At 37.2% G+C, this 57,671-nt stretch carries 43 protein-coding genes, 3 tRNA genes and 6 pseudogenes (2 of these 52 cut by a window edge); 19 read left to right on the forward strand and 33 right to left on the reverse strand.

The window, feature by feature from the left end; genetic code table 11:
• The 9 genes from prmC to JCM15092_RS01635 all read left to right on the forward strand — a co-directional run.
• Window positions 1–328, forward strand: the end of a protein-coding gene (gene prmC, locus JCM15092_RS01595) for a peptide chain release factor N(5)-glutamine methyltransferase (protein WP_024993129.1). Its footprint begins 509 nt before the window's first position; only the last 328 of its 837 coding nucleotides appear in the window; its start codon lies beyond the left edge, outside the window; the stop codon is at window positions 326–328.
• Complete coding sequence (locus JCM15092_RS01600) at window positions 325–807, forward strand: regulatory protein RecX (RefSeq protein WP_024993130.1); 483 nt, start codon at window positions 325–327, stop codon at window positions 805–807. The genes prmC and JCM15092_RS01600 overlap by 4 nt, the downstream gene beginning before the upstream one ends.
• Entirely contained in the window at window positions 788–1,480 is a 693-nt protein-coding gene (locus tag JCM15092_RS01605) for a ComF family protein (protein WP_024993131.1), read from the forward strand. Before JCM15092_RS01600 ends, JCM15092_RS01605 begins: the two co-directional genes overlap by 20 nt.
• 98 nt (window positions 1,481–1,578) lie before the next feature.
• Entirely contained in the window at window positions 1,579–2,217 is a 639-nt protein-coding gene (pyrE, locus tag JCM15092_RS01610; protein WP_024993132.1) for an orotate phosphoribosyltransferase, read from the forward strand.
• An 87-nt stretch (window positions 2,218–2,304) separates the two neighbouring features.
• A complete protein-coding gene (locus JCM15092_RS01615; RefSeq protein ID WP_024993133.1) occupies window positions 2,305–2,727 on the forward strand; it encodes an SRPBCC family protein in 423 nt (140 codons plus the stop codon).
• Between the two features lie 4 nt (window positions 2,728–2,731).
• Window positions 2,732–4,072 carry an argininosuccinate lyase gene (gene argH / locus JCM15092_RS01620; RefSeq protein WP_024993134.1) on the forward strand — a complete coding sequence of 447 codons (1,341 nt, stop codon included), beginning with the start codon at window positions 2,732–2,734 and terminating at the stop codon, window positions 4,070–4,072.
• A 4-nt stretch (window positions 4,073–4,076) separates the two neighbouring features.
• Entirely contained in the window at window positions 4,077–5,066 is a 990-nt protein-coding gene (locus tag JCM15092_RS01625) for an aldo/keto reductase (RefSeq protein WP_024993135.1), read from the forward strand.
• 132 nt (window positions 5,067–5,198) lie between these two features.
• A tRNA-Gly gene (locus JCM15092_RS01630) sits at window positions 5,199–5,271 on the forward strand.
• Window positions 5,272–5,286: 15 nt separating this feature from the next.
• A tRNA-Leu gene (locus JCM15092_RS01635) sits at window positions 5,287–5,371 on the forward strand.
• A 129-nt stretch (window positions 5,372–5,500) separates the two neighbouring features.
• On the opposite strand, the gene JCM15092_RS01640 is transcribed toward JCM15092_RS01635, so the two are convergent.
• The 4 genes and pseudogenes from JCM15092_RS01640 to JCM15092_RS14595 all read right to left on the reverse strand — a co-directional run bounded on the left by JCM15092_RS01640 (window position 5,501) and on the right by JCM15092_RS14595 (window position 10,820).
• Entirely contained in the window at window positions 5,501–6,940 is a 1,440-nt protein-coding gene (locus tag JCM15092_RS01640) for a tagaturonate reductase (RefSeq protein WP_024993136.1), read from the reverse strand.
• A gap of 69 nt (window positions 6,941–7,009) precedes the next feature.
• The gene (locus JCM15092_RS01645; protein WP_024993137.1) at window positions 7,010–8,500 is read right to left on the reverse strand and encodes a UxaA family hydrolase; all 1,491 of its coding nucleotides are present in this window, start codon (window positions 8,498–8,500) and stop codon (window positions 7,010–7,012) included.
• A 247-nt stretch (window positions 8,501–8,747) separates the two neighbouring features.
• Window positions 8,748–9,670: pseudogene (locus tag JCM15092_RS14590) on the reverse strand (AraC family transcriptional regulator).
• Window positions 9,671–9,897: 227 nt separating this feature from the next.
• Window positions 9,898–10,820 (reverse strand): annotated as a pseudogene (locus tag JCM15092_RS14595) (magnesium transporter CorA family protein).
• Between the two features lie 268 nt (window positions 10,821–11,088).
• Here JCM15092_RS14595 and JCM15092_RS01660 point away from each other — a divergent pair.
• Window positions 11,089–11,925 (forward strand): helix-turn-helix domain-containing protein, encoded by an 837-nt coding sequence (locus JCM15092_RS01660; protein ID WP_024993138.1) that lies wholly within the window; start codon window positions 11,089–11,091, stop codon window positions 11,923–11,925.
• A gap of 87 nt (window positions 11,926–12,012) precedes the next feature.
• Window positions 12,013–12,489, forward strand: coding sequence for a hypothetical protein (locus JCM15092_RS01665; protein WP_024993139.1), 477 nt, complete (start codon window positions 12,013–12,015; stop codon window positions 12,487–12,489).
• An 86-nt stretch (window positions 12,490–12,575) separates the two neighbouring features.
• Here the strand turns inward: JCM15092_RS01665 and JCM15092_RS01670 are convergent, their stop codons facing one another.
• The 3 genes from JCM15092_RS01670 to JCM15092_RS01680 all read right to left on the reverse strand — a co-directional run bounded on the left by JCM15092_RS01670 (window position 12,576) and on the right by JCM15092_RS01680 (window position 14,511).
• Window positions 12,576–13,100 carry a hypothetical protein gene (locus JCM15092_RS01670; protein ID WP_024993140.1) on the reverse strand — a complete coding sequence of 175 codons (525 nt, stop codon included), beginning with the start codon at window positions 13,098–13,100 and terminating at the stop codon, window positions 12,576–12,578.
• Window positions 13,097–13,816: a T9SS type B sorting domain-containing protein gene (locus JCM15092_RS01675; RefSeq protein ID WP_024993141.1), complete on the reverse strand. Its 720-nt coding sequence runs from the start codon at window positions 13,814–13,816 to the stop codon at window positions 13,097–13,099. The genes JCM15092_RS01670 and JCM15092_RS01675 overlap by 4 nt, the downstream gene beginning before the upstream one ends.
• 92 nt (window positions 13,817–13,908) lie before the next feature.
• A complete protein-coding gene (locus tag JCM15092_RS01680; RefSeq protein ID WP_024993142.1) occupies window positions 13,909–14,511 on the reverse strand; it encodes a TetR/AcrR family transcriptional regulator in 603 nt (200 codons plus the stop codon).
• A gap of 146 nt (window positions 14,512–14,657) precedes the next feature.
• On the opposite strand from JCM15092_RS01680, the gene JCM15092_RS01685 reads away from it, so the two are divergent.
• Together JCM15092_RS01685 and JCM15092_RS01690 are read left to right on the forward strand one after the other, a co-directional pair.
• Window positions 14,658–15,263 carry a Crp/Fnr family transcriptional regulator gene (locus JCM15092_RS01685; RefSeq protein ID WP_024993143.1) on the forward strand — a complete coding sequence of 202 codons (606 nt, stop codon included), beginning with the start codon at window positions 14,658–14,660 and terminating at the stop codon, window positions 15,261–15,263.
• Window positions 15,264–15,313: 50 nt separating this feature from the next.
• The gene (locus tag JCM15092_RS01690) at window positions 15,314–16,123 is read left to right on the forward strand and encodes an SDR family oxidoreductase (protein ID WP_024993144.1); all 810 of its coding nucleotides are present in this window, start codon (window positions 15,314–15,316) and stop codon (window positions 16,121–16,123) included.
• Between the two features lie 13 nt (window positions 16,124–16,136).
• On the opposite strand, the gene JCM15092_RS01695 is transcribed toward JCM15092_RS01690, so the two are convergent.
• The gene (locus tag JCM15092_RS01695; RefSeq protein ID WP_024993145.1) at window positions 16,137–16,607 is read right to left on the reverse strand and encodes a GNAT family N-acetyltransferase; all 471 of its coding nucleotides are present in this window, start codon (window positions 16,605–16,607) and stop codon (window positions 16,137–16,139) included.
• Between the two features lie 439 nt (window positions 16,608–17,046).
• Between JCM15092_RS01695 and JCM15092_RS01700 the strand changes: the two genes are divergently transcribed.
• Window positions 17,047–18,375: a sigma-54-dependent transcriptional regulator gene (locus JCM15092_RS01700; RefSeq protein WP_024993146.1), complete on the forward strand. Its 1,329-nt coding sequence runs from the start codon at window positions 17,047–17,049 to the stop codon at window positions 18,373–18,375.
• Between the two features lie 97 nt (window positions 18,376–18,472).
• Here the strand turns inward: JCM15092_RS01700 and JCM15092_RS01705 are convergent, their stop codons facing one another.
• From JCM15092_RS01705 to JCM15092_RS01730, 7 genes are all read right to left on the reverse strand, one after another.
• Window positions 18,473–19,921, reverse strand: coding sequence for an ATP-binding protein (locus tag JCM15092_RS01705; RefSeq protein ID WP_024993147.1), 1,449 nt, complete (start codon window positions 19,919–19,921; stop codon window positions 18,473–18,475).
• A gap of 12 nt (window positions 19,922–19,933) precedes the next feature.
• Entirely contained in the window at window positions 19,934–21,061 is a 1,128-nt protein-coding gene (locus JCM15092_RS01710; RefSeq protein ID WP_024993148.1) for a histidine kinase, read from the reverse strand.
• Between the two features lie 127 nt (window positions 21,062–21,188).
• Window positions 21,189–21,773: a K(+)-transporting ATPase subunit C gene (locus JCM15092_RS01715; protein WP_024993149.1), complete on the reverse strand. Its 585-nt coding sequence runs from the start codon at window positions 21,771–21,773 to the stop codon at window positions 21,189–21,191.
• A 26-nt stretch (window positions 21,774–21,799) separates the two neighbouring features.
• A complete protein-coding gene (gene kdpB, locus JCM15092_RS01720) occupies window positions 21,800–23,833 on the reverse strand; it encodes a potassium-transporting ATPase subunit KdpB (protein ID WP_024993150.1) in 2,034 nt (677 codons plus the stop codon).
• Window positions 23,834–23,858: 25 nt separating this feature from the next.
• The gene (kdpA, locus tag JCM15092_RS01725; protein ID WP_024993151.1) at window positions 23,859–25,565 is read right to left on the reverse strand and encodes a potassium-transporting ATPase subunit KdpA; all 1,707 of its coding nucleotides are present in this window, start codon (window positions 25,563–25,565) and stop codon (window positions 23,859–23,861) included.
• A gap of 54 nt (window positions 25,566–25,619) precedes the next feature.
• The gene (locus tag JCM15092_RS17865) at window positions 25,620–25,700 is read right to left on the reverse strand and encodes a potassium-transporting ATPase subunit F (protein ID WP_084488415.1); all 81 of its coding nucleotides are present in this window, start codon (window positions 25,698–25,700) and stop codon (window positions 25,620–25,622) included.
• A 491-nt stretch (window positions 25,701–26,191) separates the two neighbouring features.
• Window positions 26,192–26,983 (reverse strand): PhzF family phenazine biosynthesis protein, encoded by a 792-nt coding sequence (locus JCM15092_RS01730; RefSeq protein WP_024993152.1) that lies wholly within the window; start codon window positions 26,981–26,983, stop codon window positions 26,192–26,194.
• A 476-nt stretch (window positions 26,984–27,459) separates the two neighbouring features.
• Between JCM15092_RS01730 and JCM15092_RS01740 the strand changes: the two genes are divergently transcribed.
• Both JCM15092_RS01740 and JCM15092_RS01745 read left to right on the forward strand, forming a co-directional pair.
• On the forward strand, window positions 27,460–28,038 hold the full coding sequence (locus JCM15092_RS01740) for a type IV toxin-antitoxin system AbiEi family antitoxin domain-containing protein (RefSeq protein ID WP_024993153.1): 579 nt from the start codon (window positions 27,460–27,462) through the stop codon (window positions 28,036–28,038).
• Window positions 28,031–28,729, forward strand: a complete 699-nt coding sequence (locus tag JCM15092_RS01745; RefSeq protein ID WP_024993154.1) for a nucleotidyl transferase AbiEii/AbiGii toxin family protein — start codon at window positions 28,031–28,033, stop codon at window positions 28,727–28,729. The genes JCM15092_RS01740 and JCM15092_RS01745 overlap by 8 nt, the downstream gene beginning before the upstream one ends.
• A 185-nt stretch (window positions 28,730–28,914) precedes the next feature.
• Here JCM15092_RS01745 and JCM15092_RS01750 read toward each other — a convergent pair.
• From JCM15092_RS01750 to sppA, 5 genes and pseudogenes are all read right to left on the reverse strand, one after another.
• Window positions 28,915–28,987: transfer RNA gene (locus JCM15092_RS01750), tRNA-Phe, on the reverse strand.
• Window positions 28,988–29,098: 111 nt separating this feature from the next.
• Window positions 29,099–30,142: a thiamine-phosphate kinase gene (thiL, locus tag JCM15092_RS01755; protein WP_024993155.1), complete on the reverse strand. Its 1,044-nt coding sequence runs from the start codon at window positions 30,140–30,142 to the stop codon at window positions 29,099–29,101.
• Between the two features lie 3 nt (window positions 30,143–30,145).
• Window positions 30,146–30,955 (reverse strand): purine-nucleoside phosphorylase, encoded by an 810-nt coding sequence (locus JCM15092_RS01760; RefSeq protein ID WP_024993156.1) that lies wholly within the window; start codon window positions 30,953–30,955, stop codon window positions 30,146–30,148.
• Window positions 30,918–32,018, reverse strand: coding sequence for a tetraacyldisaccharide 4'-kinase (lpxK, locus tag JCM15092_RS01765; protein WP_024993157.1), 1,101 nt, complete (start codon window positions 32,016–32,018; stop codon window positions 30,918–30,920). Before lpxK ends, JCM15092_RS01760 begins: the two co-directional genes overlap by 38 nt.
• A 4-nt stretch (window positions 32,019–32,022) precedes the next feature.
• Window positions 32,023–33,791, reverse strand: a pseudogene (gene sppA / locus JCM15092_RS14600) (signal peptide peptidase SppA).
• A gap of 225 nt (window positions 33,792–34,016) precedes the next feature.
• Between sppA and JCM15092_RS14605 the strand changes: the two are divergent.
• Window positions 34,017–36,856: pseudogene (locus JCM15092_RS14605) on the forward strand (bifunctional fucokinase/fucose-1-phosphate guanylyltransferase).
• A gap of 16 nt (window positions 36,857–36,872) precedes the next feature.
• Entirely contained in the window at window positions 36,873–37,256 is a 384-nt protein-coding gene (locus JCM15092_RS01780; RefSeq protein ID WP_024993158.1) for an L-rhamnose mutarotase, read from the forward strand.
• Between the two features lie 95 nt (window positions 37,257–37,351).
• On the opposite strand, the gene JCM15092_RS01785 is transcribed toward JCM15092_RS01780, so the two are convergent.
• The 5 genes from JCM15092_RS01785 to JCM15092_RS01805 all read right to left on the reverse strand — a co-directional run bounded on the left by JCM15092_RS01785 (window position 37,352) and on the right by JCM15092_RS01805 (window position 41,876).
• Window positions 37,352–38,695 (reverse strand): FimB/Mfa2 family fimbrial subunit, encoded by a 1,344-nt coding sequence (locus JCM15092_RS01785; protein ID WP_024993159.1) that lies wholly within the window; start codon window positions 38,693–38,695, stop codon window positions 37,352–37,354.
• 10 nt (window positions 38,696–38,705) lie between these two features.
• Window positions 38,706–39,656: a fimbrillin family protein gene (locus JCM15092_RS01790; protein WP_084488404.1), complete on the reverse strand. Its 951-nt coding sequence runs from the start codon at window positions 39,654–39,656 to the stop codon at window positions 38,706–38,708.
• Between the two features lie 93 nt (window positions 39,657–39,749).
• A complete protein-coding gene (locus JCM15092_RS01795) occupies window positions 39,750–40,229 on the reverse strand; it encodes a hypothetical protein (protein ID WP_024993161.1) in 480 nt (159 codons plus the stop codon).
• A complete protein-coding gene (locus tag JCM15092_RS01800; RefSeq protein ID WP_024993162.1) occupies window positions 40,226–40,459 on the reverse strand; it encodes a hypothetical protein in 234 nt (77 codons plus the stop codon). Before JCM15092_RS01800 ends, JCM15092_RS01795 begins: the two co-directional genes overlap by 4 nt.
• Window positions 40,446–41,876, reverse strand: coding sequence for a carbon starvation CstA family protein (locus JCM15092_RS01805; protein ID WP_024993163.1), 1,431 nt, complete (start codon window positions 41,874–41,876; stop codon window positions 40,446–40,448). The genes JCM15092_RS01800 and JCM15092_RS01805 overlap by 14 nt, the downstream gene beginning before the upstream one ends.
• 76 nt (window positions 41,877–41,952) lie before the next feature.
• Here JCM15092_RS01805 and JCM15092_RS01810 point away from each other — a divergent pair, with 76 nt between their 5' ends.
• On the forward strand, window positions 41,953–43,428 hold the full coding sequence (locus JCM15092_RS01810) for a glycoside hydrolase family 10-like protein (protein ID WP_024993164.1): 1,476 nt from the start codon (window positions 41,953–41,955) through the stop codon (window positions 43,426–43,428).
• A 73-nt stretch (window positions 43,429–43,501) separates the two neighbouring features.
• Here the strand turns inward: JCM15092_RS01810 and JCM15092_RS01815 are convergent, their stop codons facing one another.
• From JCM15092_RS01815 to JCM15092_RS01850, 8 genes and pseudogenes are all read right to left on the reverse strand, one after another.
• Entirely contained in the window at window positions 43,502–45,235 is a 1,734-nt protein-coding gene (locus tag JCM15092_RS01815; RefSeq protein ID WP_024993165.1) for a histidine-type phosphatase, read from the reverse strand.
• 5 nt (window positions 45,236–45,240) lie between these two features.
• Window positions 45,241–47,426 (reverse strand): annotated as a pseudogene (locus JCM15092_RS14610) (GH92 family glycosyl hydrolase); the annotation flags it as partial.
• A 138-nt stretch (window positions 47,427–47,564) separates the two neighbouring features.
• Window positions 47,565–48,978 (reverse strand): annotated as a pseudogene (locus JCM15092_RS14615) (glycoside hydrolase family 28 protein).
• A gap of 27 nt (window positions 48,979–49,005) precedes the next feature.
• Window positions 49,006–50,448, reverse strand: coding sequence for a glycoside hydrolase family 28 protein (locus JCM15092_RS01830; protein ID WP_024993166.1), 1,443 nt, complete (start codon window positions 50,446–50,448; stop codon window positions 49,006–49,008).
• 5 nt (window positions 50,449–50,453) lie between these two features.
• Complete coding sequence (locus JCM15092_RS01835; protein WP_024993167.1) at window positions 50,454–52,763, reverse strand: GH92 family glycosyl hydrolase; 2,310 nt, start codon at window positions 52,761–52,763, stop codon at window positions 50,454–50,456.
• An 85-nt stretch (window positions 52,764–52,848) separates the two neighbouring features.
• Entirely contained in the window at window positions 52,849–54,447 is a 1,599-nt protein-coding gene (locus JCM15092_RS01840) for a RagB/SusD family nutrient uptake outer membrane protein (RefSeq protein WP_024993168.1), read from the reverse strand.
• A gap of 12 nt (window positions 54,448–54,459) precedes the next feature.
• On the reverse strand, window positions 54,460–57,462 hold the full coding sequence (locus JCM15092_RS01845) for a SusC/RagA family TonB-linked outer membrane protein (RefSeq protein ID WP_024993169.1): 3,003 nt from the start codon (window positions 57,460–57,462) through the stop codon (window positions 54,460–54,462).
• 73 nt (window positions 57,463–57,535) lie between these two features.
• A protein-coding gene (locus JCM15092_RS01850; protein WP_024993170.1) for an acyltransferase family protein crosses the window boundary here: on the reverse strand, window positions 57,536–57,671 show its end. 944 nt of this gene lie beyond the right edge of the window; only the last 136 of its 1,080 coding nucleotides appear in the window; its start codon lies off the right edge, out of view; its stop codon occupies window positions 57,536–57,538.

Here is a 57,671-nt window from a genome sequence, read left to right on the forward strand (position 1 = left end):
TTTCTCATCCGATGGTGAGAAGTATGATGTCATAGTAAGCAATCCACCATATATCACCGAGGCAGAGAAGGATGATATGCAGAGCAATGTTCTTGAATGGGAACCATTTACGGCACTGTTTGTTAATAATAGTGATCCTCTGCTCTTCTATCGTAAAATTGCCCAAGTTGGTATAGACTCTTTATTGCCCGACGGTAGCATTTATTTTGAGATAAACAGAAGTTTCTTCAAAGAGATTGTTGCGATGCTTGAGGAGTATGGCTATAGAGATATAGAGGTGAGAAAAGATTGCTTCGGAAATGAACGAATGGTCAAGGCGAGGTTATGAAGAGAGAATATAGTAAAGAGGAGCTGCTGAATAAGGCTGAGGCCTACTGCAGTGCTGCTGAACGTTGTATAAGTGAGGTTCAGAAGAAAATAACTCTGTGGGGTGGTGAACTCTATTGCAACGAGATTTTATCAAGACTGATATCCGATAAGTTTATTGATGAAACGAGATTTGCCAAGGCATTTGTCCGCGATAAATATAGATTCAATAAATGGGGTAGTAATAAAATTGTGCAAGCTCTGAAACTTAAAAGAATATCCTCGGATGATATTCAAGCCGGGCTATCGGAGATTGATGATGATAATTATGATGAAAATATAGTATCACTTATTGCTGCTAAGCGTAAAAGTGTGAAAGGTAAGAGTGAATACGAATGCAATGCTAAAATTATAAGATATGCTTTGTCAAAAGGCTACGATATGAAATCAATAATGAAACATATTAAGTGTGATGGCCTTGATGAAAACTTTTCTGACTGATGTTTGCGACTTCCTATTTCCGCGAGCTTGTTGTATATGCGGGAACAGTCTGCTACATGATGAGAAATACTGCTGTACTTCTTGTCTGATGGCTCTGCCTAGGACTAATCTTCACCTTATCGAAAATAACGAGATCGAGAAGAATTTCTGGGGAAAGATAAATCTCAAAAGAGCAACCTCTTTTCTTTACTATTCAAAAGGTGGCGATGTACGGCAACTACTCTACGAACTGAAATATCATGGCAATAAATATATTGGTGAGTTCTTAGGTAGGGTAATGGCTAGTGAACTCATTGACTCGGGCTTTTTTGATGGAATAGATTGCATAGTCCCCGTGCCTTTACATAAGAAAAAGTTACATAAGAGAGGTTACAATCAGAGCGAGTGGCTCTGTAAGGGGATATCTCAGGTTACCTCTATTCCGATAAGAAAAGATATTATCCGTAGAGTCAGCCAGACAGAGACTCAGACACATAAAGGTATGTACGAGAGATGGAGTAATGTTAATCAAGCTTTTCAAGGAGAAGATGTCTCCTCTCTGAATAATCTTCATATACTTATTGTAGATGATGTTCTTACTACTGGTGCAACTATAGTTTCTTGCTGTGACTCTTTTAAAGATATTAAATCTATACAAATCAGCGTCCTTACCCTTGCAATTGCTACTGAATGATGAATAAATTGCTTAATTTTAAAAAATAAGAAATATATTCCCGAGAATTTCAATCTATTTGTCTAACTTTGCATTGCATGATAAATTAAGATTAAGTTATGAGGACGCTAGAAAAGTTATTCGCAGAAAAGTTGCTGAAAATCAAATCGATTAAGTTACAACCAACAAACCCATTTACCTGGGCTTCGGGATGGAAATCACCTTTCTATTGCGATAATCGCAAGACTCTTTCATACCCTGCTCTACGTAATTTTGTGAAGATTGAAATTTGCCGTACTATTATGGAAAGATTTGGTCAGGTAGACGCTATCGCAGGTGTTGCTACAGGAGCTATTCCTCAAGGAGCATTAGTTGCTGAGGAGTTAAATCTGCCATTTGTATATGTTCGTTCTACTCCAAAAGACCATGGACTTGAGAACTTGATTGAAGGAGAGCTTCGTCCGGGAATGAAAGTAGTGGTTATTGAAGACCTTATTTCAACAGGTGGAAGCAGTTTGAAGGCTGTTGAGGCTATTCGTAGAGATGGTTGTGAGGTGATAGGAATGGTTGCATCTTTTACATATGGTTTCCCTGTAGCTATTGAGGCTTTCAAAGATGCTAAGGTTAATCTTGTAACATTGACAAACTATGAAGCTGTGCTTGAAGTCGCTTTGAAGACAGGATATATCGATGAAGATGATATTCCAGTACTTGATGCATGGAGAAAAGATCCTTCACATTGGGAACCAGGAAAATAAGAATTTTATTCAAATAGATAACTTAAGGACTTATCGGGAACAAAAGTTTCCGAAAAGTTCTTTTTTTGTTTTAGTTAAGTATATTTTATGACAAAATTTGAAAGTAGCGTAAAGCATGTTGCTTATTCTCAGGAGCAAGTATACAATAAATTATCCGACCTAAACAACTTGTCGTCTGTTAAGGAACGTCTTGATCAAGTTAAGGACCAGGTAGGTGATAAGTTGAAAGATATTCAGTTTGATCAGGATTCTATCACATTAAATGTGCAGGGGATGAATGTTACACTGAAAGTTGTTGAGAGGGAGCCTATGAAATGTATTAAGTTCGAGGGTGACAAGACTCCTATACCGGTTAATTTGTGGATACAGATTCTTCCTGATGGAGAAAACGCTAAGCTTAAGGTGACTATCGGTGCCGAACTAAACATCTTTATCAAGAAGATGGCTGAGAAACCTCTAACAGAGGGTGCTGAGAAGATTGCCGAAATGTTGTCAATGATTAAATATTAATATTATGGCTCAGAAACTTTGGGAAAAGAGTGTTCAAGTAAACGAGAACATTGATCGGTTCACTGTAGGACACGACAGAGAATTGGACCTCTATTTATCAAAACATGATGTTTTAGGTTCAATGGCACATATTACCATGCTCGAAAGTATTGGTCTGCTTGAGGCAGGCGAACTGAAGGTTCTTCTTGCAGAGCTGAAAAACATCTACAAGAGAGCAGAGAATGGTGATTTCGTTATCGAGGATGGTATCGAAGATGTACATTCTCAGGTGGAACTTATGCTTACACGCAAACTTGGTGATGTAGGTAAAAAGATCCATAGTGGTCGTTCTCGTAATGATCAGGTCCTTCTTGACCTCAAGCTCTTTACTCGCGAACAGATAAAAGATATAGCAAAAGATGTTGAACATCTTTTCAATGTTCTCATCTCCCAAAGTAATAAATACAAGGATGTGTTGATGCCGGGATATACACATCTTCAGATAGCTATGCCTTCATCTTTCGGACTCTGGTTCGGTGCTTATGCCGAGAGTCTTGTAGATGATATGTTGTTCCTTCATGCTGCATATAAGATGTGCAACAAGAATCCACTTGGATCGGCAGCAGGATATGGCTCGTCATTCCCTTTGAACAGAACGATGACAACAGAACTTCTTGGATTCGACTCATTGAACTACAATGTGGTTTATGCTCAGATGGGTAGAGGTAAGATGGAACGTAACGTAGCATTTGCTCTCGCATCTATAGCTGGAACAATATCTAAGTTAGCATTCGATGCATGTATGTTCAGCAGCCAGAACTTCGGATTTGTTAAGTTGCCTGATGAGTGTACAACAGGTTCCAGCATTATGCCTCATAAGAAGAACCCTGATGTGTTCGAACTTACACGTGCTAAATGCAATAAGATACAGTCTCTTCCACAGCAGATAATGATGATTATGAACAATCTCCCTTCAGGTTACTTCCGTGATCTTCAGATTATAAAAGAGGTATTCCTTCCTGCTTTCAAGGAGATTAAGGACTGCATTGAGATGACAACCTATATCATTGATAAGATAAAGGTTAACGAACATATCCTTGATGATGATCGTTATCTATATATCTTCAGTGTTGAGGAAGTTAACCGTCTTGCCAGTGAGGGAATGCCTTTCCGTGATGCCTATAAAAAGGTGGGATTGGATATAGAAGCCGGCAAGTTTACTCACAACAAAGAGGTTCATCATACTCACGAAGGTAGTGTAGGCAATCTTTGCAATGACAAGATTCAGGAGATGATGGGCGATGTTGTTAAGAACTTCGAATTCGACAAGGTTGAAAGAGCTGAGAAAGAACTTTTAAACAGATAATACTATGGAATATCTTCCCGATTCATCACGTTATGAAAAGATGCAGTACAGATACTGCGGTAATAGCGGCATTTTGCTCCCTATTATTTCATTGGGACTATGGCATAACTTTGGTAGTGTTGATAATTTCGACACAGCTACAGATATGATAAAATGCGCTTTCGATAGTGGAATTACACATTTCGACCTTGCGAATAACTATGGCCCTGTGCCGGGAAGTGCCGAAGAGAACTTCGGGAAGATTATCAAAAAAGATTTCTCTGCTTATCGTGATGAGATGATAATATCATCTAAAGCCGGTCATGACATGTGGGCAGGCCCTTATGGTGGCAATAGCTCCAGGAAAAATCTTATGGCAAGCATAGATCAGAGTCTGAAACGTACAGGACTCGATTACTTCGATATATTCTATTCACATCGTTATGATGAAGTGACTCCTGTCGAAGAGACCATACAGACACTTATTGACATTGTTAAATGTGGAAAGGCTCTCTATGCAGGAATCTCTAAATACCCACCCGAAAAGGCAGCTATAGCTTATAAGATGATGAAAGAAGCTGGTGTACCATGTCTCATAAGTCAGTACAAATATAATATGTTCGATAGGGAGGTAGAGGAGGCTACACTTCAGTTGGCTGCAGATAATGGCTCAGGCTTTATAGCTTTCTCACCATTAGCTCAAGGTATGCTGACTAATAAATATCTCCATGGCATTCCGGAAAACTCACGCGCTGCAAAGAGCACAGGTTTCTTAAAGAGAGAGCAGGTTACCGATGATAAGGTAGAGAAGGCTCGTAAACTCAGTGCTATTGCAGATAGGAGAGGACAGACTCTTGCAGAGATGGCTCTTGCATGGGTTCTCAACGATAGCAGGATGACCTCTGTGATAATTGGTGCAAGTTCTGTGAGCCAACTTAAAGATAATTTAGCAACACTGCGTAATCTCCACTTCTCACAAGAGGAGCTTGCAGAGATAGCTGCAATATTGAATTGAGATATTCTCAATAGTGCAAGAATATAGAATTTAGGCTTCTCCAAAAGCATTTATTTAGAGAAAACGTAAATTTTCGTAACTAATATTTTGGAGATATAACAAATATTTCTAACTTTGCACCCGTTAAAATAAGCGGAAATAGCTCAGTTGGTAGAGCATAACCTTGCCAAGGTTAGGGTCGCGAGTTCGAGTCTCGTTTTCCGCTCTCTTCACAAAGGATGCTCGAATGGTGGAATCGGTAGACACGAGGGACTTAAAATCCCTTGGCCATTACGGCTGTGGGGGTTCAAGTCCCCCTTCGAGTACTGAAAGTAAAACCTTGTAAATTAATAGTTTACAAGGCTTTATTATTTTAATAAGAAATAAGGCTGAACTTCAGTGAAGAAGTCCAGCCTTTTATATTGCTGAAAGCAATATACTAATCAAAACAAATATTATAAAATACCTTTTACTGTTTCGAGCATTCCAATCTTCACGATAGAATCAAGATTAGCCTTTACAGCTGCAGCAAGTCCTGGAATGTTATTCAGGTTTTCACCCCAGATAGATTCAGCAGCAAGCACACCTTCGGTTACTTTTGCGGTATCACCTGTGGCCCAAAGCTCTTTAAGCATATTCATAATCTCAGGAGCGTCATTTGGAACAATCTCTACTCCGTCAGCACGAACACCACCCTTATAGTAAGTAATGATTGCAGCAAGACCAAGTACAAGACCCTTAGGAAGTTCGCCCTTACGTTGCAGATATGTCTTCAATCCTGGAAGGTCACGAGTCTGATATTTAGGGAATGAGTTAAGCATGATTGATGTAACCTGATGATCAACGAATGGATTGTTGAATCTTTCAAGAACATCTTTTGCAAATTTCTGAAGTTCATCTTTAGGAAGGTTAAGTGTCTCCATAAGTTCATGGAACATAACCTTGTCGATATACTTACCTATTACAGGATGTTGGCATGCATCGCGTACAATGTTCACACCGCTCAGGAATGCAACAGGAGAAAGCACTGTGTGAGGGCCATTAAGTAATGTAACCTTTCTTTCATGATAAGGTTCCTCTGATGGAACGAACAGAACATTCAATCCGGCTTTGTTTGCAGGGAACTCAGCAGCAACAGTCTCAGGAGCTTCGATAACCCATAGGTGGAATATCTCTGCCTGAACAACCATGTTGTCATCATACTGAATCTTTTCTTTTATTGAATCGATATCTTTTCTTGGGAATCCAGGAACGATACGGTCAACAAGTGTAGCGTAAACTCCACAAGCACCTTCAAACCATTTCTTGAAATCCTCTCCAAGGTTCCATAATTCGATATACTGATAAATAGTCTCTTTCAACTTATGTCCGTTAAGGAAGATAAGCTCACAGGGGAATATAATAAGGCCTTTGCTCATATCACCATTGAAAGTTTTGAAACGGTGATAAAGTAGCTGAGTAAGTTTTCCTGGATATGATGATGCAGGTTTGTCCTCAAGTTTGCATGAAGGGTCAAAAGCGATACCAGCTTCAGTAGTATTCGAGATTACAAATCTCATTTCAGGCTGCTCTGCAAGTTTCATGAATTCATAATTCTGAGAATATGGATTAAGTGCGCGGCTTATTACATCAATCATTGTAAGGCTGTTTACCACTTCTCCTTTATCCAATCCCTGAAGGTTTACATGGTATAGATCATCCTGCTTGTTAAGCATATCAATCATACCTTTATCGATAGGCTGTACAACAACAACACTACTATTGAAGTCTGCCTTCTCGTTCATGTTATAGATAATCCAGTCGATAAATGCTCTTAAGAAATTACCTTCTCCAAATTGAATAATTCTTTCAGGGCGTACTGTTTTACTAGCAGTTTGTTTGTTTAGCGGTTTCATAATTATTATAAATTATTTGGTTTAATATTTTAATTTTTCTGTAGCTTTTCCTTACCGAATAGGTATGGGTTAAAGAGTGACTCCGTTCTTGAATATTGCTATTTCACGGTAGTTTTTCTTTTCATTGTTAACTTTCTCCCCACTTGCTACTTTGATGATATACTCAACAAAACGTTTGCAAGTATCTTCCATAGCTTCATTCTCTACTATAACGCCTGCATTGAAATCAATCCATCCCGGCTTGTTTTCTGCAAGAGCAGAGTTTGTAGATATCTTCATAGTAGGAACAAAAGTTCCGAATGGAGTTCCTCTACCTGTAGTGAAGAGTACCATATGGCATCCGCATGAAGCAAGTGCTGTTGAAGCAACAAGGTCGTTGCCTGGAGCAGAGAGAAGATTAAGTCCGTTAACCTTTATTCTTTCCCCATAAGGCATTATACCTTTTACATAACTCTTTCCGCACTTTTGTGTGCATCCTAGAGCTTTCTCCTCGAGTGTAGAGATACCACCAGCTTTGTTTCCCGGTGATGGATTCTCACCAACAGGTTCTCCGTGAGAAAGGAAATATGATTTGAAGTCGTTTATCAGTTTTACAGTCTGTTCAAACAGCTCACTGTTCTCGCATCTGTTCATAAGGATTGTTTCTGCTCCAAACATCTCAGGTACTTCTGTAAGTACTGATGTTCCACCTTGAGCAATAAGGAAATCAGAGAACAGTCCTAATAGAGGATTGGCTGTAATGCCTGAAAAACCATCAGAGCCACCACACTTCAATCCTACACGTAGCTTTGATAGTGGAACATCCTCTCGTTTATCCTCTTTAGCTTTATTGTATAGTTCGCGCAGAATTTTCATGCCTTCTTCAAACTCATCACCAACTTTCTGTGTAACCATAAATTTTATTCTGTCGCTGTCATACTCGCCAAGGAACTCCTTAAATATATCAGGCTGGTTGTTTTCGCAGCCAAGTCCCACAACAAGTACTGCTCCTGCATTAGGATGAAGTACCATGTCACGCAGAATCTTCTTAGTGTTTTCGTGGTCATCACCAAGTTGAGAACAGCCATAGTTATGTGGATATGCAACAATTGCATCAACACCCTGGCAGTTTGTCTCCTGCTTTAAAGCATCGGCAAGTTGTCCTACTACACCATTTACACAACCCACTGTAGGTATAATCCATATTTCATTACGCACACCTACATCACCATTCTTTCTTTTGTATCCTTTAAAATATAAATCCTCTTTTGGAATATCAAGTTCAACCTTTGTTGGATTATAGGTATACTCCAGAAGTCCGGCAAGGTTTGTCTTGATCTGTTTCTCGCTTATCCATGAGCCTTTTTTGACATCGCACAGAGCATGTCCTATAGGATATCCATATTTAACGATGTTTTCACCTTCAGCCATATCTTTAATGGTAACCTTATGGCCTGCAGGAATATCGTCGACTAATGTAATTGACTGGCCATCTATAATGATCTCTTCTCCTGCTTTCAGAGGAGATATTGCTACAGCAACATTATCATCTTTATTGATTTTAATATATTTTGTTTCCATGGTAAGTAAATTTTCGATGATTACATGGCAAATATAATACTTCTTTTTGGTTATTATGTGGAAATAATGTTTTTTGTGTGCGAACACGATTGCGTTTAAAAGGGAGTTTATAGATATCGTGAATCTTCTTTGTTGCGCTGCACTGATCAACAAAAGTTTAATGGCGTGAGATTATAAAAAAATCGCCCATACATCAAGTACAGGCAATTCATTCTTTATCATATGAGGTTTGTAAGAGTGCTATCTTTTATTCTATTGGCACATAGATTTCTGTTATTAGATCTTCAGGTTTTGTACATTCCGGATCGTTCAGATAAACCTCAAATCCCGGACGTGATGCCAGCTGATGTTTCATCTCAAATATGTATTTACCATATATTGTGTCGTAAACCATAGATAGTTTATCGTATGAACCTTTATAGCTGAATATAGCATATTTACCACCTTCAATCATCTTTATACCAATCTCTCCCTTTGGCTCAACTTTGGTATTTATTGACAAGCATACATCAGTACGCTGCTTATCTGCTCAGTAACCTTCGGATCGTCATGATATATACAAATATGATTTATGCCTGCTTTCTGACAGATGTTCTGAAGAATCTCCTCTTTCTTTGAGTTTTTGCAGATATCCGAAATATCTTCTGTGAATAGATTCTGTTCACGAACAAAATTCCATAGTTTTTTCCATGCTCCACAGTAATCTACCTTTTTGTATTCTCCTTGACAGTGAATGTATATAACCTGCATAGGTTTCAAAGTCTCAACTCTTTGCTCTAACTTTAAATCTAAATTTACTTGAATTGGTTTCATAATCGAATAAGTTTTATTGTTTCGATAATCGTTAGGCGAAATACCATAAAATGACTTGAAAGCTTTCGACAGAGAACTTGGAACATCATATCCTACCTTATAGGCTATCTCCCTGATAGGCATATCAGAGTAACGCAGGAGTCGTGCTGCAGTCTCGACTCGCATTCTCGTGATAAATGCTCCGATAGGTTCACCTAATATAGCATGCGTTATTCGGTGGAAATGATAAGAGGAGAAGTTTGATAAACCGGCCAGTTTGTCAAGTGAAATTTCCTCTTCAAGATGATTGTTTATGTATTCTATCACGACATTTATACGTCTGGAATACTCTTCAGCAGTCGAAAGTTTCTGTTGCATCTTATTATATTTATTGCTTTACGTGCGGAACCGAGTATCAGTTCCTTTATCGATAGCAAATTTATACCTATACAGAGCAAAGGAGTTGTCCTATCTTGCTAAAGACAAAATTATTATAAAATAATATAAAAGAGGAATTTAATATACATGAAAAAACTCTATGTAGATCACTATTTATGAATCCACATAGAGTTGATGAATATCTTGTAATGGTTATTCTAAGGATTTTAGAACCATCTGATCTTTCTGAAAATCATAAAGCGAGAGCCGATATAAAGATAGATATCATGACAATAACAGTGAAGGCATACTGGAAATTATTCAAGTGTACATCTACGTTCATTCCATAGAAACTTGCAATGAGTGTCGGTACCATAAGTATGATTGATATACTTGTCATACGTTTCATTATGGTATTGACATTATTGGATATGATTGAAGCAAACGCATCCATAGTGCCTGTTAAGATATCGCTGTATATATTTACGGTATTGTAAGCCTGTTTCAACTCAATGACCACATCTTCTACCAGATCTTTATTTTTGTAATCTTTATCTTGGAATATACTCTGTAGTTTTCCGACTATAACCTCATTACCACGAATTGATGTGTTGAAGTAAACCAATGTTTTTTGCAGTTTCATCAATTGTAGGAGGTCTTCGTTACGTATACTCTTCTCCAGCTCTTTTTCAGCTGCAGTGACATCATTATTAATTTGCTTTAGGTATTTCAGAAACCATACAGCTGATGAGTATATCAGTCTTAAGATAAGTTCGTATTTGTTCCTAACGCTTAGGCTCTTCCTACGGGTGTGATTGATGAAATCTGAAATCATTTCTGTATTTTGGAAGCATACAGTGACTACAATTTCATTGTTTGTGATGATACCTAACGGTAAGGTAGTATAAGGAATACTCTTGTTCTGCTGCATAGGGATACGGATGATGGTTAGTAGCCAATTACCTTCAACATCGGTATGTGGTCGCTCATCGGTATCTGAAATGTCTTCTAGGAATGATTCTGGAACTTTAAGTTCATTTTTTAGAAAATTGAAATCATCTTCGTCCGGGGACTCCACATTCACCCAGCAGTTAGGAATCCAATTAGGTTTTTCAACAAAGCCTGTTTCACAATAAAGATACTTTCTCATCTTATTGCCTCCTTTAGTGTTATATCCATCAGAGACAGTAATTGAATGAAATATTGCCTCTTATGAATCAGTTAATAATATAGTACGTTCGCGGTATTGAATCGTCCATTTTAATTTATGTTTTGATTAAATCAGTGCAAAAGTATATAAAACCAAATTAATGTTAGCTTTATATTTAATTAATTATACTTTTTTGTAAAATAAAGGTTATAGTAAATGTTCGGTTTTTGATAAAAGATGTATTTTTATCATTTATTATCAATAGATTATGGATGAGAGCCGTATAATATATCCATGTGAGATATTGTCGCAATACATTAAATATTATTGGATTCTCAAGAGAGAAGATCATGGTAGTTTCAACCTACAGACAATACCGTCGGGATGTTTGCACTTAGTATTCCATAGACAAGGTAGGGTTAATATAGTAGGTTCAGGTAAACAGCCATCCTGTTTTATACGCGGTCAATTCTCGAAAAGCGGTCTGCTTCTTTCCAGTGGAGAGATGGATATGATAGCTGTACTCTTTAAACCTATGGGTATGTGGTCATTCTTCTCTGTCAACATGTCTGAACTGACAGATTCCTATATTGATGTTGAAGAGATAGAGGACACTGGTTTGAATAGGCTCAAAGACGATATTAATAGTGAGGAGGATAGTCTTAGGTGTATTTCACTTATTGAATCATTCTTTATATCACGTCTTTCACTAAATAAAGACAGTTATATATACGAGAGGCTATTGCCATCTGTCACCTCAATGGTCTTGGATAATTCAGTAGCAGTTGAAAAACTTGCTTCTGATAGCTGTTACAGCTACCGACAATATATAAGGCTATTCACTTCGATAACAGGTGTGAATCCGAAAGTATACTCAAGAATTGTTCGTTTTCAGCACTCTCTATATCTTCTACAGCTAAAAGGGAATATCCAACTTGATGAACTCGCCTTTGAATGTGGCTATTATGATGTCTCTCATTTAGTGAAGGAGTTCAAACTTTTTTCCGGATATACTCCTACACAATATATGCTTACACATAATCCGTATTCATCATTCTTTGCCAATGGAAGTGAACTGAATATTATAAAAAATAGAGAGGAGTGATGCCCGTTATAGATAAGTGAATGTCATTTTTTACAGTCGGTATACTATCTCAACATATAATTTTGCACTCATAAAACAGATAATAATATGGAAAAGATTGATTTTAGCGCCATTACTAATGGTATAAGCTCTGTAATAGAGAGCGAAGAGAATATTCTAAGAACTCTGCCTATAGATGTTATCACACAGAGACGAAACAGACAGAATAGAACTATCAAGATGATTCTTGGACATCTTGTTGACTCCGCCTCCAATAATCAGCAGAGGATGGTAAGGCTTCAATATAGTCAGTATCTGCTTGTTTTCCCTGATTATCGTCAGGATAATGATCTATGGATAGCACTTCAGGATTATCAGGATGAAGATTGGCAGAATCTGATCTCACTTTGGAAATATTTCAATCTTCACATGATTCATCTTATTCAGTCGGTAGATAATAGCAAACTTGACAGCTATTGGTGCGATTTTGAGGGCACTAAGGTGACCCTTCAAGAGATGATAGAGGGTTATCTTGATCACCTGCAACTTCATATAAATGAGATTCATGAGTTGATAGGAGCTTAATGATATAGTAGACTATATGTTGTCTATCAGAGTCAAACTTAAATAGTGAGGGTATGATTAGTCATACCCTCTTTTATTGCTCAACATCAAAATATGATACCAATCTTCATAGAGATTGAGTTGTGGCTGAGTTTCTCCAAAAACTCAGCTTTGAATAGCTCATTCTCGCAACTTTTTATCCTTTCAAGCTCTTGTAACTCATATCCTATGGCAAATGATATTTTCTTATCTTTTAAGATAGGATACTGTATACCTATAGAGGGGTTGAAGTAAAAGCCACCGTTAGTTTTTTCCTCTGGGGCAAAGCTATGGCCCAAAGCACATTCCACATATGGCGTAAACTTCTTAGGCTTAGTTATGATATACTTAGCATCGGCAAAGAGTGGCAGCAATCCCTTCTCGTATATGTGTACTCCTGTTCCAACTCCTGCATAAAACCTGTCGCTTATTTTATACAAACCTATTATTTGTAAGTTGAATGGAGTGCTGGAAGGTTGGCTAAAGTCAATGGCTGTCCCGACATTCGTCGATACTATTACATTATCACCTCTTTTTGCAGAAGCAATAGATGCTGTGCTTAGTATAATAAATAGTAATATTAGTCTTTTCATTTTATTGTTACAGTTATGTTCTCTACTATATGCAAGGCTGTAGTCAGACCCGAGAGGTCATTGCTGATCTCTCCTGAATTTCCTTGAGGGTCGCTGTGTCCTAATAGCTTAGCCTGGAATGTTTTTTCTCCTTTTGACAGATCAATATCTGCTGCATATACCAATGCCGGCTGTCCGCTTCCCTCTTTCCCTCCTGAATAGTTTTTGTCTCCCTCCTTAGCTGATCTTGGGAAACTATCGTTGAAGTCGGTAGAGTGGTTTATCTCAATCTTCACTACAAACTCTTTCATTGAACTTTGGCTCAGCTTTATATCGAAACTACCTTGAGGTGTAGCCCCGGAAATACCATCTGTCAATGGCTCCTTTTTTGTTGGAAGATAAAGGCCGTCATCATACTTTATACCACGTGAATAACACCAGTGGGGTAATGCCTCCTTGCGTCGGTTTCCTCCGGACATCAGCCATGATTGTGTGGCAATTTTATGTGTTACATATACAGTGGATAGATAGTTACCCTGTTTGTCCTCCAGCCATATAGCTATCTGCGGAGCATTCTTCTTAGATATTCCAAGGAACAGGGGGAAGTCATGCAGCCACTCATCACCCTTTTCAATATGAACTTTCATATCTCCTTTGTTGTATTCAATCTCTTCCTGCTGACAAGAATAGAGGCATATTAGCCAGAATAAAATAAAAAACAGTTTCATTTTCTTCATTTTACGTTCTATAATTAGTAAATTGTTTATGTTACTTATCGGTAACACCGAGGGTATATTAATAGTATTTATACGATATTCAAAAAACTTGATTAGTTGGTAAACAAATTATCTACCATGCTGTCTATTCCATTTTCTATCTGTTCCCATCCTGATTCTTTGTCAAGTGGGATACCATTGTATACAGGACAGAACTCTCCAAGCATGATAAGATAGGTTATTGAAGCGGTTGCCATTGAAGCAAAGACTGCCATTTCGCTTTGCTCTTTTCCGGTAAGTTCGCAAACTCTCTCAATAAGCTTTACGCCGACATTCTCTCTTTGTTCCCTCAACTTAACAATCATCTCATTGTTTGAGGATAGTTCCCAACGATATATTCTTTTTAGAGTAGGGTCTTTTCTTAATTGCTCTATATGCTGGTGAAACATCTTTTTTATGAAATCGGGAATCTCCTCTTTAGAAGTGATTTCTAAAGGGAAGTTTATCCAGAAATCATGTTGGCGTATATATGATGCAATCAATCCATCTACAGAGCTGAAGTAGCGATAGATAAGAATTTTTGAAACTCCGGAGCGTGCAGCAATAGCATTGACGCCAATCTTTTCAAATCCCTCCTCAGCTATCATCTCACCGATGGCATTAAGTATCCTTTTTTCGGTCGATTCTCTATCTTTTTCTCTTGCAGTGATATTCATTTTCTTTTCATGTTACCAATCGGGAACAAAGGTATGTTACTTATCGGAAACATGCAAGCTAAATCAATTATTTTTGAAAGATGTTTATATAAATCTCTACTTTGAAGGCAAATTGTACTTTATTTGTAAAGACAACGCTAATTACTATGAATGCATTATTGACTAATGAGATTGAAAAGTTCTATGAACTGCTCATTAAAAAGATCTCTCTTTTATCCAAGCTTGATGTGGATGATGTCAAGCTTATCAAATCATTATTTCATTTTGAACATTATAAGAAGGATGAGCCGATAATACGAGTGGGAGAGGTTTCGGATAAAGCTTATTATATTATTTCCGGATATATGAAATATTATAAGCTGCTTGAGAGTGGTGACGATCTTATAATCCATCTCTATGCACCAGATAACTTTGCAGCTTCTCTTGATAGTTTTTTCAAGAAAGAAAGATCGAAAGAGGAGTTGACATGTATAACTGACTGTAGGCTTTTCTCTATAAGCAAGACCAATTTAGAGATACTATTTTCTACAAATGAGAAATGGGGGACTTTTGGTAGAAAACTTATGGAGACCTTTTTAATAGAGAAGGAGGAGAGGATTATTGACCAGATATCACTTACTGCTCAGCAAAGATATATCAAGCTTATTGAGACACATCCCGGTATAGTGCAGAACGTACCTATAAAACTGATAGCCTCATTCATTGGTGTAAAACCGGAATCACTGAGTCGTATAAGAAAACAGATTAACTAACATTTGTTAGGTGTGCGAGTGGATACACTGCTTTATTTTTGCAATAAAAAATGAAGACAGTATTAATTACAGGAGCATCAAAAGGTATTGGCCGAGCAACGGCGATTCTATTCAGTCAGAAGGGATGGAATGTTGCTGCAGCAGTAAGGGAGATAGATACAGAAGAGCAATATCCCGAGAATGTATGCCCATTTATCATTGACATCAGAGATAGAGAATCAATAAATAGGTGCATCGAACAGGTTGTGAATTATTATGGGAGAGTTGACTTGCTTGTAAACAATGCAGGCGTTTACTCAACCTCACCCTTGGAGTGCATATCTGAAGAGGATCTGAATAATGTCATACAGACAAATGTAAAAGGCACTCTATATATGACTCAGGCAATGCTTCCCTATTTCAGAACTAATAAAGGCGGAACAATAGTAAATATCTCATCGATAGCCGGTAGAGTAACATTCCCCTTCCAATCGGTATATCACACATCAAAATGGGCTATTGAAGGATTGAGTGAGAGCCTCTATTATGAACTAAAAAATCTGAATATCAAGGTGAAAATAGTAGAGCCCGGAATGGTACATACAAGTCTTTATAGATCAGTATTGGATTTGTCTGCAGAGAGATTTCCTATGGAGTATAGAGAGAACTTTGCCCATTGGCATAGTTACCTGATAAATAACTATGATAATGGTTATGACCCGATATTGGATGCAAGAAGAGTCTATCAGGCGGCAAATGATAGAAGTTCAAAACTTAGATATACTTCGGATTCCTCCACAAAGTTTGTGCTTATTCTACGCAGGATTTTCCCTACATGCATTTTGCAAAGGCTTATCTATTCGATATGTAAACTTAAGTAGAAGAGTTGGTCTGTTATAGATTCAGACGGTAGTAACTCAAGATATTATCATAGACAAAACTATTGGCTTCAAGGGCTTTGCAAGAAGGTATATTCTCTTTTTCAGGCATAACGATTATGGACTTGGCACCTTTTATTTCTCTGATATTTTTTATGAGTTCAGCAATAATTAATTTACCATATCCTTTTCCTAGATAATTAGTATTGCCAATGAGATAGTCAATGCTAAATGTATATCCGGCAGAGTTCACTGTATACCAATCCTCCTGAGCATAGAAACAGTCATAATATTGACAGAATGCAAAAGGAGTCTCTTGATCATAGACAATAAGATGATTAAGAAAGCTATATTCTGTATCTCTGCCGGCAATCTCGTTAATCCATTCTTCAGGTTGATGATACCATCTAAGAATATAGTCTTGATACACCCATTTTTTGAATAGGGCAAGATCCTTATCTTCAATTTTTCTTAACTTAATCTCCATATTAGTTCATTTTATGTAGCTCGATTAGTATTCTCTTCAAATATACTCTTTTAGTACAATATTTGTATAAGTTCTTCAAGTAGAGAATCATTTTATCGAAAAACATATATTGGTTACATCCACAAAAAACAGATAACCAATAGGCAATATTTAGCCATTATTCTCAACTGATTCTTTGTCCTAAGTTTTAGTTTTATTATCCTAAGGCTTAGGATAATAAAACTAAGGCTTAGGATTATTGTCCACAAGCATAATTTTAAGTTCAGGACTGTAATAACAGAATAATATTTCGCGGTTTCCTTTTGTTTATACATATAAAGTACCGACTTCTTATTTTCACTTCCTTTATTAGTAACTTTAATAAGATGATTGTATATTTGTATGTATTAGTGGTTATTCATGTATGTTACTCTCTTTGTGAAAATGTTTCTAACAATATATGGTGCAAATTTTAATAATAGATGACGAAGAACCTATCCGTAAATTATTAGCTCGCATAATAGAGCTAGAAGGTTACAAGGCATGGACAGCAGGCAGTTGCAGTGATGCGTTAAAACAACTGCAAAAGCAACAGTTTGATGTTATATTATGTGACGTTTTTTTGCCTGACGGAAATGGAGTTGATTTTATTTTTGATATAAAAAAGTATTCGGGTGATGCAGCCATAATATTACTTACTGCACATGGTAATATTCAAGATGGTGTCCAAGCAATCAAAAATGGGGCGTTTGACTACATAACCAAGGGTGATGATAACCGTAAAATCATACCTACAATAAATCGTGCTATTGATGATATTGAACAAAAGAGAGGGAAGAAACCATCTTCAGTACCTTATTCTTTTGACTCCATTGTTGGAAATTCACAAGCAATTAAGCAGGCTATTATTCTGGCGCAAAAGGTTTCAAGAACAGATGCTTCTGTATTACTGACAGGGGAAACAGGCACGGGAAAAGAAGTTTTTGCACATGCTATTCATCAAGCTAGCCAAAGGTCAGGACAAGCCATTGTTGATATAAATTGTTCTGCCTTTAGTAAGGATCTGTTGGAAAGTGAATTGTTCGGTTATAAGGCTGGTGCCTTTACTGGGGCTTTGAAGGACAAGAAAGGATTGTTTGAAGTTGCCAACCATGGAACAATTTTCTTGGATGAAATTGGAGAAATGGCTTTTGAATTGCAAGCCCGACTTTTACGCGTATTGGAATCAGGTGAATATATTAAAATTGGCGATACAAAACCTACGAAAGTTGATGTTAGGATTATATCAGCGACGAATAGGGATTTGAAAGAAGAGATAAAACGTGGTAATTTCCGTGAGGATTTATACTTCCGTTTGTCTGTGTTTCAGATAAACTTGCCTCCGTTACGCGACAGAAAGGAAGACATCCAGGAGTTGTCGCACATTTTTTTGGACAAGTTTGCAGAGAAACTTAAAAAGGAAATTCTCGGCATATCTCCACAGGTACTTGATATATTAAAAAATACAGAGTGGAAAGGAAATGTCAGAGAACTGAGGAACGTTATAGAGAGGTGCACCATTGTATGTGATAACCAGATTACTGTTGAAGATTTGCCATTAGAACTACAAAAAGGAAATTTTAAAGTTCCAGTCATGAAAGATGAGTTTGAACTTGCAGAAATTGAGAGAATGCATATTATAAAAGTGTTACAATACACTAATGGTAATAAGACAGAGACGGCACGTCTCTTAAAAATAGGACTGGCAACTCTTTATCGCAAGATTGAAACATATCACATAGAGGTATAATATGCCGACTAGCGATTAAAGATAAATTGTTTATAAGTGGCTGTAGAACAGGCATGCTACTTACAAACAATTATGAAACAACAGCGATGAAATTCTTTTATGATTTTAATCGTATTGTAAAACAACTTCCTTTTCCTATTTCACTTTCTATGGACAAAGTGCCTCCATGAGCCTCCACAAAATCCTTTGATATTGACAATCCCAATCCACTACCTTGTACTTTCGTTCCCGGGACACGGAAATAATGGTCGAAAATACTCTGATGATAGCGTGGATCTATACCCCTTCCGAAATCACGGACATACATTTCAATGTAATTATCTTCCATCTGTTGAGCACCAATGATGATACGACCATTCTCTGGTGAATATCTGATAGCATTCGAGAGTAGGTTAGTCAACACCCATGCAATCTTTTCGCTGTCAACAAATAATTTACCGATTTTACTTTCCGGATATTGTACTTCAATTTGAATATTGAATTTCTCTGCTTGTATGTGGTTAGCTTTTATTGCATATTCAATCAATTCTATAGGTTTTGTGATACGTGGCTTAAGTTGTAGGTTACCTGATTCTACTTGTGTCATATTAAGTAATTCACTGGTAATACTAAGCAAGCGTTCACTGTTGTCTTGAATGCTTTTGGCTAACTCTTTCTGCTCCTCGTTTAAATTGCCGACCCTATTATCCTCAAGTAACTGAAGACCCATCATGATGGCAGAAATTGGAGTTTTCAGTTCATGAGAAATGGTTGAAATAAAAGTGGTCTTGGCAGAATCTAATTCCTTGAACTCCGTGATGTTTTTAAGCATTATGACATATCCTTCTTTTACAGAGCCTGAGTTATTTCTATCAGGTTTGTTTATCTGCATATAATTCATCTGAAAATAACTTTCCTTGTCGTCTGCATATATTTTTAGTGGTTCAGATTTGCCAACCTTATCGTTATTTTGTGAATCTATAAGTTCACGAATTAGCCTCCTTAGCAGGTCATTGTGCATAGAAACATCTTGAGCTGGCTTTTGTAAAATATCCTCACGCTTCAGATTAAGAACATTCAAAGCTTCATCATTTATAAATAATATGGTAAGTTCATTATCCAAACCTATAATGGGTTCTTTTACGCTATTGATAATGGTTTCCATATAATTTTTAGCTGCCTTAATTTGGGCAAGTGTGCTTGAATGATAATCGGACAATCTTTTTGCCATTCTATTGAAATTTTCGGAAACTTCCTTTTGGTTTTCTAAGTTTAACCGTCGGTCATAATTGTGATTGGCAATATCTTTAATTCCGTCAGTGATTTCTTTTATTGGTTTGTTGAAGTATGAAGGAAAAATAGTAAGCATGAAAAGGCCTATTATAATACAAATACCTCCGACAACAGAAATCCAGAGTAGAGCATTCTTTAGCCCTATGCCTGCAGCAGGGCTATTGGGATCTGTTGCAGTCAATATCTGTAAGTAAACAATGGAAAGTGACACTAACAATACAATCATAGAAACAAGTATTCCTATTACTACAGTCAATTTTGTCTTAGTACTCATAACGAAAATATTTTATTGTGGAAATATAATTAATTTTATATCCATTTCGGAAAGTTTTCTTAGGAAATAACTGTAACGATGTAATTTAAGAATCTTACTGAAATTTAAATTGGGTTGTCCGATGCAGACTGTCGTAATGTGGCGTTCGCGACATACATCGATAATTGTTTGCACTATGTTGGATGATGAAACCTGTACCAATTCACCTCCAAGTTCTGTTACCAGCTTGAAATTGTTAAGCAAATGTCGTTGTACTGACAAATTAATACGATCCGGACTTTCTGATGGCATTTGCACGTATAAAGCGAAAAAAGCAGTATTATAGCGAGATGCTAAGCGTGCAGTACGTCGTATGATATGCCTTGGAGTTTTTTCTTTACTGCTAATACAAGCTAAGAACAGTTCCCGATGAACAGCTTTATCTTCTGGGATGACCTCGGTTTCTACCTTTTTCTCTACTCGAAATGCCACCTCCTTTAGGGCTAATTCACGCAATTGAAGTATGTTCTCTGTCTTGAAGAAATTACTAAGGGCTGTTTGTATTTTTTCAGTTTTATATATTTTCCCTGCTTTTAAACGATTAATTAGCTCTTGAGCTGTCAAGTCTATATTGACAACCTCATCTGCTTCTTCCAGAACTTTGTCAGGAATACGTTCCTTTACTTCAATGCCGGATATTCCTTTAATATCTTCATTAAGGCTTTCAATGTGTTGAATATTTACTGCAGATACAACGTTAATACCTGCTTCCAAGAGTTCCATTACATCTTGCCATCGTTTTTCATTACGGCTACCTTCAACATTGGTGTGAGCAAGTTCGTCCACAATAACTAATTCCGGGCGTAACTGAAGAATGGTATCTACATCCATTTCTTCCAATTCTTTTCCTTTATAAAATATAATCTTGCGGGGTATTACAGGTAATCCATCTAACTGCGCTTCAGTATCTGCACGCCCATGTGTTTCAACATAGCCTATCTGTACATCAATTCCGTTATCCAGCATTTCATGGGCTTCCTGCAACATTCTATATGTTTTACCAACACCGGCTATCATTCCGATATAAATCTTAAAAACACCTCGTTGAGAACGTTTTATCAGATTTAAAAAATGCTGTACGCTTTCTTCTCTATTTCCCATATGTATTTCTATTCAAAATATTATTTTGCGATTTTAAGACAATTGCTTTTAGCTTTTACTGAAAATTTAGATGTGCATATAAACAAAAGTACTTTAATGGCTTACTCTATATAACGACTATTGAATATTATTTTATTGTAGGGTTTATTTCCTCTAATGCAACATTTAATTTCAGAACGTTCACTTTTGCAGGGCCGAACAACCCTAATAGAGGTTTCTCTATAGCCTTAGCAACGATTTCTTTTACTTTGGCTTCACTCATGCGACGTGCTGATGCGACGCGTTTCACTTGTACGTAAGCACTTTCTGGAGTTATGTCCGGATCAAGTCCTGAAGCACTGGCTGTTACCATTTCTGCCGGAACTTCTTTACGGCTTAAATATGGATGATGCACAAGAAAAGTATCAATTCTTGCTTCTACTTCTGCCAAGTATTCTTTATTGGAAGGTCCTTTATTACTACCGGCAGAACTTGACGCATCGTATCCATTACCGGCGCATGAAGGCCGTCCCCAGAAAAAGATATCTTTTGTAAAAGTCTGGCCTACATTGGCTACTCCTACTACTTTGCCATTTAAAGTCACCGTTTCAGCATTCCCGTCTTTTCCAGGGCCAGCAAAATGAGCAAATATCAAAAGTATTAATATATATAATACCGCGAAAAACAGACAGAAAACGAGTGTGATACGGATGGATTTCATTAAATTTTTCATAACTACTATGGTTTTGAATGTTGTTATTAAAAGAACAATCCTACAAATAAATCAATCAGCTTAATACCTATGAAAGGTGCAATTAAGCCACCTATTCCATAAATCAATAGGTTGCGTCTGAGTAAAGCACTAGCACCTATTGGTTTATAAGCAACACCCTTAAGTGCTAATGGTATCAAAATAGGAATTATTATAGCATTGAATATGATAGCAGAGAGAATAGCACTTTCAGGGCTATGCAATCTCATTATATTTAATGCCGAAAGTTGTGGAACTGAAAGCATGAACAATGCCGGAATGATAGCAAAATATTTAGCCACATCATTAGCGATAGAGAATGTTGTCAGTGTACCACGTGTCATTAGCAGCTGCTTACCAATTTCAACGATCTCAATTAACTTGGTCGGGTCATTATCCAAATCGACCATGTTTCCTGCTTCCTTTGCTGCTTGAGTACCACTATTCATTGCTACACCTACATTAGCCTGTGCTAAAGCAGGAGCGTCATTAGTTCCATCTCCCATCATAGCGACCAATTTACCTGCTGCCTGTTCTTTTTTAATGTAGTTCATTTTATCTTCAGGCTTAGCTTCAGCTATAAAGTCATCAACACCTGCCTTTTCTGCAATGTATTTTGCCGTCAATGGATTGTCACCAGTTACCATTACTGTCTTTACTCCCATCTTGCGTAAACGTTCAAAACGTTCTTCTATACCTGGCTTGATAATATCCTGCAATTCAATTACCCCGGCAATTTTCTTATTAATGCATACAACCAATGGAGTTCCACCGTTGCTGGTTATTCGTTGGATAATACCTTCGATCTCATTCGGGAATTCGTTACCTGCTTCCTTGGCAATGTTACGAATTGCATCAAATGCTCCCTTACGGATTTGAGTACCATCCTTCAGGTTGATACCGGAGCACTTAGTTTCTGCGGTGAACATAATCATGTGTGCTCCTTCTGTATTCAAGGTACGCATGCGGATTCCCTGGCCACGGCCTAACTCGATAATAGATTTACCTTCAGGAGTCTCGTCAGATACAGAGGATAGCATACATGCCTCAATAAAACTACGCTTGTCGAGGCCGTCTATTGGATAGAAGTCCGTAGCCTTACGATTACCAATCGTTATAGTACCGGTTTTGTCTAGTAACAATGTATCTACATCACCGGCAGTTTCAACTGCTTTTCCTGATTTAGTAATTACATTAGCACGTAAAGCACGATCCATGCCTGCAATTCCAATGGCAGATAGCAGGCCACCTATTGTAGTTGGAATTAAACAAACAAACAGGGATATGAAGGCTGCAATCGTGATGTTAGTGTTGGTATAGTCTGCCATCGGTTTCAAAGTAATGCATACCACCAAAAATATTAGAGTAAATACGGCTAACAGAATGGTCAAGGCAATTTCATTAGGTGTTTTTTGTCGGCTAGCTCCTTCAACTAATGAAATCATTTTATCCAAGAAGCTTTCTCCAGGCTGAGTTGTGACTACCACCTTAATATGATCCGACAATACTTTTGTTCCACCTGTTACGGAACTTTTGTCACCACCGGCTTCACGAATGACAGGGGCAGATTCGCCTGTTATGGCACTTTCATCAATGGAAGCCAAACCTTCAATGATTTCTCCATCGGCAGGTATCACATCGCCCGCTTCACATTCGAACAGATCGCCTTTTTTAAGTTGGGAGCTGCTAACGTTCTTTACCTTACCATCTACAATAAGTTTTGCAGGTGTTTCTTCACGCGTTTTACGCAAACTGTCAGCTTGTGCCTTACCTCGTGCTTCTGCAATTGCTTCTGCAAAGTTTGCCAATAACAAAGTAAGAAACAAAGTAACAAAAATCAAGAGATTGTAAATAAATGAACCCTGTGAACTGCTTACTACTGAATTTAAAGTTACAAGCAGCATTATAAACGTTGAAACCTCTACCGTAAACATGATAGGATTCTTTATCATAATCCTAGGATTCAATTTGATGAATGATTGTTTTATACTTTCTATAATTTGATCTTTCTGAAACAAAGATGTTTTATTATCTGTTTTCATGATTCAATGCAGTTGTGAATTAATATTATAAGCTAAAGTGCTCTGCTAAAGTACTTAAAGCTAGAGCTGGGAAGAAGGAAAGAGCTGCTACGATTAAGATGACAGCAAAAGTCATTATACCAAATGTTGCTGTATCTGTTCTTAGTGTTCCGGTGCTTTCAGGTATGTATTTTTTTTGTGCCAACAGACCTGCTATAGCAACTTGCCCAACAATAGGAATGAAACGGCTAAATATAATGATAATGCTACAGGAAAAATTCCAGAACCAAGTATTATCTCTCAAGCCTTCAAAACCGGAACCGTTGTTAGCTGCACAAGAGGTGAATTCATAAAGTATCTCGCTCAAACCATGGAATCCGGGATTGTTAATCCATCTGCCTTCATTCTCTACAAACGACGGAGCATGTACATACAAATAAGCAGCCAAAGCTGTTCCCACCAAGATAAAGAAAGAATGAAGTAAAGCTACAATAGAAGCTATCTTCATTTCTTTAGTTTCCACTTTATGGCACATGAATTCAGGTGTACGTCCTACCATCAGTCCACTGATAAATACAGCAATAATGATGAAAGTAAAGTAGTTCATCCATCCTACACCTATACCTCCGAACCATGTATTGATTTGCATATTCAGCATTTCCATCATACCGGACAATGGCATTGTAGAATCATGCATTCCGTTAACAGATCCATTTGATGTAGCCGTTGTAGCTATACTCCATAAACCTGTTGCAGCTGCACCCAAACGAATTTCCTTTCCTTCCATGGAGCCATTGTCCTGAGCAATACCCATAGCATCAATTCTAGGATTTCCACCCATTTCCTGTGATACATTGATAAATACCCCTATCAGAAAAGCTGCCAGCATAACACAAAATATGCTGTATCCAAATTTCTTACGGTTTACGTAGAAACCGAATGCAAAAACCATTGCCATTGGAACAAGCAGGATAGACAAGCATTCAACCATATTAGTCAGATAGGTAGGATTTTCTAGCGGATGTGAAGAATTAGCGCCAAAATATCCACCACCACAGGTACCCAATTGCTTTATAGGGACAATCGCTGCAACAGGACCTTGGGAGACATTCTGTGTTGAGCCTTCAAGTGTTTTTATCTCTATTTTACCCTCAAATCCCATAGGTATACCCTGTGTGATAACAATAAATCCTACAATCAAAGATAGAGGTAATAGTATACGGGTACAACTTAACACTAAATAATTCCAAAAGTTGCCTATAGTCTTAGTGCTCTTTTCACCTAAAGCTTTCATTATGCCTGCCATGGCAGCCATGCCGGTTGCAGCTGTAATAAACTGGAGGAGCATGATAACAAACAATTGAGTGAAATAGGTCAAATTGCTTTCACCGCTATAGTGCTGTTCATTGCAGTTGGCTATAAACGAAATGCAAGTGTTAAATGCCTGGTGGGCTGTTTGTCCAATATTCCCATCAGGATTAAGTGGCAAGTATCCTTGAACACCCAAAAGCACAAATCCCCAAAAGAACCAAAATAAATTTACTACAAGCAATGCTCTTAGAAATTGCTTCCAGTTCATCTCTTCATTAGGATTGATACCTGACAAACGGAAAATAGTTCTCTCTATCGGTTTCATAAAATCCGACCAAACCTTATTACCCTTATAAACCTTTGCTATGTATTTACCCAACGGGTAACTCAAAACAACCATCAGCACAATTTGTGCTATAATACCTAATATTTCTGTATTCATATCTTCTGTTTTTGATGGACTGCAAGTCACATGCAACGAACTTTACAATATCTTTTAAAATTTCTCCGGCTTTATCAATACATACATGATATAACCAAACATGATTAAACCTACAATAAACAAGACCGTGTACATAAATCTCTCCTTTTTAAATGTTTTCAAACCAATCAATACATTTCCAGAACAGTAAAAAACAGCCTAGTCCACTTAGAATACAGACTGCTAAACCAATTGTGAATGGATTCATATCTATTTAATTATTATTATAACATTGATTAAGCAAGAGCTGTGCCAAAGATGTGATTTGGGTTATAATAGGTTGTGTATCAATATACTATTGATTTTTTGTAATCAGAGGGGGAAATAAAACCTTATCAAAATGAGAAGGTACTTTTTTATTATGAGATGCCATTCTATTTTCTACTATGGAATAGAATTAAAAATATGAATATGCAAGAAGAGTCTTTTCATTAGAACATGGAGGAAGGTTTTCTATTTAGTTTTAATAAAAATAATAGGAATGCAAGTATAATTCTAGTAGGCAAGAAAAAGTTCCCAAACAATAATTTATTAATTGTTTGGGAGCTTTTATGTGTTGCTACTAAAAAAACGAAATTTATAGTTTTCTATTCAATATTGATGTCGCCTTTAAGATATAGTCTAGCCTGTCCACTTATTTCTACCCTATCTCCAGATAATTTGCATTGCAAATATCCTTTACGTTCTGATAGTTGTACAGCAGATAGATTCTCCTTATTTAATTTTTTAGTCCAATATGGAGTCAAGGTAGTATGTGCTGAGCCTGTTACAGGATCTTCGATTATTCCTGATTGAGGAGCAAAGAACCTTGAAACAAAATCTATGTTCTCTCCTTTTGCAGTAATAATAACACCTCGTCCTTTCAACTTAGTAATAAATTCGAATTGCGGTTTTATATTGATAATATCTGCTTCATTTTCGAAGACCAACATATAATCAGTTTTTCCTTTATATGCCTCAATAGGTTTTTTATCAAAGCAACTTATTATATCTTCTGAAATAGTAATATTATAATATTCATCGATAGGGAAATCGAGTGTTAAGTCCTTATCATCTCTACGTACATTCAGTGCACCACTTCTGGGGGAGAAAAATTCAATACAATCACCTTGATGATTTTCATAGTTGAATAGAACAAAAGCTGAGGCCAAAGTTGCATGTCCGCATAAATCTACTTCAACCTTTGGAGTGAACCATCTTATTTCGTATTGCTCATCTCTTTTAACAATGAATGCAGTCTCAGCAAGGTTATTTTCCATTGCTATTTTTTGCATTATTTTTTCATCTATCCATTTACTGAGTGGGCATACGGCTGCCGGATTACCCATAAACAACTTATCCGTAAATGCATCAACTTGATATAGCTTATACTTACTCATAATTGTATAATATTATTTTTGTCAAAGTTATATGAAATATAAGCTTCTCGTTTCCAGAAAGCTGAATAATTATTCTGACACAATAAAGTGCAGATTATAGACTATAACAATTTTCCTTGTTCTACCTCTTTAGATTCAAATTGTATTATTGATCTACGTTTTTTCACTAGTTCTAAAAAATCCATCTTTTCTCAATTTTAAGTTTTGAACAAAGTTATACATGTGGGAGTGCATAAAGTTGTACTTATTTTCGTTTATAGTGTATGATTTTGATAGAAGTTATTTAATTGTTGTCATTATTTCTTGTCTTCATTATTGCAATCCTTTAGAATGCCAACAAATTAAAATTCAAGATAATAGTTAATTATTTCCATTTATTGTGCAATAAAAAGAGTTCATTACAAAAACGAAGTAATATAATTTGCTATATCAAAATTCTTCATTAGTTTTGTAAACTGAACATTGAAAATAATCCAATGAATAGTTCTCGAAATAGTGATTTTGTTTTGTCGGTTTATAGTGATTCAAGGAGCGTATTCTCGTTGAAGGACATTGCTATGCTTATAGGAGAGAGCGATTTTAAGAGGTTGAATGAACGGTTGAATTACTATGTCCGCAAAGGAAAGCTACTCCGTCCGCGTAAAGGTATATATGTTAAACCCAACTACAACCCACAAGAATTGGCTTGTACGCTATATACTCCATCTTATATTTCGTTGGAATATGTGTTGCAAAAAGCCGGAGTTGTTTTCCAATATGACGAACGGATAACTATAGTGAGCTATTTGAGCCGTAGTGTAGATATAGAAGGTTGCACTTATGGTTATAGAAAAATCAAGGGTGAGATTCTTATCGTCACGCAGGGTATCAATCAAATCGGTAATGTAAATATTGCCACACCAGAACGTGCCTTTTTAGATATCTTGTATTTGGATGCAACATACTATTTCGACAACCTAAATCCTCTTGATAAGAATTTAATAACTAAACTTTTACCTATATATAATTCCAAAACGCTTACAGCAAGGGTTAATAAACTGCTTACAAATGGTTAACATCAACAGACATAAATTTTTTCTGACGCAGATACTAAAAGACATTTTTTCTGATATTGAGTTAGCAAATAACCTCGGTTTCAAAGGTGGGACGGCATTGATGTTTTTTTATGATTTGCCCCGTTTTTCGGTCGATTTGGATTTTAACCTACTCGACTTAGCAAAAGAAAAAACGGTGTATGAAAAGGTGCGAAAAATTTTGTTGAAATATGGCAAGATATTCGACGAAGCAATGAAGTTCTATGGCCCGATTATCGTACTGGATTATGGTGTTGGCGAACGGAAATTGAAAATAGAAATATCCAACCGGCAGTGGGATAACCATTACGAAAGAAAAAACTTGCTTGGCATCAATATGCAGGTAATGGTTGCTCCTGATATGTTCGCTCATAAACTCTGCGCTTTACTTGACAGGGGAGAATTAACGAATCGTGATATCTTTGATAGTTGGTTCTTCATGCAGAAACAAACACCGATAAACAAAGAGATTGTTGAAACCCGTATGGAAATGCCACTTGCTGACTACATACAGAAATGTATCGACCATCTTGAAAGTATGAGCGACAGAGGTATTCTGAATGGTTTGGGTGAACTAATGGATGAGGATATGAAGAAGTTCGTTCGTAAAAGACTAAGGGTAGAAACCATATCCCTGCTTAGGTTCTATAAAGAATTTCCGATTCTTGCATAGGATAATAGGCAAATTGCAATGTGCTTTCATTTGTGAAAATGACTAAAACCGTTAACTCTTCCCAACCCCAAACGGATATATAGTGATCCATAATGACTGAGCCCAAATATGTACGGATTAAGGTAAATAAAAAATCCCTGAAATAAGAATTTCAGGGATTTTATAAATTTAAATTCTTTTAGAAGTGGTGCCACCAGGAATCGAACCGGGGACACAAGGATTTTCAGTCCTTTGCTCTACCAACTGAGCTATGGCACCATTTGTTTAGCGGTTGCAAAGGTAGTCAAAGTTTTGATATTTCCAAATAGTTAAATGAAAAAAGCATCGATTCAAACGATTTATTGGGATGAATCAATGCTTTTTGTTATGCTATTTTTTCTCTTGCAGTGGATTCCAACCTTGAGCTTTAAGTTCCATCTCATTGCCATCACGTGTTACTATGCCAAGTCCAAGTTCCGGCTTAGTAATATGGCCGATAATCTTAATGCCTTTCATCCCTTCCAATTTCTCGTGGTAGGTGAGTGGTGCTGTGAAGAGAAGTTCATAATCTTCTCCTCCGTTAAGGGCACATGTGGTAACGTTCATATTAAGCTCTTCAGCCATTACTGCAGTCTGATAATCTATAGGGATTCTATCCTCATAAATTCTACAACCTGTATTGCTCTGCTTGCATATGTGCATAAGCTCTGAAGAGAGACCATCTGAGATGTCCATCATTGCAGTAGGTTTGATACCTGCCTTATCAAGATCTTCTATAATATCTCTTCTTGCCTCAGGCTTTAGCTGACGTTCGAGTATATACTCTTTGCCTGAAAAGTCGGGGTTGACTTCATCGGCATCTTCGAAGACTGCTTTCTCTCTCTCAAGAAGTTGCAGACCCATATATGCAGCTCCCAAATCTCCACTTACACAGATAAGATCGGTAGGCTGTGCCTGGTTTCTGTATACAATCTTATCCTTGTCGCCGCTACCAATGCAGGTGATGCTGATAGCAAGTCCGGTCATAGATGATGTGGTGTCGCCACCAACTATATCTACATTATGTATCTGACAAGCCATCTTAACTCCGTCGAAGAACTGTTCTATGTCCTCCACGCTGAAACGCTTGGATATAGCCAGAGAAACTGTAATCTGTTTAGGAGTACCATTCATGGCATAGATATCCGAGAAGTTCACTATGGCAGATTTATAGCCAAGGTGTTTCAGCGGTGTATATATCAGGTCGAAATGAACACCCTCCATAAGAAGGTCGGTTGTAACAAGAACCTCTTTATTGTTATATTCCAAAACAGCAGCATCATCACCAATTCCATAGACTGTCTCAGGATTCTGAGGCTTTATATCTTTAGTCAGATGGTCGATAAGACCAAATTCACCAAGTGTTGCTATTTCAGTTCTGTTTGTCTGTTGCATATATTATGCTCTATTAATTAATTCTCGCATAATCTCAGTCATCTTAGGCTGTGCTGCATCTGCTGCTTTCTGCACCTCTTCGTGAGAAACCTCAACAATCTTACCTATTACACCAAGATCTGTGATTACTGATATTCCGAATACTTTGATACCGCAATGGTTGGCTACTATAACTTCAGGTACTGTTGACATACCAACAGCATCAGCACCAAGAGTATGGAACATCTTATATTCTGAAGGAGTCTCGAATGTTGGACCCTGAGTACCAAGGTAAACACCATGCTGAACCTTTATATTCTTCTCTTTTGCTATCTCCATAGCTTTTTGGATAAGCTCTTTTGAGTAAGCATGGCTCATATCAGGGAAACGTGGACCATATTCAATGTTCTTTCCTCTCAATGGATGTTCAGGAAAGAAGTTGATATGGTCGGTGATAATCATCAAGTCACCTACATCAAATGTTGGGTTTGTACCACCTGAAGCATTAGATACAAAGAGAGTCTTTATTCCAAGTTCACGCATTACACGTACAGGGAATGTAACCTCCTTCATGCTGTATCCTTCATAAAAGTGAAATCTTCCTTGCATCGCCATAATATCTTTATTGCCAAGCTTTCCAAAGATTAACTTACCTGAATGTCCCTCTACTGTTGATACAGGGAAGTTAGGTATATCTTTATAGTTGATTTCGTATTTTTCAGTAATTTCGTGTACAAGACTTCCTAATCCGGTGCCAAGGATAATGGCTGTCTCCGGATTTGTGTGCATTCTTTCACTAAGAAAGGCTGCTGTTTCTTGGATTTTTTCTAACATATTCGTTTATATTATAATTAAACATTTTTTCTTGGTCTGATAGGAATTTCACCTCTATAGGCAATACATAAATATATTGCTTAAGGTAATCATCAAGAGCTGGATGTGAAGATAGCTTCGCTGCATCCTTCTCTGTTGTTATAATCATACGTTTTCTATCAGGTAATTGTTCAAACTGATCTCTGATAGATTTAATATCCTCTTTGCTAAAGTCATGATGGTCACCGAAAGATATGTGATGTATGTTATCACTATACTCTTTAAGATCATCGATGAGCTTATATGCTGAGGCTATGCCGGTTACGACAAGAATATGTACATCACTCTTAATTTTGGTTAGGGGATATTCTCCATCCTCATGAGCAAGACTGTATAGTTTCCCGTATGAAAGTGTTGTGAGGTAGAGTTCCTGATAGTTGAACAGGTCCATCTTCTTCCTTACTACATTAATCTCAAATGGAGTGATATCTTCGGGACACTTGGTTATGATAACCATGTTTGCCCTCGACTTATTACGTTCACGTTCGCGCATCCTTCCTGCAGGAAGAAGTGCATCATCGCATAACATTCTGTTGTAGTCGACAAGCAGGATATTTATTCCCGGTTTTACATATCTATGCTGATAGGCATCATCTAATAAAATCACCTCAGTATCTGCAGTAGTGAAATTGCTGAAAAGCATCTCAATACCATGGCATCTGTCACTGTCCACTGCTACATGTACATTTGGGAACTTCTTCTTCATCTGATACGGCTCATCTCCAATCTTAGAGACATCAGTATCATCACCTGCAAGAACAAACCCTTTTGATTTTCTCTTGTAGCCTCGGCTAAGAACAGCCACCTTGTATCTCTTCTGTAATAATCTTATAAGATACTCAGTATGAGGAGTCTTACCCGTACCGCCTACTGTAATATTTCCTATTGATATAATAGGAGCATTAAAAGATCTTTCCTCTAATAGTCCCCAGTCGAAAAATTTATTACGTAACCATACACCGACTCCATAAATAAGTGAAATCGGGTAAAGTAATAAATTTATCTTGTTGGGACTTTTTTCCATTAATCTATTTTATGTTCAATTCAAAAGGTAGTCTAGCCTGGATATTATCAGCATCTTTTAGGTATTCGATAAACTTCAATCCATTGTAATATTCTGCAAATGATGATTTTAATTTTCCATCAATATATGAGTCCTTACTGTCACTGAGCAGAGAGGTAAACCAATCAGTTTTCTCCGGATAACTCAGTGTTGTATAGCTCTTTATCTTTGCAAGTGAAGCTGCTTTATTGATAGCTTTGTCAATACCTCCAAGTTCATCAACAAGTCCTATGTTCTTAGCCATAGCTCCTGTCCATACTCTGCCTTGAGCAATCTTTTCTATATCTTGAACAGGCATCTTTCTTCCATCGGCACATCTCTTTACAAACAGGCTATAGCCGTTGTTTATATAACTCTGAAATGCATCTTTCTCTTCGTTGTTGAATGGTCTTGAGATTGTTCCCATGTCAGCGAACTTATTGGTTTTCACAACATCGAAATGTAGACCAAGTTTGTCTGTCAGCAATCCTTCCATGTTAGGGAACATTCCGAATATACCTATAGAGCCTGTAAGTGTCATTGGGTCAGCTATAATATATGATGCTCCACAAGAGATATAATATCCACCCGATGCAGCATAGTCACCCATAGATACAACAACAGGCTTTTTCTCCTTCATGCTACAACTTCATGCCAAATCTGCTCGGAAGCATAAGCGCTACCTCCAGGAGAATTTACTCTCAACACAACTGCTTTTACATCATCATCATTAGTTAGCTTGCGAAGGTCGGATGTAACCTTTTTTGAATCTATGTAATTTGAAGAGGTTTCAGGTGTTTCATCAACAATATCTCCATAAGCATAATATACAGCTATTACATTTCCACTCTTATCTTTTGGAACATTCTTTTTGACATTAACCATATCCGATAGATATAGTGTATTCAAATTATCATCCTCTTTGCAATCGGTAAGTTTTTTTAGGTATGACAGTGCACCATCTTTATACATAAGATCATCAGCAAGTTTGCATTTAATATACTCTTTAGCTTGCTGGAAATCCATGTTCTTGTCTGCATAGGCATTGAGTGAATCTACAGATATCTTTCTTGATTTTGATATATCAGATAGGAGTTTTCCCCATATAGAGTTGATATATGCAGTAACCTGTTCACGGTTAGCATCACTCATTGATGTGCTTGTGAAAGGTTCAACGGCTGATTTGTATGTACCAACTTTGAAAACCTGCATCTCTACACCTAATTTGCTAAGCAAATCTTTGTAGAAGATAGGCTCAGATGCAAGTCCATGCCATGAGATAGTTCCTTGTGGATTTACTATTATTTTGTCGGCAACACTTGACAAGTAATACATACCTTGTGAGTATTGGTCGGCATAAGCTACTATGAACTTCTTGCTTTTCTTAAAGTCTAACAGCGCATTTCTTATCTCTTCAAGTGATGCGAAAGAGGTAGATAGCGAGGTAGGGCAAAGATAAATACCTTTTATGTCACTGTTTTCCTTAGCCTTCTTTATTGATGAAAGGACATCATCTAGACCATAAGTGCCAGATCCTTCTCCGTAAATGAGCTCTTCAAGAGGATTATCCTCTGAACGTTCAAGTAGTTCTCCGTTAAAATCAAGAACAAATATTGAATTGCTCTTAACCTTGGTCTCTGTATCAGATGATGCTATAATTCCAGAAATTGTAATAATGCTCAAAATAGTGAAAACAACAACTGAAAGTACAATACCTGTTACTGTTGCAAAAGTGTATTTGATAAAATCTTTCATCACGAAAATAGATTATGTTAATAATTATCTAACAAAAATAGATTATACTTATGAAAAAAGCAAAAAAGTGCAATTAAATCGCCGCATATTATTGTACGCGCGATGAACTTCTGTTTGCTTTCTGCTCAAATATTCCTGATTTAATATTGCTTCATTGAAATTCCTAAAAAAGAGATTATATTTGTATGGATATGTGATAAAGGATTTGTAATTAAAAATCTATATATGAAAAGGCTTCTTTCTTTACCTCCCAATTTGGTGAAATATTTCTCTGAAATAGAGCGGGTTAATCCTGATGAATGGTTCTGTACATCTGATCCTATAAACAGTAAACTTGGTTCTGGAGGTGGAACTACTTTTCTGCTTGAGGAGTGTTTCGAACATGAAAGAAGCGGAATAACTATAGATGAATGGTTAGGAAAAGAGAAAAGAATATTACTTCACGCAGGTGGACAGAGCCGTCGTTTGCCTGGATATGCACCTTCTGGAAAAATTCTTACTCCTATTCCTGTTTTCAGATGGGCTAAAGGGCAAAGGCTTGATCAGAATTTACTACAGCTGCAACTTCCCCTATACAACAAAATTATGAAGAAGGCTCCGGTGAGCCTTCATACGCTTATTGCAAGTGGTGATGTGTATATACGCACTGATAAACCCTTACAGAACATTCCATCGGCAGATGTGGTTTGTTATGGACTATGGGCTGACCCTATGCTTGCAAAGAACCATGGTGTATTTGTATCGTCAAGAGAAAAACCAGATGAGTTGGAGTATATGATTCAGAAACCTTCGGTAGAGACTCTGGCAGAGCTTATGAAAAGCCACCTATTCTTGATGGATATTGGAATATGGCTACTAAGTGACAAAGCTGTGAGCCTGCTAATGAAACGCTCAAAGAAAAATGGTGCTATATCTTACTATGATATGTACTCTGAGTTCGGATTGGCACTAGGAAATAGGCCAAAAATAGAGGATGATGAGTTGAGCTCACTCTCAGTAGCAATATTACCTCTTGATGGTGGAGAGTTCTATCATTTCGGGACAAGTCGTGAATTGATCTCCTCAACTCTTGCAATACAGAACATTGTCAGAGATCAGCGTGAGATAATGCACTATAAGGTTAAGCCACATCCTGCAATGTTCGTACAGAACTCTATTGTCAACAGAGCTCTTACATGCGACAACTCAGAGATATGGATTGAGAATAGCTATATAGCTCAGAAATGGAGATTGAACAAGCAAAATATCATAACAGGAGTTCCGGTAAACGATTGGAATATAGAGATTCCATCGGGAGTCTGCGTTGATATTGTACCTATTGGAGAAGATGAATATGTAGTGCGTCCATATGGCTTTAATGATCCTTTCCGTGGTTCTTTGGCCTATGATAACACAATCTTTTTGGGTGATTCTGTAACAGAATGGATTAGTGCACGTGGTATCTCTCCTAATGAGATAAACGGTAATGAGGATATTCAGTCGTCTGAGATATTTGCAGTTGTAAAATCTGTTGATGACATAGAGAAGGTATTGAAGTGGATGATATCTGAGCCTGAAAACAGTGAAGGCTTGAATATCTGGATGAAGTCAAAGAAGATTTCGGCAGATACAATATCCTCAATAGCCAATATAAAAAGATTATACAGCCAGAGAGACTCTTTCAGAAAAGAGAACTGGGAATCTCTATCGGCAAATTATGATAGCAGTGTTTTTTATCAGTTGGATTTGAAAGATGCGGCAAGGAACTTTGCAAGGAACAATATAGATTTGCCAAAAGCTCTTCCTGAGAGTGCATCACTTATGAGAAAGATAGGTGATAGCATGTTTAGGGCTGAGGTTGAGAGACGTAATGGCAGACCTTTTGAAAAATATGAAGAGAGAGCTTTCGGACTTATGAGGGAGAGTCTTGTTGAGTCAGCTCTTTCAAAGAAACAGTCGCCTCAACTATCTGTTTTCTGTGACCAGATCGTTTGGGGAAGAAGCCCGGTCAGGATAGACTTGGCTGGAGGATGGACAGATACTCCGCCATATAGTCTCTATGAAGGTGGAAATGTAGTCAACCTGGCTATTGAACTAAACGGGCAACCACCTTTGCAGGTATATGTAAAGCCATCTAAAGAGTATAAGATTATTTTGCGTTCTATAGATATGGGGGCTATGGAGGTAGTTACGTCTTATAAAGAACTGTCAGAATTCAAGAAGATAGGCTCACCATTCTCTATCCCCAAAGCGGCACTGGTTCTTGCAGGATTTCATAATGATTTCTCTGCTGAGAGGTATATCACTTTGGAAGAACAGTTGAAGGCTTTTGGATCAGGTATTGAGATCACTCTTCTCTCTGCTATTCCTGCAGGTTCAGGACTTGGTACAAGTTCTATACTTGCTTCTACAGTGTTAGGTGCGGTATCCGACTTCTGTGGGCTGAATTGGGATAAGAATGAGATATGCAATAGGACACTTGTCCTGGAACAGCTGCTTACTACTGGTGGAGGATGGCAAGACCAGTATGGAGGTGTATTGCATGGGGTTAAGCTATTGCAGACAAATCCCGGTATAATACAGACTCCTATGGTTCGTTGGCTTCCTGAATCTCTCTTTACAGATGCTGAGTACAGAAGTTGTCATATTCTTTATTATACAGGAATTACCAGAACGGCTAAAGGTATATTGGCAGAGATAGTTAGGAGTATGTTCCTGAACTCTCATGAACATCTTTCACTGCTTGCTGAGATGAAAGAGCATGCTCTCGACCTATACGATTCTATAGTTCGGGGTGATTTTGTTCAGATGGGACAACTGATAGGAAAGACTTGGGAACAGAACAAGCTTCTTGACTCAGGGACAAATCCTGACTCTGTAAACATGATTACTGAGAAAATAAAAGATTTATGTCATGGATATAAGTTGCCAGGTGCTGGAGGTGGAGGCTATCTATACATGATAGCAAAAGACCCTGAAGCGGCAGTACGAATAAAAAATATACTTTCGCAAGACAGATAAATGGTTCTGCAAGGTTTGTAGATATGTCATTGTCACCTACAGGATTACAGATAAGTAGGAGCTAATTTTAAAATATATATTATGAAAGAGGATGGTTATAGAGTAAAGAGCTATAGTGAACCAGTAAAAAGATATTGTCAGACTCTTGATCTGAAAGAGAATCCGGAACTTATAGAGAGATATAAGTATTTACACAGCAGTGAAGCTTCATGGAAAGAGATTCGTGCCGGTATACGTCAGGTAGGAATACTTGAGATGGAGATATACATCATAGGAAGTAGACTATTCATGATTGTTGAGACTCCTCTTGACTTCAACTGGGATGAGGCAATGGGAAAACTGGCCACTCTTCCAAGGCAACAGGAGTGGGAAAGTGTAGTAGCGGAATTCCAGAAATGTGAACCTGGAGCAACCTCTTCGGAAAAATGGAGACTTATGGAACGAATGTTCTATCTATATGAATAATAGATTTTAAACATAGATAATAAAAATATCACCCGGCTATATATCACATACGGTCCGGGTGATTTCCACTTTTTCTATAATGAAAGATAAATTTTTTATTTTTTAAAGGTGTAAGCTTTAACAAGTCTTAGATAAAATATCCTTGACTCATCGCTGGTCTTCTTTATGTCTGAACTCTCTGTGAATCTAAATGAACTTATAATATTGTCCTTATTCAAGCAGAGGAATCTTGTATCAGAATCATCAAATATAGGGTAACCATTTGCCGCTTCAATCTTATCGTTCAGTTCATCAAGTTTGTCCCCATTGAAGGTCTTCTTCAGGTATGTAGCCTGCTCCCAGGTAGGAAGTGACCATCCTGTTATTCCATTGATAGAGTAGGAGCTTATTATATCATCTGCTTCAGGATATGTACATTCCCACTCTTTGAGGGATAAAAGAAGTAGCTCTGTACCACTCTCTACTGACTGAGCATTTGCAACAATGCAGCCATTCCAAATCTCACCCTTTTGCGGAGCATCATCATCATTGTTGTCATCCTTATTATCGCCTTCTTCTGTTGCATTGCCTGATGATGAACTAAAATCGAATTCAGCCAATAACGGATCTTCCCATCCCTTTGTAATTATATTACCATTTATGGTCACTTCGCCTACAAAACTTCCTTTTACTATAAATGGTTGAGATGCCTTTGGTGATCCTTTGAATATATATGAATAGTTACTAAGCGAACTTTCTTTCTCTATTGATATTTTGAAGGTGGTATTATCACTGCACCCAGGAAATATATATACGGGTCCTGCTTTCCATATTCCATCAATACCAAGATAACAATCTAAACTAAGTTCATCACCATTATTACTCTTTTGGTACTCTCCATTATAGTTTATTGCATTATAAAGTGGTGAAATAGAAAATCTGACCTTTTTAGTATTCAAAGGAATTCCACTAAGCGCTACCTCAAGAGATGAGACACAATATGTCATTGAGAGTTCCACATTTATATTCTTCTTGTCAACGGTTATATTTGTAATCCCCATCATCATAGATTTCTTAGAGTGTTTAAGCGATTCATTCTTAAACTTAATAAGTTCTTTCATAGATGGTTTTTCAAGTATTGAGTACTCTTCTCCGCATCCGGAAATAGTGACAATCTTGTAGCTGCTTTTCCCAAGATTAAACTGAATTGAATCAGCAACAGAGTTAATCTTCAGATAAGAGTGAAAATCGCCGTTTTCTTTGAATACATAAGCATATAACGGGAACACTATCTCTGAATCAGATAGACTTCTTGTCTTTACATTTATCAATTTAGTCTCACCATTATCACCAGGATCAGAATTACCGATATCTTCATCAGTTATCTTTTGACAGTATGACAAACATAATATAGAAGCTATACCCAATACAATGTTTATTAGCCTTGAAAATATATGCATGCCACTATTATTATAAGTAAATATCTTCAATTATATTGCCCTCTTCCCAACTTGTTATTTGGGGCTCTTCAATGTCGATATTACCATCTTTCAAGTGGATATTATACTGATATATAAAGCCGGTTTTTAAATAATGATCAGATAATGATGATACTTTCTCAACGTTGGTAGCAAGAGGTGTAGAATAATTTATAGTGAATTTTATTTCAGATTCAGTGCTCTTAGGAGTCGTAATGATAAAGAACTCTTTAGAAACTCCATTCATCTGATGATTGGGAGATATAGTGAGTTCATTTAAGTCGATGGACGTATCAATTTGGGATTTTTTATCCTCAAATGAATATATCAATGTGGAGAAGAGTCTCGGACTACTTAACTTAATTGTGTTAATGGTAGCGTTTGCAAACTCTCCTGATCCAACAATGTTAATTCTTATTAGGGATAATGCATGTTTGAATCCGTTTTCTCCGGTAAAGGAGACGATACCTTTGGATACTTTATAATCGGTTGATTTACTGGCAATCAATAAATCATATTTATTCAAGTTTGCAAAAGTACCATTTTGAGTAACGAGAGAAGCTGAAAAGACAGAGTCGTATGTACAGTTCTCGTTGTAAGGATAGAAAGAGTCGAATTGGTGAGAGTTTATTGTATCGGCCCAGATGGAGTTACTTGACGGGTTCCACTTATTATTTTTTAGAGACCACTTACATAACTTCTTACCATCCATGAATACACAAATGCTGTCGTCTTGAGAGAATGATAGAGCTTTAATGCTACTTCCAGAATATCTGGATTCAATTTTGTCACTATATATTGATGCCTCAATTTTCAATTCCGGCATCTCTGCTTGTAAATCTTCTTCATCTTCTGAAGAACATCCTACAAACATATAAAATAGTGCAATCAACAAACTTTTTGAAAATAATGAAAAGTTGTTTGGTAAATTTAACTTACACATTTTATTATGATTTATTATGGTTAATTCTAAGTAAACAATTATAAATCAATAATGTTTAATATGCGATAAGTTAAATTTACTTAAATAATTTTTTTAGAAATAGAACCCCAAACCAACTTTTACTCCAAACTTACTATAATCAGAGGGTTTTGTAAGACTATAGTTATAATAAATTACAGGTTCAATAGTAACAGTTTTGTTTAAAAAAAATGCATAACCAATTTCCGGTGTGAAACAAGTTATATGCTTGTCTCCTCCATCAAAGTAGTCTATTGTTTTATATTCCATTCCAATGCCTCCGAACGCACCTGTATTTGGTAGATAGTACCTTACTTGTGCTCCAAGACTCTTCTCATAATGAGCAATCTCAGAGTTCACAATAAGAGCAAAGTTATCTTCAAGGAAATTTCCTACTGAAAGCCCTAGCCCGAAATTGTCTTCTATAAATCCATTATGAGAAATATTAATTCCGGTAAATGAACCATTTATATGCCATTTACCTTTTTCAAATTGAGCATAAGTCGTTGTAGTACTTACAATAAAAAGTATTACAAGTAAAATTATTTTTTTCATTGATTGTTTTTGTGGCTGTTATTTAAATAGTTCTCTCTTTTATCTCTTCTCTTCTCTTGAGCGCGAAGAGATATCCAAAGCAAGAATATAATTAAGTAAGATGAAAATACTAAGAGAAATTTCTCTGTATCGGTTGATTCATGGTTACGAGGCACGAAGTATACTGCCATTGCTGTGGCATATATAAATAGCATGGCTGGTAGCCAGTTAGATTTCTTATATCTTTTCATAAACTGATGATTTTTGTTTATTAAACCAGTAAATAAATAATATTAATGCTAATAAAGTCAATGAACCTCCAACAATATATGATAATGTAGTTGAAAGAGATAACCCTTCGGGTGCAATACATATATATGTAGAACAAACTGCTGTCATGAAGAGTGCAGGCAGTAGAGTAATTAAATAGTTTTTCTTTGCTTTTACTAGGTATACGGTTACTGCCCATAATGTGAAGACAGCTAATGTCTGATTACACCAAGCAAAATATCTCCATATCATATCAAATCCTGCGCTATCTTTAAGACTATACAGAAGGATTGCTATTGTAACTGTGAAGATAGGTATGCTAATATATAATCTCTTTCTTATGATTTTTTGATCAAGATGAATGAAATCAGCAACAATAAGCCGTGCAGAACGAAGTGCTGTGTCACCACTGGTGATAGGGGCAGCGATAACACCAAGTATAGCAAGTACACCTCCTACAGTTCCTAACCAATTGTGGGTTATACTATCGACTATTATTGAGGCATTTCTCTCTCCAAAACCATTTTCATGGAAGAAATATGTTGCTGCAGCTGCCCAGATAAGAGCAACTATACCTTCTGTAATCATAGAACCAAAGAATACAATACGTCCTTCTTTCTCAGTTTTCATACACCTTGCCATAAGTGGTGACTGAGTAGCGTGGAATCCGCTGATAGCTCCACATGCTATAGAGACAAACATGATAGGAAATATAGGAAGATGATCAGGATGGGTGTTTTGTAATCCATCTGTAATTTCAGGAAGATTTGGGCAATTTACGTATAGTGAAATCAGAATACCAAAAGCCATGAAAAGAAGTGCAACGGCAAATACCGGATATATCTTTCCGATAATCTTGTCTATAGGTAACAGAGTGGCAATCACATAGTATAGGAAGACAATAATAATCCAGAATGTTTCATCCATGTAGTCAGGAGTAAGTTTAGCAAGAAGGGCAGCAGGACCTGCAACAAAGACTGCTCCAACCAGGACCATTAATATTACAGTGAAACCGCGCATAAGTTGTTTGGTAGTCACTCCAAGATATCTACCAATTATCTCCGGAAGACTCTCTCCCTGATGTCTTAAAGAGAGCATACCCGAAATGTAATCGTGTACAGCACCTGCAAATATAGTTCCAACCACAATCCAGATGTATGAGGCAACTCCAAATTTTGCTCCCATAATTGCACCGAATATAGGGCCTAGTCCAGCAATATTCAAAAACTGAATCATGAATATCTTCCAAGTAGGCATAGGAATGTAATCAACTCCATCTGTCATTGTTAAGGCAGGTGTTTTTCTTGTCTTATCAGGACCAAAAACTCTTTCTATATATTTACCATATAAGAAATAACCACAAATTAATAGTAGTAATGCGATAGTAAAAGTTACCATATAGTTAGTCTGTTTATTATCGCAAAAATAATGAATTCTATTATTACTTTTTATCTTTGTATCAAAATTAAAGATAATGAAGACATTAATAACGACTTTATTTATATATATATGCATCCCTCTCTCAGTATGTTGTCAGGTAAATAGTGATAAATATGAGATAAGGGCTACTTGGCTAACTACACTTGGAGGAATGGACTGGCCAAGATGCAAGGCACAGAGTACATCCTCTATTGATAAACAGAAAAAGGAGCTATGTGATATATTAGACCGTCTTAAGGAGGCAAACTTCAACACTATACTTTTCCAGACAAGGTTGAGAGGTGATGTAATTTATCCATCAAATATTGAAAGTTATTCAGAGGCTCTTACCGGAAAGACAGGTGGTGATCCAGGCTATGATCCTTTAGCGTTTGCTATTGAGGAGTGTCATAAAAGGGGTATGGAGTTCCATGCCTGGATTGTTACAATACCTATAGGTAATGCTCGACAAGTGAATATGCTTGGAAAAAACAGCGTGGTAAAGAAGGACAGAAGTTTATGTAAGTATTTTGAAAATAGCTGGTATCTCGATCCAGGTAACCCCGGTACAAAGGATTATCTTACAAGAATCATCAACGAAATTGTATCTAGGTATGATATTGATGGTGTCCATCTTGATTATATAAGATATCCTGAGAATGCAACTTTCTTTCCGGATAAAGATACATTCAGAAAGTATGGCAAAGGTAAGGATATTAAGCAGTGGAGGAGAGACAATATAACTTCTATTGTACGCTCTATCTATGATGAGGTAAAGAGCAAAAAGCCTTGGATAAAGGTTAGCAGCTCGCCTGTCGGTAAGTACAGAGATACTCAGCGATTCTCATCAAAAGGATGGAATGCTTATGACATCGTTTTTCAGGATGCACAGAAGTGGCTTAAAGATGGTATACATGATATTCTATTCCCTATGATGTATTTTAATGGAAACAATTTCTATCCTTTTGCTCTGGATTGGAAAGAGAACTCGTCGGATAGATGGATTGTTCCTGGACTAGGTATATATTTTTTATCTCCATCTGAGAAAAATTGGCCGTTGGATGAGATTGCTCGTCAGATATTTTTCATAAGAAGATATAACCTGGAGGGAGAAGCATTCTTCAGAACTCAGTTCCTTCTTAATGATACTAAGAGTATACTTAGTGAATTGAAAGAGGAGCTTTATACCACACCGGCACTTGTACCACCAATGAGGTGGGTGAATAAAGCAAAACCTTTATCTCCTAAGTATGGAGATATAGTAATGGATGGCTCTGTGATAAAGCTCAGTTGGAAATCTCCTGATACTGTTGATGAGGGTGGAATAATGTTTAATATTTATGGTTCAAACAAATACCCTGTCGATATTAGTAAGAGCGAAAACATTATAGATATCAATATAAGGAGCAATTCGTACAGTTTTGCACCTAAGTTACCTTGGAACAGCAAGATATATTATGCAGTTACATCGGTAGACAGATACGGCAACGAGAGTGCTCCATTCTTTATAAACAAACCGCTTAAATTCTGATTATTTGTATAGATACTTATAAAATATTCCCTTGTATAAATCTTGTTTATACAAGGGAATATTAATAAAGTGATTATTGAATCTTCTTGGATAGGTAACTTCGTACATCATTCCAGTTGTAATATGGAGAATTATTGGTCTCTACAGGGAGATGTACCTCTTTTTCATTCACCATAAATTTTACTACAATATCCGACTTATCATTCTTATAGAAAATAATCTGTAAGTTGCCTGCCATAGGAGTGATGTTGAAATCTTGCCATGCCAGATGATATCTATCTTCGTCACGCTCTCTGGCTGAATACTCTTCTATGCCTAAAAGAGTAATAAGTCTGAGAAGGTTGGTGTCGTGTCCGAATCTTAATGTAGCTGACTCTTTACCATTTTTTATAGCTCTATCAGCTTTGTCGATGACATCTTTCAGAAGTGAAGAGGCACTCATTGCAGGGATACCCTTATTTATTGGGGCACCACCATTGCATAGGTACATCCTGTAGTTAATAGATTTCCATATACCGAATAGCTCGTTAGTAGTAAACAGGTCGTATAGTGACATGTCAGGCATTGTGTCCTGCATATCCGATGCTATCCAATAAAGCCCCATCATCAGCTCGTCAGCCTTCTTCTTTTCGATTGGATTTACAAATAGAGAGCTGATTAATCTTTCGGAGTTCATGTTTCTCTTTTCAAACTTAGTGAAAGCCTCTCTCCATTCAGCATCCTTTCTGTTCCACTCTGTCATCTCGGGAGTGTCGAATGCCATATAACTCATGTTCTTTTTATCGGAATCCTTTTTAGTCTTAAGGCTTTTATTAAGTCTAATTAGTTCGTCAGTGAAACATTGCATACTTTTTATGCATCTGGGAAAAGTTGTAGAGTATGCAGAAATGTTCCTATTTCCATTTAAAACTTCAGGAAATCTGGCAAACATACGTCTTGCTATCTCTCTGTGTTGCTGTTCACCTATAGGAGAGAGCAAACCGGCATTGCCCTTGGCATTCTGATATATGATATCTAACCTTCTCTTTACATCTTTCCCGAGCTCTGTCAGCTCAACATTTTCAAAAGCATTTACTACATCGGTATATCTGTTCTCTTCAGATATCCATCTTGAGCCATGTCGTCCGTAATGACTTATATAGAAAGGTGTGTACCCTTCAGGAACAGGGGTTTGTTGCCATGAGTAAGCAGGGTAGGCGAAGTAGGTGCTTCCACTTTTCTCCGGCATCAATGTAATTTGCTCTTTTATGTCGAAGATAGATTCAACATCACTCTTTACCTCCCAGTCAATCTCCAGAGGATTGTTTTTCATCTTCCATATTATTGGGAGAGATGGGTTATCAAGAATCCACATCTCACAACCTTCATAATCTTCAATGACATGAAGCAGCGGTTGCTTGCTGTTTAAAATCTCCTTTGTCGGAGCGATACGATATGCTACATTGCTATATACAAAAGCACCTCTATTTTTAAGTTCTTTGTATGCTTTGCGCGATAATATGTTGAATGTTTCATTCTTAGGGAGAGTTACTATATTCTTATCTATTGGCTGAAGAAAACTGAGCGATGTTCCACTGTTCAATGCTTCAGGAAGAGTTATAAACTCGCTGCTTTGCCATTTTGTATTTCTCTCAATACTCAATCTCACTGAAAGGGTATCATTGTATAGATAGAAAGTAGTGTTATATTTTCTTGTCTGCCCATGCAGAGAGTAGACGAAAAGTAAATTCTCACTCTCAATAATCTGTGCACAAAGTTTAATGGATGTACAGAGTATAACAGATAATATGAATATGATCTTCTTCATAATAATTATTTATCGGAGAACATCTTCTTTCCCCAGTTTGTTGGTTCTGACGAAACCTCTATGACAAGTTTGCCACCATTTACAATATCCTGATGTCTTAATGTTGAATATGGATAATCATTTCCATTCAATGTGACCGATTTTATATATACATTCTTCTCTGATAATGAAGGAACAGATATCTCGAACTTCTTACCTCCATCAAGGTTTATACATGTATAATCTACGATAGGGGTATTTATAATATAATAGTCGTGCCCGGCATTTGGATATAGCCCAATTATATGGAATGCGAGCCATGAGGACATTGCTCCGGAGTCATCGTTTCCTGGTAATCCTATAGACGAATCATTATAGTTCTTATTGATAATTTCCCTTACCCTTTCACTGCTCTTGTATGGTTTACCTATCCAGTGATATAGACATGGGCTGAGGAATGACGGCTCATTGTTCACGTTAAAGAACCCCTTGTTAAAGAATATGTCGAGTCTCTTTTCAAACATCTCTTTGCCTCCACTCTTTTCTATAAGTCCATTTACATCGTGAGGAATACTTAGAGAATATTCCCATGAAGTTGCTTCATAGAAGAAGGTGCTCCACCAAGGAGTGTACCAAGGTGCTTCAGATGTTACAGGAGTATAGAGATAGGTAGGTTTCTGCTTATTTGAGTGACCGAATGGAAGTCTGTCGAGCCATTTCCCATCCTTATCACGTGGCATTATGAATCCCTTAGCTCCCTCATGTAAGTAGTCATCTCTCCATAGATTCTTCCAGTTTCCTGATTGCTTCAAGTATTTCTTATATAGATTCTCTTTGCCTAACCCTTTTGCAACAACAGCAATAGCGTAGTCACAGAATGAATACTCAACGGTGCGATTGCCGGCACGGTCTATTCCGAAAGGTACATATCCCAACTCAAGGTATGGATGAGGCCTCCTCTGCCTTCTGCTTCCTCATTCCCTCCTGGAGGAACAGTGGCATCTTTGAGCATAGCTTGTAGGCCAAGTTCATAATCTATGCCTTTGAGTCCCTTTACAAAAGCATCGGCGACAACAATCTCGGCATTTGAACCTCCTTGTGTTCTTCCGTTTGAGTTTCCGCTACGTGCATCCGGCATATATCCGTCACGTTTGTATATATTAATCAATGAGCGTACCAGGTCAACCTCTCTTTGAGGGTCTATAATTGTTATCAGGGGTAAAGATGTACGGTATGTGTCCCATATTGCGTAGAAGTCGTCGTAGTATGGTTCATTATCAGACCATAATGGATTTTCTCCACTTCTGTCAACAGGCATCAACATAGTATGATATAGTCCTGTATAGAACATTTTCTTATATTTATCAGAGGCATTTTGGGATATGGAGATTTTGCTAAGTAGCTTCTCCCATTCTGATGTGAGATTGTTTAGTACTTCGTTGAATGACCAATGTGGAATATCTCTTTTCAGATTTTCATGAGCTTTGGCTGAACTGATAAATGATATTCCTATCTTTAAGTTTACTACTGAGTCTTTGTCAGAGAACCTTAGAAGTGCACCGGTTTTTTGATATGAATCAAACTGAATAGCTTCTTTGCTTATCTTTGTTCCTTTCCATGTATTCCATTCCACGAAGGGTCTGTCTAATTCAGCAAAAAAGTATACTGTATATGCTTTCCCATTATTCCATCCACCACGTATTCTTGAGTATCCTTCAATCTGTGTATCAGATACAATCCTAATCTCCGAGCCTACAAACTGCTGTGCCTCGCGAGCATCAGGTATAGGGCTCTCTCCTAAGAAAAATCCTGCATCTATCATAAGTGACTTCAGAGAGTCCTTTGGATAAGTAAATTTGTAGAAAGATGCTCTTGGAGCGGTGGTAATCTCTGTCTTTATTCCACTGTTCTGGAATGTAGTCGAGTAATATCCCAACTTTATCTCTTCATTTTTACGATAGTCTATATGAATGATATTGTCAAGATCTTTGCAGAATGGGGTAACAAGTATATTACCATATTTGGGGCCACCTCCCGTGCCACTCACATGTACCTGTGCGAATCCATTTACTTGTGCCGGCATTGGAAGCCATCCGCTGTTAGGATCGGCAGTACAATCAGGCGAAGGTTTCACCATACCAAAAGGAGTTGAAGGACCAATAAAGACTCTTCCAAGACCTTCTGATCCAATCTTGGGATCAACATACGATGAAAAGTTTGTCGATTCCACCCTTTTTGATTTCTCTTTCTGTTCGAAAGAGAAATGACTGCCTTTCTGTCCCGACGCCATCACGGAAGGGACAGAAGAATCAGCCAAAACAAAAAAACTCTGAATGGAATTAGAGTCATATTATCTCTTATTTATGTTTATTCTACTTGTATTAATCTGCTTAATATCTCCGGCAGCATAGTCAGGAGCAGTATCTCCCCAGAATACATTGCTGTCTGTGATTGTAATATCTGAAGCACCTTCTATATAGAAAGCATAGGTCTTATCGTATACAAATGGCTCTCCTTTACAAGGTCTCTTGTCATATACACCTCCAGGGAATGTAGAACGTTTGTAGAGCTGTACATCAACATTGTCGAAGAAGATGTTGTTGACCTTGTCCTGAGTATCTCCACCTATGAAAATACCATTTTCACTTGTACATTTTATATTAGTGAAATAGATATTGTTTACTTCACCGCATGCTCCATCTATAGCACCTTTAGGGAAACGCCATCCTGCATCCTTATGGTTTCCGATAGCTCTTGGGTATGATGTAACATATATTGGCTCAGCTTTTCCCCACCATACATCAGAGTAATATTTACAGTCAACGAGCATATTCGAGAAGATAACATTGGTAACTGTTCCCTCATCACGGTTCTGTATTCCGATACCACGGTTGCTATCCTTTATGATACAGTTGTTGAAGAGTACATTGTTTATCTTATCCATATTTTCCGATCCAATCTTGATAGCACAAGAGCGAGAGGTCATGATGCAGTTGTTTACAACTATATCTTCACAAGAACCGTATTCGCTATACTCTCTTCTGTTCTTTAGGCATATGCAGTCGTCACCCGATTCGATAAAGCAGTTTGATATTCTTACTTTCTTTGAGTGATCTACATCTATTCCATCTCCATTTCTGATCTTCAGATTGTTAAGTATATTTATTCCATCGATATTGGCATCATAGCATCCTATAAGATGAAGAGTCCAATAAGCACCTTGCTTAAGAGTCACATCTTTAACTGTGATGTTCTGACAATTTATAAGTGTTATTACATGTGGACGAGGATCAAAATCTGTTATAGGTTTCAATTCGTATGAGTCGCTTAACTCTTTTCCCATAAAAGCAACACCATTGCCATCTATTTCTCCACGACCTGTTATTGAAATATTCTTCAAATCTTTTCCACTTATCCACATCATACCTTCACCTTCATTCTCCTTGAAAGCGCTCTCTTTATAAATCTTCTCGTCAGTTGGCAAGAAGTCTTGAATTTGGTTCAAGTTGTAGATTTACAAAAGAGGCTAGGTGTATAGGTCCACATAGAAAAGTATGTCCTGCAGGAACTAAAACTATACCTCCACCATTCTCAGAACATTTATCAATAGCCTTTTGTATAGCAGAAGCATCATCAGACTTGCCGTCTCCACTAGCTCCATAGTCCATTATATTGTAAATATTTCCTTCACTTTTAGAGGCGTTACATCCTCCGACAAGAAACGCCAGTATCAACAGGATGAATATTTGGTTAACTTTCTTCATATAATTTATTTTGTTCGTTTTAAGTTTCTATTTTTCTATTTTGGCTCTATTCACATTCTCATAATAAAAGATTTCATATCCTTTATTAGGTGATTTCTCGCCTATAACATCTTTAATGAATAGCCCATCTATATTTTTGAATTTGTATGCATTTTCCCACTCTTTTTGCACTCTTTCTTTGTTCCATACAAGAGAGCAATCTTTCATATATAGATTATTCACTCCGTCAAAGAGGTAACCGTCACGAGCTCTTTTATCTTTAGCACTCTCAGGTTCTATAAAGAGTTGTATATTGTTGAAATGTATATTATTCAATCTGTTGCTGAATCCTTCAACTCTTATTCCACTCTGTCCGTGTGCAATTATATTCTGTAGTGTCACATTCTCAATATTGCCTCCACTAGAGTGGTTGTTCCTGCTCTGAATGGTAAGCCATATAGGATCTCCATTTCCCCACCAGAATGTAGCTTTACGTACAGTGTTTATTGTAATGTTTGATATTGTTACATTTCTAATTGTCCCACCATCGCGCATTATCATATTTATTCCTCTGTTGGCATCTTTTATAACGCAGTTTGATATTGTTATGTTCTCAAAATTATTGTTAGATTCAGTACCAAACTTCAGGGCGGCTGAAGATGATGTGAGTATGCAATTTGTTATAGCAATTCCATTGCAAGCTCTTGAATATCCATCTCTGTTTGTCGTTTTTAAGCAGAGTGCATCATCACCCGTATTTATGTTACAGTCACTAATCATTACATTACTGCATCCATCAATATCAAGACCATCAGCGTTAACTCCATTGTCTGGATTTGAGTAGATATAAATTCCGTTTACATAAACTCTATCGCACCACTGAAGGTGTACAGACCAGAAAGATGACTCTATAATTTGAATATCTTCAATATGCACATTCTCGCAGCCGGTAAAGTTTATGGCTCCGGTAAATGGAGGAACTTTCTTGAACTTATCTCTATAATCAACACCATATTTAATGGCATTTAATATCTCTCTTCCAGTAATCGAGTCATTGAAATTTGTTTTAGGCTCACGACGATAAGCAACTCTTTCGGCACGACAGTTTAGTGTTCCTTTACCGGTAACTGATATGTTTTTTACATTATTGGCTGATACAAGAACTTCAATAAATTCATTGTCGGCAGCCCCGACAGAGACCTTCTCTCCTCCATAATCAGATATTTTTCTGCTGGCATAGATTGTAGCTCCGTTATCCAGATAGAGATTGACATTATCTTTAAGCATTATAGTTGTCGATAGATAGTTTCCTGCAGGTACTAGGACTGTTCCACCACCTTTGCTGCTACACTCATCTATTGCTCTCTGAATAGCAGTAGTTGATAGTAGAGTGGTATCCGACTTAGCGCCATAATTCATTATATTATAGTTCTGTGCTTTGGTGACAGCTATAATACAAGAAAGGATTAATATGGAAATATATCTCTTCATCTATCTTATTCTTCCATTAGGTCCGGTGGACAAGATGATGGTTTGCTTGCCCACTCTTTATTTGGTTCAGCACCCATCTCAAACTTTAATTCTCCACCATTCATGATATCGTCGTGTGATATATAATTTTTGTCATATACCTTGCCATTCAATGTGGCAGACTGGATATATATATTCTCTTTTGAGACATTGTTGGCCCATATCACAAATTCTTTTCCGTTCTCAAGTTTCACCACAGTTTTATCGAATGTTGGTGTCCCTATGATATAGTATGGTGAAGCAGGGCATACAGGATAGAATCCTATAGCAGAGAAGATATACCATGCAGACATCTGTCCGGCATCATCATTCCCTGAAATACCTCCAGGTTTATTTAAGTATTCGCTCTCCATTATATTCTTCACCTCTTTTTGAGTTCTCCAAGGAGTACCGGCATAGTTGAACATATAGGCAACCTGATGACAAGGTTCATTGCCGTGCCAATATCTTCTTTGAGTAAACATGGAGTCAAGTTTCTCATAGTACTTATCCTTGCCACCCATAGACTTCATAAGTCCATAGACATCTTGTGGTACATACCATGTATAGTGACAAGGGGCACCTTCTGTTATGAATCTGGTAAAACTAAATGCATTATCTTTTTCAAGGAATGAGCCATCGGCATATCTTCCCTGAGCATATCCTGTGATAGGAGAGATTACGTTCTTGTAATTCTTCGCTCTCTCTATCAGCTTCTTATAATCATCACTTTTGTTCAAAGCCTTTGCTAGTTGTGCTAAAGCAAAATCATCGTATGCATATTCAAGTGTTCTCGAAACCTGCTCGTTTGTATGAAAGGCTTCGTTGACAGAGTCTTCCAAAGGGATATATCCATACTTCATGTACGATTTCAAAGCTCTTCTTCCCATGCCATCTTTATATTCATCAAAAGAGGCAGGAGATGTAAAGGCATTCTTGCGCATAGCCTCGTATGCCTTTTCAGTATCAAAATTTCTTATTCCCTTACAGTAAGCATCGGCTAATACAGATATTGAGTGATCGCCTATCATTGCAGCAGTATAGCTGTTCCAGCATGGGAATATAGGAAGCCAGCCTCCCTGTTCATATTTCATTACCAGTGACTGCATCATTTCACCACTCTTCTTTGTCGAAATTATATTAAGAAGCGGATGTAATGCTCTGTATGTATCCCACATACTGTAGTCCTCGTAGTAGTTTTCTCCTTTTGGTAGTTGAAGTATTGGACTGCCCTTTGCAAAGGATGGGTAACGTCCATCTACATCATTAAATGTTCTAGGAAGGAATGAAGCTCTATAAAGAGCACCATAAAACTTATCCTTATCCTCAGAACTATTTGTTTCTACAGATATTTTTCCTAATTGATTCTCCCAAATTTCAGTCAACTCTCTACGAGTATTTTCAAAGTCGTTATGGGGAATCTCACTAATTAGGTTCTTGCGAGCTCCATCCATATCTGTGAAGGATGAGCTTACCTTAATGATAATTCTCTCTTGTTTATCAGTCTTGAAGCGTATAAAGGCTCCAATGTTTTCTTTATTCGAAATAGTTGTATTGTTGTAGTATATGCTATCATCTTTGAATGTTCCAAAACCAGTTATCTCCTTATCATAGCTGATAATGAAATATCCATTGAAGCCTGCACTCTCTCCCCAGCCCTGATAGATACGGTGTACCGGGTTATATCCTCTGATTTCTCTGTTTATTGTGTCAATCTCAATATATCCTTCTCCCTCATCGCTATTAGGGTTTACAACGAGATATCCATCTCCTGCTTTGTCATAAGTAAAACGAAATATTGCAGATCTGCTTCTTCCTGTCATCTCTACATTTATATCGTAGTCCTTAAGATATGTAGAGTAGTATGCTGGAGTTGCAATCTCATTATCGTGTGAGAACCTACTTCCTCTCATTTCCGGCTGACACACTATTTTACCGAATAGTGGCATAAGTGTCATTGAACCATAATCTTGTGTGCAACCGCCAACAATCCAGTGTGAGTTGCGGAAACCCTGTATAATAGAGTCTCTGTAGTAGTAAGGAGCCTTACACTTTCTCTCAGTATCCTGAGTCTGTGCGGTCCAGAAATTCATGCCATTAGGTTCAAGAACAGCAGGCAAAGTCTGTCCGAAATCTTCTTTAGCTTTACCGAAGACTCCAGCACTTTTTGTGATACTTGCATCTGTACCTACACGTGTATCTACATAAGTTATAAACTTATCTCCTCTGTTTGTAATAGAGCAAGATGCAGTTATAAAACTTATAAATACAAATAATAGATATTTACCTGTTCTCATTTTATTGTCAACCTAATTGTTATATGAAGCTTTACCTCTCTGTTCCTCTCGTTGCAGAGAGGTAAAGCAATATTAATTATTACTATTAGTATCCTGTATTCTGTTTCCAGTTAGTATTTTTCTCCAATACATAAGTTGGAATAGGGAAGATACGACGGAACTTTTCACCCTTTGCTTTTGGATTTATAACATGTTTAAATCCCCAATCATCCTCGAAGTTTCCAAAACGTATCAGGTCATTACGTCTCCAGTTCTCGTCGAAAAATTCTCTACCTCTCTCATCAAGTAAGTCTTTCAATGTTGGAGCTGTTGCAATTTGAGGAGCTTTTACATATGTACGTATCTTGTTCATCAAAGATTGTGGAGTATCGCCATTTGTAGCAGTTCCACCTCTTAATATAGCCTCAGCCTTAGTAAGGATGATATCTGCAAAACGGAAGATAGGTACGTCATTGCTTTGGTTTCTGCCATTTATATAGTCATCATAAGTTGGAAACCACTTAACAGATTTATAACCTTGTGACCAACCACTAACATTTTTACCTGTATTTAGAGTGGCATCAACAACTTTCAGAGTAATCTCTTTAGTGAAGTTAAGTTGAGCCCCATCGTACATAACTGGTGTTGTAGTAAGATTTCTGTCTTTATCAAAGAAACAGATAGGACCTCCTACAATAACTTTATTACGTTCGTCACCTGGAAGTGATAATAAATCAACCACATTTGGGTTTACAGCGAAGTTACCTCCAACAGAATTACTTAACTTAAATCCATACATTGTAGGGTCTAGTTTATTCATCTGGCGCCATGTACGGAAACGTGCATATGTCATTCCTTGCTGGCTTATTCTATCGAAAGGCATTGCATAGATAAAGTCTTTTATCTGTGGTCCATTCTCAGGGAAGAATTTCTCTCTATAACCTGCATTCAAGTTGAAAAGGCCTGAATTCATGATCTCATCACAAATGCTGATACACTCATTCAACTTAGGATTATTGGTAGATGGTGAATATGCTGCAACATCTGCTGCGGTATAAACATTCCAGTTTATATATAGCTTTACAAGCAAAGCTTTAGCCATCCAATATGTAGGTTTTCCATAAGTGCTCTCGTCGACCTTCTTATTAAGATTGTCCATAGCTTTCAATAGGTCAGACTCAATGAATTCTGCAACTTTAGCTCTTGGGCTACGTTCTATAGCTTGATTCTCCTCAGGTAGGAAGTTTAATATAGGAGTATCACCATATGAGTCCATCAAGATGAAATGATAGAAAGCACGCATAGCCAATGCAGGAGCTGCTTCAGCTTTGTCTTCACCACCTAATTCCAAAATTGCACGGTTACACTTAGTGATACCTGATGATATGTCTTCATACCAACCGATAGTAGGATCGTCGGCATTCAACATATGCAGTGTAGGGTTTGAATTTTCACCTGAATTATAGTAGTCTCCATCAAATGAGATACCTGAAAATTCATCAGATGAGAATGACATAACTTCGCTATAACGACGGCCTAAAGGACCACGGAAAGAGTAATAAATATCAGCTAATTTAGCTTCTGCAGCAATTTCAGATTTAGGGAACTCAGTCAACTGTGAGTCAATATCTACGTTCAGATCGGTACAGCTTGATGTAGCTGCCATTAATCCTGCTGCTAAATATAATTTTATTCTATTTTTCATAACATTGTTCAATTAGAAATTAACATTAAGTCCTAACATAAAAGTACGAGTACGTGGGTAGAATGAGTTACGGAAATCTACTCCAGGTTCCAAACCACCTAAGCTAATTTCAGGGTCTGTTCCTTTATAGTTAGTAATAGTAAATACGTTGTTACAAGTAGCAGTAAGTTTCATGCTGTTAACCCAGTTACCTAACTTACCGAAGTTATAACCTAAACTCAAAGAAGAGAGACGCAAATAGCTACCATTCTCAAGATAACGATCTGAAGGAGCCTGAGCATTTGTATCAGTTGCTTTTTGCTCAAGTACCTCTTTCAAGCCATTCTTTCCAACCATAATGTTTGTAACATTGTTGTACTGTGCACGTGTAGCATTGAAAATCTTATTTCCAAATACTCCCTGAACGAAAGCTGTTAATGACCAATTCTTATAATTCAATGTATTGTTCCATCCAAGATTAACTTTAGGTTGAGCAGAACCGACTTTACGACGATCTTTCTCTCCAGGTTTTGCAGTTGTATTTCCTGTTGCATTACCATCCTCATCATACTCATTGAATACTGATACACCGCTATCATTATATCCAGCCCATTCCCACATGTAGAATGTACCGATAGGTTCACCTTCCATAATACGTTGTATGCTGTTTGCTTGTGAGAAACCGCCAATATTAGGGTTAGCTCTGTTGATATAGTCTACAGAATATGTATCATTGGACAACTTTTCAACAACGTTCTTGTTGTGTGAAAGATTAAGAGAGGTACTCCACTCAAAATTCTTAGTTCTGACAGGAATTGCATTGATAGTTAATTCGATACCCTTATTGCTTATATCACCTACGTTTGCAGTCATCCAACTAATTGGGTAACGGCTTGTTGATACCGGGTAGTCATATATAAGGTCTGAAGTCTGTTTGTTATAATACTCAATAGTACCACTTAAGCGACCACCAAGTACAGAAAAATCCAATCCAATGTTGAACATAGAAGTAGACTCCCATTTCAAGTCAGGGTTAGCGTTACGAGAAACGCCAAAAGTACGATACTCAGAAGATACACCATTTGCATCTGTATAAGTAAACCATCCTGTTCCATTGTATACAGGAGTTGCAATATATGGATCGAAACCTAATGAGTTACCGCTTACACCGTAACCTACACGGAATTTCAAATCGTCGAAGATTTTATTGTCTTTCATAAACTCCTCTTCAGTGATGCGCCAAGCTGCAGAGACAGATGGGAATGTAGCCCAACGGTTGTTCTTACCGAAAGCAGAAGAACCATCACGACGCACAGTTGCCTGAAGTAAATATTTGCTGTTGTAAGAGTAATTAGCACGTCCATAGAATGAGATCATACGGAGAGCCGATTCTGCCGATGACCAGATACCATTGATACCATCCATCTTATTAGCAAGACCTAAGTTCTTGTATCCTACGTTGTCATTATAGAAATCATAAACTGTCAATCCAAATCCGTCAGCAGTTTTTGACTCTTCCCATGAATAACCAGCCATCAAGCCTAGTTTGTGCACTTCATTAAATGTCTTATCAAAGTTGAGGTATGATTCGAATACCTTTTTATTATCTGAAGTAGCACGTCTGTGAGCCTGTCCGTTATCTTTTATACCGGCAAGCTGAGTCTTTGAACTGTGATACTCACCCCATATAAACTGTTCGTTCTGATAAGAGATAGTAGTATTCCAAAGAAGACCATCAATAATCTTTAACTCTGCCTTAGCTGTTCCCTGCAATTTCTTTGTCTCATGATCATATGTATCCTCATTAATCATTGACAATGGATTATAATATTGTGATACACCTACATATTTACTCCATGAGCCATCCTGATTAGTAACAGGCATTAATGGAGAATAATAGTTCATTGCATCGTACACACTGGCACCCTCACTGTCTGTCTTTACAGAGTGGTTATTTGTTATACTTGCATTCAAGTTGAAAGCAAGGTTCAATCTATTGTTTAGAGCTTTAGTCTGTAAGAATGCACGACCAATCAATCTATCCATATCTGTTCCTTTGATAACACCTTGTTTCTCAAGATATGTGAAACTTGCATTATATGAAGTCTGGTCGTTTCCACCTGTGATAGATACATTGTGATTGTGACTAACAGCTGTACGTTGTACCTCTTTCTGCCAGTCAGTACTTGCATTCATATCATTATCTAATGATACGTTATTAGTCTTAGCCCAGCTGCGTAAGTCAGAAGCTGTCAACATATCAAGGTTTTTCATTACATTATCAAAAGCAACATAGCCATTGTATGTAACGCTTGTCTTACCTGCTTTTCCTTTCTTTGTTGTTACGATGATAACACCGTTGGCAGCTTTAGAACCATAGATTGCTGTAGCTGTAGCATCACGCAATACATCTATACTCTCAATATCTTCAGGAGCAACCAATGATAATGATAGTCCAGGAACACCATCGATAACATAGTAAGGTTCCATTGCACCGCTACCTCTTAATGATGATGCACCACGTAACTGGATAGATGATGTACCTCCGTTAGGGTCACTGCTCTGTGTAATTGTCAGTCCAGGAACTTTTCCTTGCAAGAGCTGTGCAGGGTCAGAATATACACCTACATTCAACTTGTCGGATTTTACTGTTGTTATGGAACTTGTGACATCCTTACGAGTCATAGAGCCATAACCGATGACTACTACTTCATCGAGAGCCTTTGAATCATCTTCCATAATAACTTTCATGTTAGGAGCTGCCTTCATCTCTTTTTTAATATATCCTACATATGAGAATTCGAGGATTTTTCCATTTCCTACGTTTAATGAAAACTTACCATCAAAGTCTGTAATAACACCATTGGTGGTACCTTTCTCAATTACATTCACACCAATAAGAGGCTCGCCCGATTTATCGGTTACAATACCTGATACTTTACTTTGTGCAAATGCCAATGTACTATTAAGAAGCAATAGAGCAAAGATGAATATCTGTGCACTAAGTCTTTTACATGATAAATGTACTTTTAGCATAACTTTAAGATTTTGTTTTTAATAATATTAATTAATTTGGTTACAAAGTTTTTCTAAACTTGTTTCTGCTTGTTTACAACTTTATGTAAATTCTTTTTCTATATAATGGATATCCTATTGCACCTAACATTAATGTAAATGCAATGGCGTAAATTGCTGAAGCTGTATATGGCTCTCCAATAAATGTATTTATCCCGTTATAGAGCATA

Source organism: Phocaeicola paurosaccharolyticus JCM 15092, assembly GCF_000613805.1.
Taxonomy (GTDB): domain Bacteria; phylum Bacteroidota; class Bacteroidia; order Bacteroidales; family Bacteroidaceae; genus Phocaeicola; species Phocaeicola paurosaccharolyticus.

What these genes read in the sequence shown, in the direction of transcription:
- JCM15092_RS01600 (WP_024993130.1), top strand. Translation starts at nt 325, where the DNA reads ATGAAGAGAGAATATAGTAAAGAGGAGCTGCTGAATAAGGCTGAGGCC.
- JCM15092_RS01605 (WP_024993131.1), top strand. Translation starts at nt 788, where the DNA reads ATGAAAACTTTTCTGACTGATGTTTGCGACTTCCTATTTCCGCGAGCT.
- pyrE (WP_024993132.1), top strand. Translation starts at nt 1,579, where the DNA reads ATGAGGACGCTAGAAAAGTTATTCGCAGAAAAGTTGCTGAAAATCAAA.
- JCM15092_RS01615 (WP_024993133.1), top strand. Translation starts at nt 2,305, where the DNA reads ATGACAAAATTTGAAAGTAGCGTAAAGCATGTTGCTTATTCTCAGGAG.
- argH (WP_024993134.1), top strand. Translation starts at nt 2,732, where the DNA reads ATGGCTCAGAAACTTTGGGAAAAGAGTGTTCAAGTAAACGAGAACATT.
- JCM15092_RS01625 (WP_024993135.1), top strand. Translation starts at nt 4,077, where the DNA reads ATGGAATATCTTCCCGATTCATCACGTTATGAAAAGATGCAGTACAGA.
- JCM15092_RS01640 (WP_024993136.1), bottom strand. Translation starts at nt 6,940, where the DNA reads ATGAAACCGCTAAACAAACAAACTGCTAGTAAAACAGTACGCCCTGAA.
- JCM15092_RS01645 (WP_024993137.1), bottom strand. Translation starts at nt 8,500, where the DNA reads ATGGAAACAAAATATATTAAAATCAATAAAGATGATAATGTTGCTGTA.
- JCM15092_RS01660 (WP_024993138.1), top strand. Translation starts at nt 11,089, where the DNA reads ATGGATGAGAGCCGTATAATATATCCATGTGAGATATTGTCGCAATAC.
- JCM15092_RS01665 (WP_024993139.1), top strand. Translation starts at nt 12,013, where the DNA reads ATGGAAAAGATTGATTTTAGCGCCATTACTAATGGTATAAGCTCTGTA.
- JCM15092_RS01670 (WP_024993140.1), bottom strand. Translation starts at nt 13,100, where the DNA reads ATGAAAAGACTAATATTACTATTTATTATACTAAGCACAGCATCTATT.
- JCM15092_RS01675 (WP_024993141.1), bottom strand. Translation starts at nt 13,816, where the DNA reads ATGAAGAAAATGAAACTGTTTTTTATTTTATTCTGGCTAATATGCCTC.
- JCM15092_RS01680 (WP_024993142.1), bottom strand. Translation starts at nt 14,511, where the DNA reads ATGAATATCACTGCAAGAGAAAAAGATAGAGAATCGACCGAAAAAAGG.
- JCM15092_RS01685 (WP_024993143.1), top strand. Translation starts at nt 14,658, where the DNA reads ATGAATGCATTATTGACTAATGAGATTGAAAAGTTCTATGAACTGCTC.
- JCM15092_RS01690 (WP_024993144.1), top strand. Translation starts at nt 15,314, where the DNA reads ATGAAGACAGTATTAATTACAGGAGCATCAAAAGGTATTGGCCGAGCA.
- JCM15092_RS01695 (WP_024993145.1), bottom strand. Translation starts at nt 16,607, where the DNA reads ATGGAGATTAAGTTAAGAAAAATTGAAGATAAGGATCTTGCCCTATTC.
- JCM15092_RS01700 (WP_024993146.1), top strand. Translation starts at nt 17,047, where the DNA reads ATGGTGCAAATTTTAATAATAGATGACGAAGAACCTATCCGTAAATTA.
- JCM15092_RS01705 (WP_024993147.1), bottom strand. Translation starts at nt 19,921, where the DNA reads ATGAGTACTAAGACAAAATTGACTGTAGTAATAGGAATACTTGTTTCT.
- JCM15092_RS01710 (WP_024993148.1), bottom strand. Translation starts at nt 21,061, where the DNA reads ATGGGAAATAGAGAAGAAAGCGTACAGCATTTTTTAAATCTGATAAAA.
- JCM15092_RS01715 (WP_024993149.1), bottom strand. Translation starts at nt 21,773, where the DNA reads ATGAAAAATTTAATGAAATCCATCCGTATCACACTCGTTTTCTGTCTG.
- kdpB (WP_024993150.1), bottom strand. Translation starts at nt 23,833, where the DNA reads ATGAAAACAGATAATAAAACATCTTTGTTTCAGAAAGATCAAATTATA.
- kdpA (WP_024993151.1), bottom strand. Translation starts at nt 25,565, where the DNA reads ATGAATACAGAAATATTAGGTATTATAGCACAAATTGTGCTGATGGTT.
- JCM15092_RS17865 (WP_084488415.1), bottom strand. Translation starts at nt 25,700, where the DNA reads ATGTACACGGTCTTGTTTATTGTAGGTTTAATCATGTTTGGTTATATC.
- JCM15092_RS01730 (WP_024993152.1), bottom strand. Translation starts at nt 26,983, where the DNA reads ATGAGTAAGTATAAGCTATATCAAGTTGATGCATTTACGGATAAGTTG.
- JCM15092_RS01740 (WP_024993153.1), top strand. Translation starts at nt 27,460, where the DNA reads ATGAATAGTTCTCGAAATAGTGATTTTGTTTTGTCGGTTTATAGTGAT.
- JCM15092_RS01745 (WP_024993154.1), top strand. Translation starts at nt 28,031, where the DNA reads ATGGTTAACATCAACAGACATAAATTTTTTCTGACGCAGATACTAAAA.
- thiL (WP_024993155.1), bottom strand. Translation starts at nt 30,142, where the DNA reads ATGCAACAGACAAACAGAACTGAAATAGCAACACTTGGTGAATTTGGT.
- JCM15092_RS01760 (WP_024993156.1), bottom strand. Translation starts at nt 30,955, where the DNA reads ATGTTAGAAAAAATCCAAGAAACAGCAGCCTTTCTTAGTGAAAGAATG.
- lpxK (WP_024993157.1), bottom strand. Translation starts at nt 32,018, where the DNA reads ATGGAAAAAAGTCCCAACAAGATAAATTTATTACTTTACCCGATTTCA.
- JCM15092_RS01780 (WP_024993158.1), top strand. Translation starts at nt 36,873, where the DNA reads ATGAAAGAGGATGGTTATAGAGTAAAGAGCTATAGTGAACCAGTAAAA.
- JCM15092_RS01785 (WP_024993159.1), bottom strand. Translation starts at nt 38,695, where the DNA reads ATGCATATATTTTCAAGGCTAATAAACATTGTATTGGGTATAGCTTCT.
- JCM15092_RS01790 (WP_084488404.1), bottom strand. Translation starts at nt 39,656, where the DNA reads ATGTGTAAGTTAAATTTACCAAACAACTTTTCATTATTTTCAAAAAGT.
- JCM15092_RS01795 (WP_024993161.1), bottom strand. Translation starts at nt 40,229, where the DNA reads ATGAAAAAAATAATTTTACTTGTAATACTTTTTATTGTAAGTACTACA.
- JCM15092_RS01800 (WP_024993162.1), bottom strand. Translation starts at nt 40,459, where the DNA reads ATGAAAAGATATAAGAAATCTAACTGGCTACCAGCCATGCTATTTATA.
- JCM15092_RS01805 (WP_024993163.1), bottom strand. Translation starts at nt 41,876, where the DNA reads ATGGTAACTTTTACTATCGCATTACTACTATTAATTTGTGGTTATTTC.
- JCM15092_RS01810 (WP_024993164.1), top strand. Translation starts at nt 41,953, where the DNA reads ATGAAGACATTAATAACGACTTTATTTATATATATATGCATCCCTCTC.
- JCM15092_RS01815 (WP_024993165.1), bottom strand. Translation starts at nt 45,235, where the DNA reads ATGAAGAAGATCATATTCATATTATCTGTTATACTCTGTACATCCATT.
- JCM15092_RS01830 (WP_024993166.1), bottom strand. Translation starts at nt 50,448, where the DNA reads ATGAAGAGATATATTTCCATATTAATCCTTTCTTGTATTATAGCTGTC.
- JCM15092_RS01835 (WP_024993167.1), bottom strand. Translation starts at nt 52,763, where the DNA reads ATGAGAACAGGTAAATATCTATTATTTGTATTTATAAGTTTTATAACT.
- JCM15092_RS01840 (WP_024993168.1), bottom strand. Translation starts at nt 54,447, where the DNA reads ATGAAAAATAGAATAAAATTATATTTAGCAGCAGGATTAATGGCAGCT.
- JCM15092_RS01845 (WP_024993169.1), bottom strand. Translation starts at nt 57,462, where the DNA reads ATGCTAAAAGTACATTTATCATGTAAAAGACTTAGTGCACAGATATTC.